This is a genomic window from Dactylosporangium cerinum, from assembly GCF_042653625.1.
In the GTDB taxonomy this organism is placed as follows: domain Bacteria; phylum Actinomycetota; class Actinomycetes; order Mycobacteriales; family Micromonosporaceae; genus Dactylosporangium; species Dactylosporangium cerinum.
On sequence record NZ_JBHSIU010000054.1, the window covers coordinates 497,200 to 554,870 of the forward strand.

Consider the following 57,671-nt stretch of genomic DNA (forward strand, 5'->3'; position numbering starts at 1 on the left):
GGAGCTGAAGCTGCGCGGCGAGCAGGTCGCGGTGCTGCTCGCGGACTACCGCATGCCCAACATGACGGGGCTGCAGTTCCTCGAGGAGGCGATGGACCTGTTCCCCCGGGCCCGCCGGGTGCTGCTGACCGCCTACGCCGACACCGACGCCGCGATCCAGGCGATCAACGTCGTCGACCTCGACCACTACCTGCTCAAGCCGTGGCACCCGCCGGAGGAGAAGCTGTATCCGGTGATGGACGCCATGCTGGAGGCGTGGAAGGCCGCACCCGACCGCCCGGTCGCCGACGTGAAGATCGTCGGGCACCGGTGGTCGGCGCCGTCGTTCAAGGTCCGCGACTTCCTGGCCCGCAACATGGTCTCGTACCGCTGGTACACCACGGACGACGCCGAAGGGCAGCGGCTGCTGACCGCCGCCGGGCTGACCGAGGCCGACGTGCCGCTGGTCGTGACCGCCGAGGGCAAGACCATGGTCGCGCCGACCGAGGCCGAGCTGGCAGTCCAGGTCGGGCTGACGACCACCCCGGCATCGGACTTCTACGACCTGGTCGTCGTCGGCGGCGGACCGGCGGGTCTCGGCGCGGCGGTGTACGGCGCCTCCGAGGGCCTGCGCACGGTGCTGCTCGAGGAGCGGGCGACCGGCGGGCAGGCCGGACAGAGCAGCCGGATCGAGAACTACCTCGGCTTCCCCGACGGCGTCTCCGGCGCGCAGCTCACCGACCGGGCCCGCCGCCAGGCCGTCAAGTTCGGCGCCGAGCTGCTCACCGCGTGCCGGGTCACCCGGCTCGCCGTGGAGGGCTCGGCCCGCGTCCTGCACTTCGAGGACGGCACGACGATCGCGGCGCACAGCGTGATCCTGGCGACCGGGGTCTCCTACCGGCGGCTCACCGCACCGGGCCTGGAGCAGTTCCACGGCCGGGGCGTCTACTACGGCTCCGCCTCCACCGAGGCGCCGAGCTGCTCCGACCAGGACGTCTACATCGTCGGCGGGGCGAACTCGGCCGGGCAGGCGGCGATGTTCTTCAGCCGGTACGCGCGACGGGTCCACCTCGTCATCCGGGCCCCCAACCTGAACGCGTCGATGTCGCGGTACCTCATCCAGCAGATCGCCTCGGTGCCGACCATCGAGGTCCACCCGTGCACCGAGATCATCGGCGCCGACGGTGACGAGCACCTGGAGCGGCTCACGCTGCGGTCCATGGACGGCAGCGGTGAACGCACCGTGGACAGCTCCTGGCTCTTCATCTTCATCGGCGCGGAGCCGCGCACCGACTGGCTCGACGGGGTGGTGCAGCGCGACGCGCGCGGGTTCGTGCTGACCGGCCCGGACGTCGAGAGCGGCGCCGACCACGCCGCGCTCGGTCGTGACCCCTATCACCTGGAGTGCAGCGTGCCCGGAGTGTTCGCGGCGGGCGATGTGCGCGCAGACTCGGTGAAGAGGGTGGCCTCGGCCGTCGGCGAGGGTGCGATGGCCGTGTCACTGGTGCACCGGTATCTGGTGGAGGGTCAATGAGCCGTCGCCTGTCATTGGACGAGCTTCGTGGCTTGTTCCTGTTCGAGGCCCTCGACGAGGACCAGCTGGGGTGGCTCGCCGAGCGTGGCGTTGCCGTCCGGTACGGCGTCGGCGACGCCGTCTACCGGGAGGGCGAGACCGCGACCTGCTTCGTCGTGCTGCTGGAAGGCATGGTCAGCCTCAGCCGCAACGTGCGTGGCGACGACGTCGAGCTCAACCGCACCGACCAGGTCGGCGTCTACGGCGGCGCCACCCAGGCATATCTCGGCGACCGGGTGCCGCAGGTCTACAACAACACCATGCACGCGATCACGGACGTCGAGGTGTACGAGCTGCCGGCCGTCGAGCTGGGTGCCGCGATGCGCCAGTGGTTCCCGATGGCGATGCACCTGCTCGAGGGCCTGTTCTTCGGCATGCGCAACAACAACCAGGCCGCCGCCGAGCGGGAGCGGCTGCTCGCCCTCGGCGCCCTGTCCGCCGGCCTGACGCACGAGCTCAACAACCCGGCCGCGGCGGCCGTGCGCGCCACCGCCGTGCTGCGCGACCGGGTCGCCGGCATGCGCCACAAGCTCGCGATGATCGCCGACGGGCGGCTCGACGGCCAGCAGTTGCACGGGCTGGTCGAGCTGCAGGAACGCGCGGTCAAGCTGGCGCAGAACGCCCCGAAGCGCTCCGCCCTGGCGGCCAGCGACGCCGAGGACGCCATCGGCGACTGGCTCGACGAGCGTGGTGTCAACGGCGCCTGGGATCTCGCCCCGACCCTGGTCGCCGGCGGCGTCGACGTGCTGTGGCTGGAGGACGTCAAGCTCTGCGTCGGCAAGCTCGACCTGGAGCCCGCGGTGCGCTGGCTGGTCTACACGATCGAGACCGAGCTGCTCATGGGCGAGATCGACGACGCCGTCACCCGGATCTCCGGTCTGGTCGGCGCGGCGAAGCAGTACTCGCAGCTGGACCGCGGCCCGTTCCAGGTCGTCGACGTGCACGAGCTGCTCGACGCCACCCTGATCATGCTCAACGCCAAGATCTCCAAGCAGGGCGTCCGGGTCGTCACCCACTACGACCGGAACCTGCCGCCGATCCCCGCGTACGCCGCCGAGCTCAACCAGGTCTGGACGAATCTGATCGACAACGCGGTCGCCGCGATGCACGGCGACGGCACCCTGACGATCAGCACGTCCCTCGACGGCGACTGCCTGGCGGTCGAGGTCGCCGACACCGGCACCGGCATCCCCGCCGAGGTGCGCCCACGAATCTTCGAACCGTTCTTCACCACCAAACCGGTCGGCGAGGGCACGGGCCTCGGGCTGGACATTTCGTACCGCATCGTCGTGAAGAAGCACCACGGCGACATCCGCGTCACATCCACGCCCGGCGACACCCGCTTCACGGTCCTGCTCCCATTGACGGAGGCCGCCCCGACCGCGTGACAGCCGCCCGCAGATGCGTCATGATCACGCGTCATGGGGGAAGCAGCGGCACCGCCGGCGAGCGCGCCGGTGCGGCAGCGGCGCGGGTGGCTCGCCGGGATCGCCGGGGCGCTCACCCTCGGCGCGCTCGGCGCCGGAATGGCCGGCTGGCTCGCCTGGCACACCGCGCCGGACCTGCCCGACAACCAGACGGTGCTGGAGATCGCGCAGCCCCTGGTGCCCGGGGCGACGCTGACGGTCGACCGGCGCCACGAGCCGCCGTTCGGCTACGACCCGCCGTACGACGGGCAGCGGGCCCGCTTCTACGGCAGCGACGACTACTACGGCGGCTACGTCTCCGTCCGCGTGGAGCCGTCGCCGCAGGACCTCACCGGCGCCGTCCGCACCGCCCGGCGGGCCCTCGCCGCCGACGGCTGGACCGTCCACACCCGCGAACCGCACCTGCCCGGCATGGACGAGGGCGTCGCCGCGGTCAAGGGCGACCTCGTCCTGCAGGTGTACCCGGGCGACGGCAACCTGCTCACCCTGGAGGTCGACCGGCGGCAGCCGTGGCCGGTGGGACCGCTGGTCGCCCTCGGCGGCCTGGCCGGCCTGGCGCTCGGCTGGGTCGGCATGCGCCGGCTGGTGGCCCGCGCGCCCCTGGCCGCCGGGTTCGCGGGGGCGGGCATCCTCGTCCTCGCCCCGTGCACCCTCATCACCGTCCCGATCGTCGCCGTGATGTACCTCGCCCCGGACACGGAGACGGTCGCGTCCTGGGACATCTACACCGCGATGATCTTCCGGCCGCTCGGCAACATCGGCTTCGCCCTGCTGATCGTCGCGGCCGTCGTGGCGTGCTTCGAACGGCGCCGCACCACCACGACCGTCAGTTGACGCCGTGCGGACCCCTTCGGCGAACGGAGCAACCCAGGTGCAGCACACCCGCAGGCAGTGGATCGCCGGGATCGTGGGCGCGCTGACCCTCGGCGCGCTCGGCGCCGCGCTCGGCGGCTGGCTCGCCTGGGGAACCGCACCCGACCTGCCCGACGACCGGGCCGCGATCACGCTCGTGCAGCCCCTCGTGCCGGCCAGCCGGCTGAGCGTCGACCGGCGGCACGATCCGGCCTTCGGCTACGACCCGCCGGAGGGCGCCGCGGCACTGCTGCTCGGCGGCGACGACTACAACGGCGGCTACGTGGCCTTCCGCGTCGATCCCCCGTCGCAGAACCTGACGGGCGCCCTGGGCATCGCCCGGCAGGCGCTCGTCGACGGCAACTGGACCGTCAGCACCCGCCCCGCAGATCTCGCCGGCCAGCTCGACGGCGTCGTCGCCGTCCGGGGCGACCTGGTCGTGCAGGCCTACCAGGAGGGTGCGAGCGGACTCGTGCTGGAGATCGGCCGGCGGGAGCCGGCGCCGGTCGGGCCGACGGTCGCGTTCGGCGCACTGGCCGGGCTGGTGCTCGGCTGGCTCGGGATGCGCCGGGCGGCCGAGGGCACCCGGCTCACCGCGGTGCTCGCCTGGACCGGCGCCGGGTTCCTGGCGCCGTGCACCCTGCTGACGTTTCCGATCGCCATCACGATGTACGTCGCCCCGGTGACCGGGACGGTCGCGTCCTGGGACATCTACACCGCGTTCGGCTTCCGGTTCCTGGCGAACCTCGGCATCCTGCTGCTGCTCGCCGCGACGGCCACCACGCTGATCGAAAGGCGGCGACACTTGCCCAGGTAAGGGCGCCTCATGCGAACATATGTTCGTGTCGGAGGGTGCCTCGATCCTGCACGCTGACCTCGACGCGTTCTACGCCTCGGTGGAGCAGCGCGACGACCCGCGCCTGCGCGGGCGCCCGGTGATCGTCGGTGGCGGGGTCGTGCTCGCGTGCAGCTACGAGGCGAAGCGGCGCGGCGTGCGCACCGCGATGGGTGGCCGGCAGGCCCGGCAGCTGTGCCCGGACGCGATCGTGGTGCCGCCCCGGATGCGGGCGTACTCCGAGGCCAGCAAGCGGGTGTTCGAGGTGTTCCGCAACACGACCCCGGTCGTCGAGGGGATCTCGATCGACGAGGCGTTCCTCGACGTGCGCGGGCTGTGGCGGATCGCCGGGACCCCGCGGCGCATCGCCGAGCGGCTGCGCGGCGACGTGCTGCGCGAGGTCGGGCTGCCGATCACGGTCGGGGTGGCGAGGACGAAGTTCCTGGCGAAGGTCGCCAGCGGTGTCGCCAAACCCGACGGTCTGCTGGTCGTGGAGCCCGCGGACGAGCTGACGTTCCTGCACGCCCTGCCGGTGGAGCGGCTCTGGGGCGTCGGCGCGGTCACCGCGGCGAAGCTGCACGCACACCGGATCAAGACCGTGGGGCAGGTCGCCCGGCTCGGCGAGGCGACCCTGGTGTCGATGCTCGGCGAGGGCACGGGCCGGCACCTGAACGCCCTGGCGCACAACCGGGACCCGAGGCCGGTCCAGGTCGGGCGGCGGCGCCGGTCGATGGGCGCGCAGCGGGCCCTCGGCCGCGGCCCGCACCCGCCGGCGTTCGTCGAGGCCGTGCTGGCCGAGCTGGTCGACCGGGTCTCCAGGCGGCTGCGGGCGGCGGAGCGCGGCGGCCGGACGGTGGTGCTGCGGCTGCGCTTCGCCGACTTCACCCGGGTCACCCGCTCGCACACCCTGGCGAAGGAGACCTGGCACACCGGGACGATCCTCGCCGCCGTGCACAAGCTCCATGGGGAAGCCGCCAGCCTGATCGCGAACCGGGGACTGACGCTCATCGGCATCGCCGTGGCGAATCTCGACGGCGACGGCGCCGTACAACTCGAACTGCCGCTGCAGGCGCACACCGGCGGTGAACTCGACGCGGCGATGGACCAGGTCCGGGACCGGTTCGGCTCGGCGGCGCTGATGCGGGCGTCACTGCTGGGCCGGCAGCAGGGGCCCACGACTCCCCTGCTGCCGGACTGAACTACCGGCCCACAACCAGGCCATATGGAACTTCAGCTGCACGGACGCCATTAGCACTATGTGCGCTTGCTACGCTAACCTACGCTACAGATACAGCGATCTACGTAACTGTTGCCACCATTTGGGAACACGAAGTAAGGAACGAGCAGCAGCCTCGTGACTGGATCCTTCCAGCCATCGGACACCTCCCCCTTGGCGAGGTCGGCGGGCCCGACCTCGCCGCCATCATTAAGAAGTTGCGCGCCGTCATGGCCGAAACCACCGTCACCCGGTACTTCTCATGCACACACGCCATGTTCGAAGCGGCCGTTCGCGAGAAGAAGATCGACGACAACCCGTGCAAACGCACAGATTTCAAGCGGCAGTCGTTCGCAGCCGACACCCCCGACGAGGGTGAGCATGTCTACCTGACGCCGGCCGAATATCGGCGGATCTGGGACAACCTGCACCACGCCGCCCGCCCCCTCGCCGACTTCATGATTCACACCGGAACGCGCTTCAGTGAGGCCACCGCCGCAAGCCCGGACCAGGTCAACACCACCAAACGTCAGGTCATGGTCGACAAGGCGTGGAAGAAGGAGAAGGACGGATCGTGGAGGATCGGGCCTCCGAAGAGCGGGAAGAAGCGACCCGTACCAGTCGGCACTGGGTAGGCCGACGTCCAGTCGAGCCGGGTTGTCAGTCACAGTCGGTGACGGCTGACCGTCGGTCGGCATGCGTACGGTGAGCTGGTGCAGTTCGGCGAATGGGAGCCGCGGGACGTGCTGACCGAGATGCTGGACGAGGCCCACCTGACGTTCGACCGAGTGTCCTGGCTGCTGCCGCGAGGTGAGCTGTGAGCGCGCCGTTCGCCCGGAGCATCGATCCCGCCCCAGCAGCCGGGCCTCGCGCGCAGCGCACAGGTACATCAGACGGCGTGGCAGGCGGCTGCGCTCTTCCACGAACAGTCGTTTCGGTGCGCCTACGGGCGCTGTGACCGTGGGGCATGCCCGTCGGCGTCGGATGTGATCGTTTCCAGCGCGTCGCGGAGGGCCGCGCGTGTGGTGACGCCCAGCTTCGGGAACAGCCTGTGCAGGTGGGCGCTCACGGTGCGGTGGGACAGGAACAGTCGCTGGCCGATCTGCTTGTTGGTCAGCCCGGTGGCGGCCAGCGTGGCGATCTGCCGTTCCTGCGTGGTCAGTGCGGCGCCGCGGGCGCCGGGTCGGGCTGTGGTCGGGATCCCGGTGGCGCGCAGCTCGTCGCGGGCGCGCTGGACCCATGGCCGGGCGCCCAGCCGGTCCAGGGTCTCCAGGGCCGCGCGCAGGTGCAGGCGGGCCTGCGTGGTGTCGCGGGTGCGGCGCAGCCATTCGCCGTAGGCGAGCTGGATCCGGGCCTGTTCGAACGGCTGCCGGTCGTTCTCGGGCAGCGACATGGCGGCCTCGAACAGTCCGCCGGCGTCGTTGTCGTGGGCGGCCAGGGCCGCCGCGCCTGCGGTGATGAGGGCCGTCCGGGCGGAGATGCGGTCTTCGCCCGCCTGCTGGGCGGCAGCGACCCAGGCGCGGGCCTCGTCGCTGTGCCCGGTCCGGACGGCTGCCGCGACGAGGTCCAGCACCATCCAGGAGCTGGCGAGGCCGGGGCCGGTCCTGCCGCGCGAGTTGAGCTGTGACGCCTGGACGTAGGCGGCCTCGTAGTCGCCCTCACCCATGGCCGCGAAGGCTCGAGCGTATCGGGCGAACGTCTGCGTCGTCCCGACACCGCGCGGGGCCGCCCACGTCGTGATCTCGTCGCTGAGGGCGCGGGCGAGATCCGCGTCTCCGCGCAGGGCCGCGATGATGGCAAGGTGGCCACGCAGCTGACCGGCGAGAAGGTGGTAGCCGTGGGTGGTGGCCAGGTCCAGTCCCTGCTGCGCCAGGTGCTCGGCCTCGTCCCAATGCCCGTGGTTGTAGGAGTCACCACTGAGCAGCAGCAGTCCGGAAATGACCAGGCCGGTCCCGCCGTTGTCGCGTTCCCAGTCGATCATGCGCCGCAGCACCTGCCGGATCGGTGCCAGCATGTCCAGCACCAGCGCCGCATAGGCCATGGGGACCAGCTGCCAGGGTGGCGGGTCGGCGGGCAGGGCGACCAGCGCGTCGGCGAGCCGCTTGCGCACCGAGTACGTGACGCGGCCGGGGTCCGTGAGCGCGTCGTAGCACAGTCGCAGGTGCGTGGTCCGCTCCGAACTGAACCGGGCCAACGCGCGCCCGAGGTGCTGCCACGGCTCCGGCTGATCGGCGTAGACGCAGACGAACAGCAGCGCCTCCAGCATGGCGTTGACCCAGTCGCTGCCGGTCTCGGCCGTGTCCGCGTCGTCGAGCGCCCGGGCCAAGAGCCGGTGTGCGGCATCGACGTCGCCCTCACCGTGCATGAGGTAGGTCGCCGTTGCGGCGGCGAACGCCGACCCGGTCCGCGTGTCCTGCGTCTGCCCGGCGTCGTCGCCTGCCTGTTTGGCGTCGGCCAGCAGGCGCGTCACCTGGTCGAACTGTTCGGTCGTGTTGGCGAGGTAGGCGGCCTCGATGAGTCTGCGGGACCGGTCGGCCGGTTGCGGGCTGAGCTCGGCGGCGCGCACCAGCCGGGTCACCGTCGCGGACCCGCTGCAGCCCAGCCGGGAGGAAAGGGCCGCGTCCTCCAGTGCCCGGGCCACCGACTCGTCCGGCCCTGTTGCGGCTCCGGCCAGATGCCACGCCCGGCGCCCCGGTTCGTCGGCCAGCGCCGCGGCCAATGCCAGGTGCGCCGATCGGCGTTCATCCGGCGGTGTCGCCTGCACGATCGCCGAGCGGATCAGCGGATGCCGAAACGACATGCGGCCGGGGCGTGCGTCGGCGTGGACGAGGCCGGCCCGTCGCGCCGGGGCGAGGTCACCGACGTCCGCGCGATCCGGTGCGGTGGACTGCAGGGCCGCCGAGATCGTGCCTGGGCCGGCATCGGCGTCCAGCGCGGCCAGCAGGAGCAGCTGCCGGGTCGGTGCGGGCAGGGCCGGTACCGCGGCGGCGAAGACCGCCTCCAGCCGGCGGGAGAGCGGCAGGAACGTCGGCAGCGGTTCCTGGCCGGATCGTTGACCGTCGGTCAGCGCCGCGGGTAGCTCCCGCAGTGCGAACGGGCTGCCGGCGGCCTCGGCCACCAGGCGGCGCCGGGACGCCGGCGCGAGGCCCGGGTGCCACGCGTCCAGCAGCGCGGCCGCGGGCTGGTCGGCCAGCGGCCCGATCTCCCGCTCGGGGAGCCCGACCTGGTGCAGGAGGCTGGAGGCGCCGCTGCGGGCGGCGGCCAGCAGCATGATCGGGTCGGTGCCGATCCGCCGGGCGGCGAACCCGAGCACGGTCGCGCTGCCCCGGTCGATCCACTGCACGTCGTCGACCACCAGCAGCAGCGGGCGCCCGGCGGCGACCTCGCCCAGCAGGGCAAGCACCGCTGTGGAGACGAGCACAGGATCAAGGGCAGTGCGCTGCGGCAGATCGAGGACCTGTCGCAGGACGTCGCCATGGCCGGCTGCGAGCCGATCGATCCGCGCCCGGATCGGGTAGATCAGTTGATGCACCACCGACAAGCCGATCCCGGCCTCGAACTCCACCCCGGACGCGCGCAGTACCCGCATTCCGGCCGTCTCTGCCCGCACCGCCGCGACGTCCAGCAACGCGGACTTTCCGATCCCCGGGTCGCCATGCAGCAACAGGCCGGCTCCGACCCGGCTGCGGCCGCTGAGCGACGCGTCGATCAGTTCCAGCTCCTCCGCGCGCCCCAGCAGTTCAACTACTGGCAGTGACAATCCTGGCTGTCTGCTTTGATGCCGTTCGCCGGAAACACCCAGACGGATTGACGAGGAGGGTTTCGCAACGGCCACCGGGAGGATCTCCATATTTCTGCCAGCCATGACATCCATGAGCAGCGGACTATGCGTTCCGCTGACGCCCAGTCCAGCGTAGCCCGCGCCCCCGGCCGGACCGCGGATGCATTCTGTGCCCAATCACGCTGAGTGGCTGGTGGGCTGTGACTTGCCGCACGCCGGTTCGATGCAGTCATCTGACACGTGCCGGCGACTGACCGCCGTCACACCATCGACTGAGGAACCGAGTCGATACGAGGAGACGAAGCATGCGTGTCGTCATGATCGCCCCGCCGGGCGCGGGCAAGGGAACGCAAGGTGGCCTGATCGCGGCCCATTTCGGGATCCCGCACGTTGCGACGGGTGAGCTGCTGCGCGACCACGTGGCCCGGCGCACCGACCTCGGCCGCTCCATTGAGGGACACCTCGACCGCGGCGAGCTGGTGCCGGACGACGTCATGATGGACGTCGTCCGCATGGCGTTCGTCGACGCCAAGGCGGGCAGCGGCGGCTACGTGCTCGACGGGGCGCCGCGCACCATGGACCAGGCACGGGCCGGCTACGTGATCGCTCGCGAGCTCGGGATGCTCGCGGACGTCGCGCTGCACCTGCGGGCCGACGATCACGAACTGATGCGGCGCCTGCTGGCCCGCGCGGACCTCGAGCACCGCTCCGACGACACCGAGAGGGTCATCCGGAAGCGGCTGAAGGTGTACCACCGGATGACCCACCCGCTCGTGGCCTGGTACGCGCAGCGCGGCATCCTCGTCCCGGTGGACGCGATGCGTCCGGCCGAGCAGGTGAGCCGGGACATTCTCGCCGCGCTCGACGCGAGGCGCCCACTCGTCGGCGATGTCCGCGAATAGCGCGCCACCTCGATGCACGTTGTCCGAAGCGGTCCGCTGACCGCGTACCCCGGGCCGCCCGCCGGCACAGGACCGCTTGCGGGCGGCCACGACAGATTGAACGCCATGACATCCTCGCCGGAGCGCAACGCCAACGACCTCACCCGATTCGTTGCGGCGCAGGCCGCGTTGTGGCGCGTTGCCATGCTCGTCGGACGGGGTGCTCCCCAGGCCGAGGTCTTTGACGCCGTCGCCACGGAACTGGGACAGCTCGCCGGCGCCGACGGGGCGAGCATCGTGCGCAACGAGTCCGACGGCACCGCGACCGTGGTAGCGGGCTGGGGCCGGTCCGGCGCGGTGATCCCGGTCGGCGCGAACGTGTCACTGGAGGGCCACAGCGTGACGGCTCTGGTGTCGCGCACCGGCCGCTCCGCTCGGATGGACAGCTACGCGGACGCTCCGGGCCAGCTCGCCGCGATCCTGCGCGAGCAGGGCATCCGTTCGACGGTCGGCGCCCCGATCGTTGTCGAGGGACGCGTCTGGGGCGTCGTGACCGCCTCCATGTCACGCGACGAGCCGCTGGCCCCGGACGCCGAGGTGCGTCTTGCGTACTCCACCGAGCTGCTCGCCGCCGTCATCGCCAACGCTCAGGCCCGCGCTGATCTGGCTGCCTCCCGGGCACGGGAGGCAGCCGTCGCCGACCAGGCCCGGCGGCGCATCGAACGCAACCTGCACGACGGCGTCCAGCAGCAACTCGTCGCGCTCATCCTCGAAGTGGGAAATGCCCAGATGAACATCCCGGCCGAGATGCCGCAGCTGCGGCAGTTGCTGGCCACGGTGAAGCAGGGGCTGACCGGCCTGCTGGACGACCTGCGGGACATCTCGCGCGGCCTGTACCCGGCGATCCTGGCCGACATCGGGCTGCAGCCCGCGCTCAACGGGCTCGTCCGGCGTTCCCCCGTCCCGGTCGAGCTCAACGCGCACCTCGCGGGCCGGCTTCCCGAACCGGCCGAGGTGGCGGCCTACTACATCGTGTCCGAGTCGTTGGCCAACGCAGCCAAGCATGCGCACGCCTCGCGCGTCCGCATCGACGCGGCGGTCCGGGACGGCTGGCTGCACCTGTCCGTCGCGGACGACGGCGCCGGCGGCGCCGACCCGGCCCGCGGCTCCGGCCTCGTCGGGCTGACCGACCGGGTCGACGCGATGGGCGGATCGATCACGATCAACAGTCCCGCCGGCCAGGGCACCCATCTGCAGGTACACCTGCCGCTTTGAGCATTTTGAACATGTGACATGCGCCAGCTGACGGGACGGGCGGTATGCCGTCCTCGCTCACCTGTGAATGAGGGAGGGAGCGGGTCAGCGCACTCGGCCCGGGAGTGGACCAAGGGCTTTCTCGCCGATGACGGCCACTATCTGTCGTCAATCTCGATTGCAGACGCTGCTCGGCCATGCTCTCAAAACCGTGATGGCGGCCGGTGCTCTGCATGAACTGCAAGCCCGGCCGATGACGCTGCTGGGCCGCCGTCCGAACCGGCGGACCGGTCGGCACAACGCGATCGGCACCGACGTCAGCTCCCGCACCGGGCAAACGACCTCGGTTGCAGCGACAGACCACGTCACCGTCCACCGGTTCGTCCACCCAGACCCCAACGCCAGCACCGAACCGTCATCTCCGTCTGCCTGCAGCGGGAGATAGAGATCGTCAAGTCGACACCGATCCGAGGCGACCACAGACGTCGGGGCGACACCAGCCCCTACACGAGCACGCCGCGTAGTGGAACCCGAACCGCTTGGCGACCTCGCCGCCGTCTGGCTTGCCCGAACCTGGCACCGCCAACACGAGGGAGTCGCTGTGACCAGCCCGCCCGACACGGACGCCACGAGCCGCATCAAGGCGCTCATCCGCCAACTCGACGACCACGACCCCGTCGCGCTCCATCAGGGCACCTGCGTCGACGAGGGCTGCTGCGGCTTCCGCTTCGAAGCGCGGCCCGACACCGAGGGGACGAACCGATGACCGCGACCCACCCCCGGCGAGCTGTGGCAGCAGGCAGACGGTGACGGCAACGAGTACCGCCGCCTCCTGCGCGAACACGGCATGCTCATCGACGGACCCGCCGAGCCACTGCCGTGCGGATGGCCTCACGACAGCCGCAGGGCCGAGCAGTGGCCCGTCCAGCCCAGCCCATCTACGCGGACACCGCCGTCGCAGCCCTGGAGGCCACACGTCCGTCAGGTCCGCGGTCCAGCTACCAGTGCACAACCGGCGGCGACGCCTGCCCCGGCCACCGTTCGAAGTGACTGCACTGCGGGCACGGCCGAGGAGCCGCACCACGCGGCGGCCCGGCAGTCGACCCGTGAGGAGCGCGAAGCAACCCACGTGGCGTGGCTGAAGCGGGAGCAGAGCCGGGTGGCAGCGGCCCGGCAGCGACGCACCAACGCGGAGCGGGCGGCGTTGACGCCGAAGATGGCGACGGGTGGCGCCATCGGTCCGGCCGGACCGTCGTTGGCGACGACACGGTGCCGGCGCTGCCTACCGGCTGCATCGGCGGCGCTGTCGCGGTGGAGCGCACTGATGCCGAGGTGCTGGCGATTGCTGCCGCTCAGGCTGACGCCCGGCGGGCCGTCGACAACGAGCGGGTCGCGGCGATGGAGCCGAACGCGACCTCGCGCTCGTGGCCTGAGGCGGTGCCAGGTAGCGCGGACGGTTCAGCGAGCCGGCGTCTGCACGTACTTGGCACTTTCGGTGGTCGTAGTACACGTTGCCGGACCGCGTGGCTGTGGAGAGCCGGTTCGTCCGAGGTCAGGGTGAATCGGTTGGAGTGCGGTGTGTGCTGGCGAGGTGGTCTTGGAGGTGGGCGTGGCGGAACTGGTAGACGGCGCCGGTTTGCCGGAGGACGCCGCGGTGGTAGGCGTCGGTAAGGAAGGTCCAGGTTCGCCATGGGAGTCGGCCGGCCAGCGGTAGCCAGCACGCACGAATAACAGCCACTGACCCCACGCACCCGCAAGCCCGCCCACGAGCCCGCCCATGAGCCCGACCACGAGCCCGCTCACAAGTCCGACCGCGAGACCGCCCACGAGCCCGAGCGCGAGCCCGAACACGATAACCCGGCGGATGGTGTTGTTCCGGTCAGCGTGCAATGAGTCTGAAGCGTTGCTGGCAGCCGCAATGTCGATGGGTACTTCGAGCCCGAACGTGAGCCCGCCCATGAGTCCGAACACGAGCCCGATGTCGCGGACGATGGATAACCCACGGCCGCGAAGCTGGAAGCGTGTTCGCGCCGGCGTCGGCCCCCGGCGTTCCAGCCCGAACGCGAGCCCGCTCACGAGCCCGAACATGAGCCCGACCTTGAGCCCGAGAACGAGCCCGAGCACGAGCACGCCCACGAGCACGCCCACGAGCTCGACCACGAGCCCGGCCACGAGCCCGGCCACGAGCCCGGCCACGAGCCCGCGGGTGGTTGCTGGTAAGGCGTCGCGGAGCTGCCACCGGGTCTGTCAACTTAACGGCTCTGGCGCAGAAACGGTGGTGACCCCGGTCGATTATGGTCGATGGCTGGGCGGAAGACTGATGGTGGTGCGATCTTGCCTGGGTCAGGACGTTGCTTCCGGACCTGTCTTCGCTAACGACCAGACCTGCCTGCTGCCAATGATGCACGCCACCAACGAAATGGCCGACCGCTTGCACCGGGTCACCGGCAGCGCCGACCACATCGTCGGGACGGTGCTCGCCGACGCCGGCTACGCCAGCGACGCCAACCTCGCAGCGTCAGGACCTGACCGCCTCATCGCCCTCGGCAAAGGACGAGACCAATCCAAAGCCGCACTCCGCGAACCCACCCACGGACCGCCGCCGCCCGACGCCACTCCCCGCCAAGCCATGGCGCACCGCCTGCTCACCGAGGAAGGCAAAGCTCTCTACAAGCGACGCGGCGCCACAGTCGAGCCAGCGATCGGGAACCTCGACATGAACGCGCCCGGCTCGGAGCTGCCGCGATGAATTTCCCGACGCCGGAGCGGTAACCGCGGCAAGCCGGTCAGCGGCTGCCACCTGTCGCCCGGTGTGCATGGCGGGCGAATCGGGCGGCGGCGACCAGCAGCGGGGTGAACCGCTGCACCCACCGGTAGATGGTGACGTGGTCCACCTCGACGCCGTTCCTGGCGGTGGCCCGGCCGGTCGCGCCCACTGCCGCGGTCGGTCTTTGCCCGGCACTGTGGCTAGCTCGGATGCGGCGACGTAGCCAGCTGCGACGATGGAGGCGACGCCAAGCCAAGTACCGTCCGCATCGACGCGCCTTTTTGCGGCCGCCCGGACGCTGCGGGAAGGAACGGGGAAGGACCATGATCGCTGCGTGTCGGCAACGCGACGATACCGACGTGCGGGTCGCCTACGGGGTGTGTGCATGACCACCAACACGGTCCGGCTCGGTGTGGACTTCGGGACGTCGAACACGGTCGCGGTGCTCCGCCGGGGCGCGGGGTTGGCGACGCCGCTGCTGTTCGACTCATCGCCGTTGCTGGTGTCGGGTGTGTTCGTCGGCGCTGCCGGCGACGTGCTGACCGGTGCCGATGCTCAGCGTGCGGCGACCGCGTACCCGGCCGGGTACGAGGCGAATCCGAAGCGGCGCATCGACGACGGCGCCGTCTGGCTGGGCGAGTTGGAAATGCCGGTGCGGGCGCTCGTTGAGGCGGTGCTCCGGCGGGTGATGGCGGAGGCTGAGCGGGTTGTCGGTGCGGCACCGGTCTCGGCCGTGCTCACGCACCCGGCGGCGTGGAGCCGGACGAGACTGGCGTTGCTGTCCGCGGCAGCGCGGGATGCCGGGATTGCCGAGGTCGGGTTCTTGGCCGAGCCGGTCGCGGCGGCGGCCTATTTCGCGACCGTCCTCGGCCACGAGGTGCCGGAGGGCCAGTGCCTGGTGGTGTACGACCTGGGTGCCGGCACATTCGACGTGAGTGTGGTGCGCCGGCTGGGAGACCGGCCGGAGGTGATCGCCAGCGACGGGCTCGCCGACGTCGGTGGGCTGGACCTCGACGCTGCCGTCGTGAACCACGCGCGGTCGGTCACGTCGCCGGAGCAGTCGGCGTGGGGCCGCCTCGACTGGCCGGCGGGCCCGGCCGACCAGCGGGCCCACCAGACGCTGTGGTCGGGCGCTCGGGCGGCAAAGGAGCAGCTCTCCCGACACACGAAGGCGGATATCCATGTTCCACTCGTCGATGCCGACGTCCACCTGACGCGCGACGAGTTCGAGAGCGCCGCCCGCCCGTACCTAGACCGCACGGTGATGCTGACGCTGAACACGCTGCGGTCGGCCGGCGTGCGTCACGAGCAGGTCGCCGGCGTCTTCCTCGTCGGCGGATCCAGCCGCATCCCCCTCGTGGCGAGCCTGCTGCACCGAGCGTTACGCATCGCGCCGACCGTCATCGACCAGCCTGAGTTGGTGGTCGCGATCGGCAGCTTGCACATCGACCCGACGCCGGCCCCGGCGGAACCGACGCCCAGTGCGAACCACCTGCCGCCCGCCCCGGTCAGTCCCGGGCCTATTCCCGCCCGAGCGGCGCCGCTGGCAGCACCGACAACCGCGCTCGCCGCCGAAGCCGCTCCCGCACCGGCCGCCGCGCCGTCCGCGTCGGATGCCGACCCGGCGGTGCCGGCGCCCGGCGAAGCATCTTCCACCACGGCCGTGGTTTCCGCTGCGCCGCAACCGGACACGCCCGCCGCACCGGCCGCCGTCGGTGTCACGGCCGCCACCGCTCTGACGGGCGGCTCCGCTGTACCCCCGCCGAGTACGTCGACCACACTGGACGCGGCACCCACCGGCGATGCGACACCCAGCAGGCGCAGGCGGCTGCGCGTGGTCATCGCCGCGGCCGTCGCGGTCGTCGTCCTCGCCGGCGTGTTCGCCGCCGTTGAGCTGCGCGACCGGCACCGGCAACAGCCGGGTGGAGCAGGAGCCCGGTCAACGAGTTCCGGCCCGGCCGGCCCGGTTCCGGCCCCGTCGCTGGTCCTCACCGGTCACACCGAGCGGATCAATGCGGTGACCTGGAGCCCCGACAGTGAGACCATTGCCACCGCCGGCACCGACCACACCATCCGATTGTGGAACGCCACGACGGGCCAGCCCGTCACCACGCTGACCGGGCACATGGCGTCGGTTTTCGGGCTCGTCTACAGCCCGGACGGGCGCAGCATCGTCTCTGTCGGTGGCGACGCAATGCGTGCGTGGAACGCCGCCACCGGCGAGCAGATCGGCCCATACGACGCCGATACGTCCGGCATTGCGCGGATCGCGTTCAGCCCCGACGGCAGTCTTCTCGCCACCGCCAACATCTTCGAGAACGGCATACGGTTGTGGAACCCGACGACTCGCAAGCAGGTCCGCGAGATCGTGACGGAGCCGGCACGTGAACGGGCATTGGTATACCACAACACGTTCGCCTTCAAGGGCGACAGCACGACCATCGCGACTGGCGGCGTGGAAGACGGCCCGATCCAGTTCTGGAGCGTATCGACCGGTACGAAATCCGCCGAGACGGCCAAGGTCGACGGTTCGGTTGACGCCGTGCGGTACACGCCGGACGGGGCGAATCTGGTTGCGGTCAGCAACGACTACCCGCACGTCACCGTGACGGTCCACAACGTGCCCGGTGGAGAGCTGAAGACGAGGCTGCAGGTCGGCGATGCATACAAGACCGGATCGTATGTGTTCAGCCCCGACGGCCGACTGATCGCGACCACCAGCAGGGACGGCTCCATCACCATCTGGAGCATCGCCAGCGGCGAGCGAACCGGCCCACAGATCCAGCCCTCTTGCAAGTCCACTGCCGTCGAGTTCAGCCCGGACGCAACCATGCTCGCCGTCGGATGCGAAGACGGCACCACCCGGCTCTGGTCGACCTCCGCGGCAAAGTAGCCGGAGCGTCGATTTCGTTTTCGCCAACGTGGACAACATGCCCCGAAAGGGTCAGTCGCCGCGCAGCAGGCCTGGGTTCGACCGCAGGTACTTCAGGACGACACGCACGCGGCGGTGCGAGGCGGGGTCGTCGACCAGGCCGAGCTTCTGGAAAATCTGGGTGCCGTGTGCCTCGACGGTGCGCTCGGTGATGCACAACCGCGCGGCGACCGCCTTGTTGGACAACCCCTCCGCGAAGAGCCCGAGCACCTCGCGCTCGCGGTCGCTCAACCGCTGCAGCGGGTCGGGCCGCCGTCGGCGACCCACCAGCCGCGCGACGATCATCGGGTCGACAACGGCCTCACCGTTGCGGATCCGCTGCAACGCGTCGGTCAGCACCGCGACGTCGAACACGCGCTCCTTGAGCAGGTAGCCGACGCCGCTCGGGCGATCCTCGATGAGGCGCAGCGCGTAGCTGGGCTCGAGGTACTGCGACAGCACGAGGACCGCCGTATCCGGCTGCTCGGTGCGGATGCGCTGCGCCGCCACGAGCCCTTCGTCCTTGTGCGTCGGCGGCATCCGGATATCGACGATCACCGCGTCCGGCTGCGTGCGACTGGTCTCACGCAGCAGCTCGTCCGCGTCGGCGGCCGCGCCGACTACCTCGTGGCCGGCGCCCATCAGCAGCCGCACGATGCCTTCGCGGGTCAGCAACAAGTCATCGGCAACAACGAGTCGCATGGAATCTCCGCACGCAGCCGATCCCCCTCGACGGCGAACTGTCCGCCGAGGGCACCGACCTGATCGGCCACATGATGGTACGCCTCGACGGGTACGCCGTCGACCGTCACGACCAGCTTGCCGGGCGCGCGCCGGATGTCCACCGACATGGCGTCTTGCCCGTGCCGGGCCGCCGCCTGCACGGCCTCGCGGACGGTGAAGTACGCGACGCGCTCCACCTGTTCCGGCAGGCGTTCGGCCGGCACGTCGCCGATGTCGACCGCGACCTGCGCGCTGTCCGCGACCGTCGCCAGCGCCGGGCCGAGGCCGGCCTCGTCGAGGATCGTCGGGTAGATGCCCTGGGCGATCTCGCGCAGCTCGGCGAGCGCCGCCTGCGCCTCGTGCACAGCGCCGTCGAGCTCCGCCGCCAACCGCCCGTCGCCGGCCGCTTCGGCGTCGGCGCGGGCCAGCCGCAGCTCGTACGTGACGGCGAGCAGGCGCTGCTGCGCGCCGTCGTGCAGGTCGCGCTCCGTCTGGCGGCGGGCACGGTCGCCGGTCTCGAGGATGCGCACGCGTGCGGCCCGTAGCCCCTCGAGCTCGGCGAGCATGGCGGCACGAAGACGTTCGTTGTCGATGGCCAGCCGGGCGGCCGCCCCGATCTCCCGCTCGAGCCGTCGGCCGTCGTCCAGCGCCCGGTCGTGCACGATCACGGCGACCGGCTCGCCGCCGCGGCGGACGGACGTTACGGCCCGGTCCCGGCCCGGTCCCGTCTCGAACGCCTGCCCGGCGGCGTCGACGTAGCGACCGGCGTCGGGCAGCCAGTAGGCCACCCGGAGCCGGTTGTCGCCGAGGGTCTCGGCGAGCACGCTGCGTAGCGACCCGAGCGACGGTGCCGCGCCGAGGTCGTCGGCCAGGCGCGTCACGGCCGACCGGCGCCGGTGCGCCCGCAGGAGCGACCCCGCGAGGCCGGCCGCCAGCAACGTCAGCGCGGCCCCACGAAGCAGATACAGCATCGCAAAGGGCTGACGGAACGGGCTCTCCGCGGGATTGTCCAGGATCGCGCCCGCAGACGCGACCTCGCCCAGCGCCACGGCCGCGGCCGGCACCAGCGCGGGCCAGAGCGTGGCGCGCCCGACCGGGCTGGCCCGCACGAGTCGCCACACCACCGCGCCGACGGCCGAGAGTCCAGTGGCGACAGCCGTCCACAGCCCGAACGCGCCGAAGACCCGAGCGAGCGCCGGGCTGTTGTGGACGAGCAACACGTTGGTGGTGCAGTTGCTCCAGCAGTGCTGGTCGAGAAACGGGTCGTAGCAGAGCGCGCGGCCCACGCCGGCGATGGCGGCCGCCGCATAGCCGGTGCCGACCAGCAGGCGTGCCGCGGCCGCCGGCAACCGGCCGCCGGGGTACGCCAGCGTCACATGCAGCACGACCGGCATCAGCAGGGGCACGACCACCATGCCGAGACTGCGGACGAGCGCGGCGCCGGGCACCGTCGCGGTCTCGGTCTGCCAGCCCACCCAGATCGGGGCCAGCCAGCCGATGCCCGACAGCACGGCGAGCGCGCCGATCCGGCCCAGCGTGCGCAGCACGACCGTGGCGCTGCCGATCAGGATCAGAAGCAGCCCGGGCGTCAATGCGGCCACCGCGAGCCACGGCGACGCGGCGGCGTAGGTCGTCACCACCGGCCCGGCGGTCGCGACCAGGAGGGTCGAGACGACCGCGCAGACAAGGCCGGAGGCGGGCAGGGCGAACCGGTACCGCTCGATCCACCGGCTCGTCAGCTCGCCTCGGGCCCCTCCCACGCTGGCATCGTTGTCCATGGCCGGCGCCGGACGCAACGGCTCAGGGACCGGTGATGTCGAGCAGCCAAGCATAGATGTCGTTGCCGGCGCTCAGATCGAAGGTGCGGGTCCACGCGTCGTGCCCGACACCGGGGTAGGTCGTGAGCTTGACCGGACGGCCGGGCGGCACCGGGCATTTCGCAAGGTTCGCCGCGGGCTCGGTGCTGCCGGCCGGGGCCACCGTGTCGTCGGCGTCGCCGTGGAAGGCCCAGATGGGTACCGTGCCGAGCCGGCACTGCGCAGCGGCCCAGGCCGGCCGCGCATCGCCGGCGATCGCGACGACAGCGGCGACCTTGGCCGGCCCGTACGCGGCCACGTACTCGTAGGCGGCGTACGCGCCGCAGCTGAGCCCGGTGAGGTACACCCGTTCGGGGTCCACCTTGTAGTGTCCGAGCGCGTACGTCAGGAACCGCTCGACCTCCGCGGGTGTCGCGCACAGTGTGCGGCCGGCCGGATGGCCCAGCTCGTGCTGGATCTTCATCACGCACGACGCCGCGTGGGTCCCCTGCTCGCACGACGCGTACGCCGGATCGTCGGGCGGTGCCGGGTGCTGCGGCGCCAGCACGACGAACGGCCGGTCCGCCGGCCAGCGACCGTCGTGCATGAGCTGCGGCGGCCCGCCGTCAAACAGGTTGTCCAACTGGCTCGCCGAACCGTCGCCGTTGCCGCCGAAACCGTGCAGGAAGATCATCAGCGGCCTCGGCGTTCCGTCGCCGTAACCGGGCGGGAGGTACTCGTAATAGCCGGCGGGCGCGTCCGCCTCGCCCACCGGGTGGGGGGTGAACCGGCCCGTTGCGCTCGCGGGCTGCGATGCGGGCGGTGTGGACGGCCCCGACGCCGCCGGCTTCGGCGCCGCGCCGCAAGCGGTCAGCAGGAGGGCGGTCAGGACTGGCACGAGTCGCATGGGTCAACCGATCCTTGTCCAGGAGTGCAGCGACCAGACGAACCGGTCGCCGGGATCCATCGGTGGAACTGGGGTCAGCGTCAGGTCGCCGTTCGCCCCGACGGCGAACGTGAAGCTCAGCACGTCGCCCGTGGCCGGCCAGTCGAAGCTGATGCGGGAGCCGCTCACGCCGAACGTGCCGGACGAGATTTCGGACGACGCGGTCTGCCGCCCCTCCCACCGCCCCGCCCGCAAGGTCATCGTGAAGGTGGACGGGTACCAGTCGTCGAGATGCTGTTGGTCGTTGACGGTGCCGTGTGTGCGCGCGTCGTCGACCGTCAGCTTCCAGCGGTACACGCCGTCGAGTGCACCGGTAGCGCCGGTCGTGCCGCCCGGTACCGCCGCGTCGGGACAGTCGGCCGGGATGGCGAGCGCGGGCTCGCGGGCGACGGAGGCCTTGAGCGCGCGGATCCGCTCGATGAACGTCTTCGTCTGGGCGTCGCGGTCAAGCTCGGCGTAGACGGGGGCGACCGCCTGCCGCAGCGCGTCGAGATCGGCCGCCGCGGCGTTCGTGAACCGGCCGCCCGCCGCGCAGGCCTCCTTCACCAGTTTGGCGTCGTCGTCGGCCAGTTGCGCCGAGCGTGTGGTCGCCTCCGCGGCGGCCGTGGTGAGCCAGCCCCGTTGGTCTTTGCTCAGCCCGCCCCACCGCTTCGAGTTGGCTACCAGCGCCGCGGTGGCCGGCCAGAGGTCGATGTTCGCGGTTACGTACGGCGCCCGCTGCACCGCCGTGTTCAACAGGTACGCCAGAAGGTTGAGCTCGAATGCGTCGATCTGACCAGCGGCCAATGCCTCGCTTCGCGAAGGGCCACCCTTGACGAGCTCGGTCGGCTGGGCGTTCAACGCCTTGATCGTGTTGACCTGCGTCGTGGACCGTTTGGCCTCGAACTTGAGGCCGCGCCAGTCCGCGGGTCCGAGCAGCGGACGCTTTGCGGCGATCGGCTTGCGCAGGCCGCCACCGAGCACGGCGAGACCGGTCACCCCGAGCGGCTCGACGCCGCGCAGCATCTGGCCGGGAAGGTCGCTGGCGAGCACGGCCCGCTGCAGCGCGTAGCTGTCGACGAGCAGCGGCGCCGTCAGGCCCTGGAAGCTGTTCACCCCCAGAGTCTCGAAGACCCGGGTCGGTGCCCACGCGAGGTCGGCCTTCCCGGCGGCGACGTCGTGGACCACGCGCTGGTCGGCGTCCTGCGCGAAGTCGCCCCACCCGCTGCTGACCTCGATCTTCAGCTGGCCGTGCGAAACCGCGGCGGCCCGCTCGACGAAGTAGGCGACGGCCGGCGAGTAGTCGAGGCCGGAGTTGATGTCGGCCAGTCGCAGGACCGCCGGCTCGCCGCGGCCACCGGCCTTGTCCTGGCCGGGCCGGCCGGACGCGACCGTGCATCCGCCGAGCACGGCAAGCACAGCGAGCACGGCCACCACATTCCTGATCCTGTACACGGATCGAACGGTAGGCGGCGGAGACCGCGCCGTCATCGTGGCGACCACGGACCGCCCGACTGTGGCTGGCCACGATGCTCAGGGGTAGCCATCCAGGGCGAATTCCGCAGTGACGGTCGTTCCGCGGCCGGGCGCCGAGTCCAGGACGAGCCGTCCGCCGAGCGCCTCGACGCGATCGGCCAGTCCGGCGAGCCCGCTGCCCCGCGCCGGATCGGCACCGCCGACGCCGTCGTCGCCGACGACGACCCTCAGCCGCCCGTCGTGTCGCTCGACCCCGATCGTGGCGGCGGTCGCGGCCGCGTGCTTCGCCACGTTGGCCAGCGCCTCGGCGCACAGGTAGTACACCGCGTGCTCGAGCTCGGCCGGAAACCGGTCGCCGGGCACCGACAACCGCACCGGGACCGGGCTACGCTCCGCAAGCGCTCCCACCGCGGCCGCCAGCCCCCCGGACAGGTCTCGTGGATGCAGGCCGCGGGCCAGGGCGTCCAGCTCCTCGAGCGTGTGCCCGAGCTGGACCACCGCCCGTCGCAGATGCGTGCCGGCACCGTCGGCCGCGACGGCACCCAGCCCGGTGTGGATCCGGACCAGGCGCTGCCGGGGGCCGTCGTGCAGTCGCTCCTCCAGGCGCCGCCGCTCCTCGTCGGCCGCCACGACGAGGCGCCGCCGGGACGCCGCGACCTGCGCCACGTGGCGCCGCAAGGTCGCATGGAGCGCCTCGTTGGAGGCGGTCAGCCGGGTCGCCGCCGCCACCGCCCGGGCGAGGACGGCATCGCCGAGGACTTCCGGGTCATGGGTCACGACGGCGTATGGGAGCCCGTCGCGCTCGATGTACCGCACCGAGCGGCCGGCGACGACGACGGGCGCGCCGGCGGCGTCGACGTAGCCACCGACCGCCGGTCGCCAGTAGCCGACCTGCAGCGACGGATCGCCGAGCGCTCGCGCCAGCGCGTCCCGGACGGTCGCCGACGGTGCCTCACCGAGCTCCACGACCAGGTCGGTCACGACAGGACCGGACGGCCGGCGGGCACCCAGGCACAGCGCAACGGCGACGGCGCACAACACGGCCTCGTACAGCCAGAGTGCGGGCAGCACCGCGGCGCCGCCGGCGACCGTGAGGCGGGCGACGCCACCGGCGAGGAGCACCGTGGCCAGCGCCAACCCCGCCCACGTCGCGACGGTTCGCTGGCGGCGCGCGGCCGCCGCGGCCGTGCCGTGCCGCCACACCAGCGCGGCGGCCAGTGCGAGGGCCACCGCGATGCCGGTGACCTCAGCGTGCAACGCCGGCCCGAGCACCACGAGATAGGCGACCGCGACGCCCGCCCGGGCCAGCCGGGCGCCGGGACGCCAGCCGGGATAGGTGAGCAGGAGGTGCATCAGCGGCGCCCGATGCCAGTACAGCGCTGCCTGGTCGAGGTTGCCGGCGTACCAGAGCAGCCCCGTCGCGAGGAGCAGCGCACCGGTGCCGCGCGCCGCCGGGAAGGCCCAGGCGCCCGCGACGAGCAACGTCATCCCGACGATCAGGTCGGGAAGCCACCGGACGGGGTCGTCCCAGCCGTAGGCGAACCACTCCGATGCGACACCGAGCGCACCGCTCAGCGCACTGCCCAGCGCGACGGCGGCGCCGAGCGACCGGCGCACGTCAGCCGACGAGGCGGCGAAGCGCGGCACCGGACAGCTCACTCTTCGCAACGAAGCCCCGCACCGGCGCGCTCGCCAGGCGCTGACCGTAGGTCACCGCGTCGCGACTGGAAATGATCACCACGTTGGGCGCCGGACTGAGGTCGGCCAACCGCCGTGCGACCTCGAAGCCGTCGAAGTCCGGCAGCCGGATGTCCAGCACGACCACGTATGGCCGCAACTGTTCGGCGGCGCGGCAGCCGTCGGCGCCGGTCGCCGCCTCGCCGACGACATCGAACCCGTCGGCCTGCAGCAACTGGCGGGCCGACGCGCGGAACTCCTCGTGATCGTCGATCACGAGCACCGTCTCGCGCACCGGTCCATGGTCGCACGCGGTGACGTCGGCGCATCCGAGCCAGCCACAGTCCGGCTCCGCTGGCCTGCCGGTCCTCAGCACGCAGCGCGGCTTCGACGGGATCGAACAGTCTCGTATCCAGCTCCATCCCGTGAAGTCGGCCCGGGGCGCGGTCCCCGCCTTTCGGCAGGGCCGTTTCCCCGAGCCGCTTCCCGCACCCGGCGTGCCCCTCTCAGAGCACCGGGCGCTCCACAAGTCCCGTCTGCAGCGGCTTCGTGGAGGTGGTCCTCATCCGGTGACCGGCCATGGTGTTGGGATGACCGCACCCCGGTAGCGGTAGCGCGTGGTGCGCACCTTCGCCGGGTTGAACAGTTCCCGGTCTTCGCTGGCCTGCCACCAACCGCCTCCGCAGAAGCGGCGGCGCAGTTCCTTCCACGTGATCCGGCGGTGCTTGCGACGTAGCCATCTGATGACCTGGCCCCAGGTGTAGGAGCTCAGATACTGGAAGGCCGTGCTGGACACCCCCGGCCGGAAGTACACGCACCAGCCCCGCAACATCCGGTTGAGCGAGATGAGCAGGACATCCAACGTACGCATGTGCCTGTCTTGCGGCACTGCGCCCGCACCTTGCCCATCACGGCCTTCACGGCCTTGCGGGACGGGTAGGTGTAGACGTAGCGCCGGTTGGTACCTCGCTTGCGGCGGCGTTGAACATGCCAGCCGAGAAACACGAGGCCCTCGACGCGGCCCCTCGAATGATGCCGCGGCCCGGTCGCGCACGGCCGCTCTCTGTTCTGCGACCCGCCACGAACCGGCTACCCGGGGTTGATCTCCGGCGAGGAACGTCGTGCCCCGCACAGACGTCGTCGAACGAGAGGGCATTACCGTGGTGGACATCGATCGCAGGCGATTCTTGAAGTTGACCGGTGCGGCCTCCGCCGCGGGCCTGGCCTCCAGCCTGCTCGGTAGCGTCCAGCGGGCCGCGGCCATCGCCCCGCAGGGCAGCACCGGAACGATCATGGACGTCGAGCACGTGGTGATCCTGATGCAGGAGAATCGTTCCTTCGACCACTATCTCGCCTCGCTGCGCGGAGTGCGCGGCTTCGGTGACCCGCACCCGGTGCAGCTTCCCTCTGGGAAGTCGGTCTGGCACCAGGCGGACAGCAAGGGCGAGGTGCTCCCCTTCCACCCGCAGGTCGACGACCTGGGCGCCGCATTCCTGCAGGGCCTCGACCACGCCTGGCCGGGCGGGCAGAACGCGGTCAACAACGGCCACTACGACCGGTGGATCCCCGCCAAGACACCCACCACCATGGCCTACCTGTTGCGCCAGGACGCCGCGTTCCACTATGCGCTCGCCGACGCGTTCACCATCTGCGATGCGTACTACTGCTCGTTCATCGGCAACACCGACCCCAACCGCTACTACCTGTGGACCGGCTGGACCGGCAACGACGGCAAGGGCGGCGGGCCGGTGCTCTACAACGACGAACTCGGCTACGACTGGCCCACCTACCCCGAACGCCTGGACGCGGCCGGGATCTCGTGGAAGGTCTATCAGGACATCGGCAGTGGCCTGAACGCCGCCGGCTCCTGGGGCTGGGACAACGACGCCTACATCGGCAACTACGGCGACACCTCGTTGTTGTACTTCAACTCCTACCGCAACGCCCAGCCCGGCGACCCGCTGTACGAGAAGGCCCGCACCGGCACCGAGAACAAGAAGGGCCAGGACTACTTCGAGATTCTCGCCGCGGATGTGAAAGCCGACCGGCTGCCCCAGATCTCCTGGATCTCCGCCCCCGAGGCGTTCAGCGAGCACTCCAACTGGCCCACCAACTACGGTGCCTGGTACATCTCCAAGGTCCTGGACGCCTTGACCAGCAACCCCGACGTGTGGGCCAAGACCGCGCTGTTCATCACCTACGACGAGAACGACGGCTTCTTCGACCACCTGGTGCCACCGCACCCGAACACCCCGATCGTCCCCGGCGCCTCCACGGTTTCCACCGAGCACGAGTTCTACCCCGGCAGCAGCCGCGCCAAGCCCGGCCCCTACGGCATGGGCCCCCGGGTACCGATGTTCGTGATCTCACCCTGGTCCACCGGCGGCTACGTCTGCTCCGAGACCTTCGACCACACCTCGGTGATCCGTTTCCTGGAACAGCGCTTCGGTATCGCCGAACCGCAGATCACCCCCTGGCGGCGCACGGTCGCCGGCGACCTGACCTCGGCATTCGACTTCTCCAGCAGCGTCACCGGGCTTGCGGCCCTGCCGGACACCTCAGCGATGAAGCCGCAGGACCGGTTGCGGCACAAGACCTATTTCCCGCCCCGTCCGGCCAGCTCGAAGATGCCGACCCAGGAGCCCGGTACCCGCCAAGCCCGGCCGCTCGGATACAACCTGAGCGTCGTCGAGAAGCCCGGCAACCCGCTGGATCTCACGATCGTGAACAACGGATCCCTAGGTGCGCATTTCCAAGCCCGGCTGATCACCCCGGCCGGACAACCGCACAGCTACACCGTGGGCGCGGGCCACCAGCTCGCCGCCCAGTTGCCGGTCTCCGGCGCGTACGAGGTGCACCTGCACGGCCCCAACGGTTTCTTCCGCAAGCTGGCCGGCGACACCCACACCGACAGGGTCGCCGTCACGCTGCGACCGCTGGGCGACTCGGGCAAGCTCCGAGTGGAGATCGACGCCCCACGCGGCGCCGCCGAAGTCACCGTCGCCGACGTCTACGCCGGGCCGGTCCGGGTCCACGGCAACGGCAAGTACGCCGACCTGGACACCCGCGACGCCGGTGGTTGGTACGACATCACCGTCACCGCCGGCAGTTTCGTCCGCGTCTTCGCCGGACACCTGGAGAACGGCTCCGCCAGCATCAGCGACCCCTCCCTCGGCTGACCCAGGCGTTCCCCACGGCCCGCGACCGCTCCACAAGAGCCGTCGCGGGCCGAATCATTGGCCGTGCCGGGAACGGTGCCGTTCGGGTCGCGGCCCCCGGCCGGGGGTGGTGGGGGAGCCGGGCCTGGCACCGACGGGGCGAACCCTGACGTGTTGCGCGGCGTGGGCGCCGCACCGGCGCGGCGCAGCCGGTGCTACGGCTCGGCGATGACGCGGCTGTTACCGTGCTGACAGCGCTGTCATACCACTGTGCACGAAGCACTCGAAAGGGCAACATATGCGCCGTTTGCTCTCCGCCCTTGCGACATCCGCCGCGTCTGTGACGCTCATCGTGACCGCCGCGGTCGGCGGAGAGCAGGAACGCCCGCTCGCCGTCGGTGAGTCCGAACGCCGCGGCGACGGCGTCGATCGCCTGTGGGGCCTGGCGTAGCAGGACCTGCGTGGCCGCGTTGGACACCACGGCCCGGCCGATGTCTGTGCCGAGAACGTCGGCGGCGTCCTGGGTGACGACCGTCAGCCCGGCGCCGTACTTCCTCGCGGCCTTCGCCAGACGGAACAGGAACTTGCCGCTGAGCCCGGCACGGAGCACTTCCGGGTCCGGCTGTGGGTGCCGGAGATCGGCGGACCGGTCGACCCGTTCAACGAGGCCCACGAACTGGTCATGTCCGTGTTCGGCGGCATGAGCAAAGGCGAACGGAACCGGATCAAACTCCGCGTCCGCACCGCCATGTCCGCACAGACGAAGCTGGAAGGCCGGTTCCTCGGCGGCCGGCCACCGTACGGATATCTCCTGGAAGACTTGGGGCCACACCCGAACCCGGCGAAGGCAGCGGACGGTAACGGCTCCACGGTCTGGCGCCTGACCCGTTCGCTGCCCTGGTCGTGCAACGCATCTTCGCGCTCTTCCGCGAGGGATTCGGCATGTTCGCCATCGCCGAACTGCTGACCAGGGACGGCGTGCCTTGCCCATCAGCGCACGACCGAGGCCGAAACTCCCACCGCAGCGGAGTCGCGTGGTCCAAGAGCGCTGTCCGCACTATTCTCAACAACCCGAGATACACCGGATATCAGATCTGGAACAAGCAGCGCACCGACGAAGTCCTGGTCGACATTGATGACGTCGCGATGGGGCACACGAGCGTCAGCCGGTGGAACGACCCGAAAGCATGGATCCGCTCGGACGAGCTCTCCCACGTGCCGCTGATCGACGAGGACACGTTCCAGCAGGTCCAGGACCTGCTCCGCCGCCGGGGAAGCCAACCGTCGGGTGCTCGCCGGCCAGCAGCACTGGCTGCGCGTCGAGCAGTTGCCCAGCTACGCCCACGACCTCAACCCCATGGAACTGGCCTGGGGCAACCTCAAAGCCACCGAACTGGCCAACCTCTGCCCCGAACATCTCGACGAAGCAGACACCGCCGCACACACCGGCCTGCACCGCATCGGTGGCAGCTACGACCTGTGCTTCAACTTCCTCGACCACACCGGGCTCCGCCTCTGATCGCCATCACCCAGATATCGAAAGATCTTTAATGACGTCTTCTCTTTCGCGCAGGTCTGGGCTTCCGTCATGACCGCAGCCTGGAACACGTGTTCGCATCCCGGTCAAGGTTTCCTGAACCACCCAGTCCGCCATTCAAGGTCCGGGCCGAAACCCTGAACGGAGCGTCACATGACCAGCGACGCCACCGGCTTCCACGCGCGAGACGGCTGGTTCTTCCGCCGCGAACTCGACGGCTCAGTCCGACTGACCGCCCCCGACAGCCTCGGCGCCGGCGCCCACCAGACCGTCGTCCTTGATCCGGACACCTGGGCATCGGCAGTCGCGTCCGTGTGCGCCGTCGGCGAAACCAGCGCCACATTCCGGACGGCCCGCAACTTCCACGGCGACGTCCTGCACGCCGATCCAAGTTCCCCGACGGATGGAGCCTCCGTGCCGTTCTCCCGCGTCCAACCCCCGACGCGCACCACGCCCGGCGCCGCAAGCGCCCTGTACCTGACGGGTGCCGCCTGGATCATCGGCGGCCTGCTCCTGTGCGCGGTCCTGTGGCCTGACGGCGACGACCTGGGAGGCGGGAAAGGGCCGGCGCTGCTCGTTCTCACCGTGTGCTTGTTCGCCGCGACCGTGTCGTTCGCGTCGGGCGCGATCCTGCACCGGATGGCGATGTGGCAGGCCGCCGAGGTGGAGGCCGAACGTGACTGAGCATCCCGCTGTCGTCGCCGCCCGTGCCGCTCACCGCCGCGGCGATCACGTCTTCCAGCACCCGCAACGGCCGTTTACGGCACGAGATGCCGGGCAGCGGCACTCCACGGGCGGGGATAGTCCGACACCAACCCCGGGCGCTCGCGGTGCGGCCAAGATTCCGCGTGTGCATCCCTCACAGTCGGCGGTCGAAGCCTAGGGGTCGCTTCGGCCGCCGGCGCCCCTTGTCGGGCCGTGAGCCGCTGACGTGAAGAACACCCGCAGCCTGATCGCTACGGGTGTCCGGTGGTGCCCCTGCCTAGCCCGGCCCCGCCTAACCAGGCCATGCCCGGCGTAGCCTCGCCCCGCTAAGGCCTCGATCCTAGCCCACTCACCCCGGTTGGAGTTACCCTCAGGTCATGGCTGAGCAGCAGAGCGACCAGCGCGGCGACTACGTCGACGAGCGCGGCGTCCTCATCACCGCCGCCGGCCGCAAGAAGATGCGCGCGAAGATGGACGAGGTCATGAACCGCTGGACCCCCGAAGAGCGGGAACAGCGACGCCTCGCCGCCCTCGCCCGCATCAACGCCGCGGCGTGACCGAAGCGCAGTTCGCGCTCGACACCACCGCGGTCCTCGCGTACGTCGCCGGCTCCCACAGTCTCGGTGAGCTGCTGGGTGAGATCGCCGACGAGAAGGCCCGCTTCGCCGTCCCCGCTGTCTGCCTCGTTGAGGCCGCGACGATGCTCGAGAACGTCGCCTGGCCGATGCTGGACCTGCTCGCCGCCCACCCGTGCGCTGTGGTCGTGTCGCTGGACGGTGCGCAGTGGCGTCCCCATGCCGCGGCGGCGCACGTGTACGGCGGGGTCGGGGCCGGCGCGGCGGCGCTTCTGTTCGTGCAGGAACGCGTCTTCTACGTGGCGACGTGCGACCCGGCGGCGTACGGCGACGGGATCGACACGGTCGCGATCACGGACTGATCAACGCCGTGACCAGTACACCGAGAACGTAATAGCCCTGGTTGCGATCCTGAGTGCGTTAGCTGGCCGCCTGGCCTTCACCGTCAGCTGTCCGGCGTTGGATCTCACGAAGCTTCGCCTTCATGTATGCCTGCCGCTGATCGTCGAACACCTCCCACGCCACCGACCGCACCTGACGGGCAAGGCCCGATTCGAGCTCCTGGTTGATGGCAACAAGGAACGCGACGACGGCGTCGTCGGCGTGGGTCTGCAGCACGGAGGGCTGGCTGCGCTGGCCGAAGTTGTAGCCGATCGCGCCTCCGACTGCGGCGCCGAGGAGTAGCAGCAGAAGCTCCATGCGGTGCACGGTAACGGCGGGCGGCGCGGAGTGAAAGGTACGGATCGCCAGATCGCCGGAGACTGTCTTCCCCCGCGATTGACGCCGCTGCAATTCAGTGATCTTCGCCGACTGGCTTGAACAGCGGAAACACCGCGGAATGCTGGCTGTGAGCTCTCAGTGGACTTGATCCGTTCCCGATCGACTTGGTCCGCTCGTGATTCCGTCTCATCGGTTCTGATCCGCGGCGCGGTGGCCAGGGTGTCCCAGTACAGCGATACCTGGGTTCATAACCGCTGCGCCGACGGGAACCGCGCCGCACCGAAGTGGACCCTCGAAGACACTCCGGAGGCTCGCGCCTATCGGGCCGCCGCTGCCCGCGGCGACCAATTCCTCTCACGCCGCCGGGCCTCCTGGCGCTGACCCGGAACCGGAACAGACGGCGGCGACTGACGGGCCATCACCGTTCCCGGCTCGACCCCGGCCCGCGCCCCAGACGCCACCCCGACGGCTTGTGACCGCGGAACGTCCGCCAGTCCAGGATCGCCCGCGTCTTCTCCGCCGCGCTCACACACTCCGGATGCCCCCACCGGTTGCCGTCACCGGCGACCCGGGAGATCTGCTGCCCGACCTGACAGGCGCGTTCGCACAGCGGGCACTTCCCGCCGAACTTGGCCTTCACCGCACCTGGCAGCGCATCGCCGAACGGCTGCGCCTGGACGCCGACCTCGACGAGGGTGCGGACTGGACCGTCGGAGTGGACAGCACCGTTGTGCGGGCACACAAACACGCGGCCGGAGCCCGCCACAAGCAGCCGGCGGACCATCCGGCGGATCAGTCAAAACTGTAGCGGCGACCATCCCCGAACAGGTCGTTGAACCCGAGGCCCTGGGCCGGTCCCGGGGCGGGTTCAGCGCCAAGCTGCACCTGGCCGCCGACCGCCGCAGCCGACCCATCAGCCGCACCCTCACCGCCGGGCAACGCCACGACCGCATCGGCTACCCGGCGGTCATGGCCGGTATCCGCGTGCCCCGCCGCCGCGGCCGGCCCAGAACCCGGCCCGGGCGAATCCTGGGTGACCGGGCCTACTCCATCCGCGCAATCCGCACAGACCTTCGCCGCCGCGGTATCGCCGCCACCATCCCCGAACGCGTCGACCAGCAGGCCAACCGCCGCAAACGTGGCACCGCCGGCGGGCGTCCGCCGACGTTCGACGCTGAGTGGTACAAGGACCGCAACACCGTCGAACGCGCGGTCGGCAAACTCAAACAGTTCCGCGCCGTGGCCACCCGCTACGACAAACGCGCCTTCATGTACCTGGCCACGGTCGACGTCGCCACCATCAAAATCTGGCTCCGGGACCTCACCCAAGGTCCATAATCCACCAAGCCCTGTTCCGGATCGGACGGGCGTGGATATCGGCCCGGGTGGATGATGTCATGGCGTTTACCGTTCGGCTGGACCTCGAAGACCTCCAGGTTCTCAGCGGCGCTGACGCTCCACTATGGGCAAGACTCTGGATCGATTTCGATGGTATCGAGTTCCCCGGAACCCGCTGGTCAGACTTCATCGGAGCGGTGGCCGGTTCCACCCTGACAGCCATCCGGGACCTGACCGGCGGGGCCGACCAAGCCTGCACATACTTCTTCGACGGCCCCTACTACATCGCCTACCGGGTGATCCCGAGCAGCGACTGGACACTCCACGTCGAAGCCAACTGCGACCGCACCGGTGAACCCGTCACCCTGTGGACCGGTCACATCCCCCTCCGGGACCTGATCGAGTCATGGCTGACCGCGATCGACGCGACACTCGCGCACTGCCGACAGCACAATCTCACCGGCAACGGCATTACCATCCTGCAGAAAACCCGATCAGGACTGGAAACCGTCACCGCTGGGACGTGACGGACACCCCCTGATCGCCTGCCCGCACCGTCACCGGAGCCCGACCCGCAAGGTGCCAACGCCTCCCACGAGCCATCTCCACCATTTCCATGATCCACGAGACACGACCTAGTCGGGCTAACCCATAGGGTGGCGTCCATGGATCCGGTCGGCGAAGATCGGCAGGATCAGGGATCCCCAACGACAGGAGCCCCAGTGACGTTCTCCGGTGCGAAGACGACCGGCAGCATACCCGCGGCGTTCGTTTTCAACGTGTTCGCCGGCCTGTGGGTGATCGCCGCGATCTTCCTCGGCACCGCTCTGTGGCAGGAGCCGCCGGCGTCGTTCGGCGACGAACCTGACACCCTCGCCCTGAACGGTGTGGCGCTCACCGCGGTCGCCGTGTGCGCGGTCGGGGCGTTCGTGTGCCTGGCCACCGCGGTCATCCTCGGTGAGCTGGCGAAGCGGCAGACGGTCGAGGCGGAGCGTGGCTGAGCATCCCACCGTCGCCGTGGACAGGTAACGCATCGTGAACGACTGCCGCGAAAGCCCCCGTCGTCGTCGCCGAACTTGTGGAGATGACGCCGTTCGCGCCGCCGTCCACGTCGAGGGGCCGCCGCTCCAGGCTGGCCCGGTACGAGGTGTTGTACCAGCGGGGCTTATGGCACTACCCATGTCGGTAGCTACTGCGGCAGCAGCGTGGTCCCCGCCTGGTTACTGGTGTCGACCGAGGGTGGGCAGTCCTCCAGAGACGGTCCGTACGGACGCGCTGCGGTCGCGGGCCCGGTCGAGCTGGTCAGCGCGGTCGGGGTCGGGGACCTGGCGTAGCTGCCGCAGCGGATCGTGGCGGCCGGCCTTGCGGGCCTTCTTCCGGGCCCGGCCGATCATCATATTGCACCGGCCGCACGCGTTGACCCCGTCTGGCCGGTGGCGCAGCGGCGGACGGTCCGCCGCCGAGTCCCCGCACATGAACGCGGCTGGGTCGTCGGGGTCGGGACGGTGCGCAAGCGGCGGGTCGCCGGGCATTACCAGCCAACCGGTCTTCCACCGATCCGGCTCAACAGTGCGGTCGCGGCCCGGCCGCGGCGCTGGGTTCACCGGGTGCCGTCCAGGTAGGGCCAACCGGTGAACAGCTGACGCAGCTCAGCGACGACCCACGGAGCGTAGCCGTAGGGTGTGAAGGCCCGGTCGGGGGTCCGGTCCAGGATCGTGCCGACCATGGCGACATCCTCCTCGTCCAGTCCGGGGTCGACCCGCCAGGCCATCGCGATGAGCCGCTGCGGGCTGTACCGGGACAGCAACGCGGCGGTGTCGACATAGTCGCACACTGGAGCTCCCGGCCGAGGTCCCGGTGATTCGGACGTTCCGGGTCGTCTACTCGAACGACCACAAGCCGATCGAGGCGACCGTGATGGTGAAGGCGGGCCACCTGCACGAGCTGCTGTACCGGGTACCGTTGCACTGATCACCACAGATCTTCGGGCACCTGAGACGCCGGCAAGGCAAGGAATCTGCTGACAACGGAGGCGCGCAAACTCACCCGCTGCTGGAGCGCATCAACGCCTACCTGATGCGGTTCCTCCGTCGCAAGCTCAAACGGTTGCGGAGCAAGAAGAAAGCCCTCCAGTACTGGAAGAGGGCCGTCGCACGGCGGCGGGGCCTGTTCGCGCACTGGGCATGGAACACCTCGCTCACGACCGCCTGGTGACCAGGGTGACAAGAGCCCGGTGAGCCGAGAGGTTCACGCCGGGATCTGTGGGAGCCGGAGGGTGAGACTCCCTCCGGCCACCCGACAGGGCATTTCTCATACTCTCGACAACATCACATCTCGATGTCCGTCGGTGGATCGAGGCTTAGAACGTTGCTGTCGGTTCACCCTCGAGTTGAGGCAGTTCGGACATGAACTCAGCAACGAACAGCGAAATGATCATCGGGTTGACGCTAGCCAATTCCTGCAGAGGAATGCTCCACGAGCCCACGGCCAAGGCCTCGGTGAATAGCTGGTGCGCTCTTGACGGCTCAGCCGCACCCGCCGCCCAGGCCAACGCCTGGGCCCGCTCCTTTGTAGACCCGACCGTCGGGGCCGGTGATCATGCGGGCGATACGTTCGGCGTGCTCAGGGCAGCCAGCGGCAGCAACCGCCCCGGCCACGTTGACCAGCATTCGGATCTGGATGCGCGGACCTTCGATGGAGCGGGCGACGCGTTCGGCATGGGCGGCCAGCGTCCTGGCGCGTCCGTGGTCACCAGCCGTGGCCGCCGCCTGGGCCAGCTCGGCCAGGGCGCGCGCGCGAGCGGCGGAGATGGTGATGGAGGTGTAGGCGGTGCGTTCGGCGACCGTGGCCAGCGTTCTTGCTTGTTCGTGGTCGCCGGCGGCGGCTACAGCCTGGACCACTTTTGGCAGAGCACGTGCCTGCGTCTGCGGTTCGGTGATCGTGTTGACGGCGTGTTCGGCTTGGACGGCCAGCGTCCGTGCACGTTGGTGGTCACCGGCCCCGGCCGCCTCCAAAGCCAGGTCCGCCAGGGCGCACGTACGAACGCCGGGATCGGTGATGTTACGGGCGATGCGTTCGGCGCGTTCGTGGTCGCCGGCCGTCGCCGCCGCCTGGGCCAGATTGGCCAGTGCGTACGCGCAAGAGTCGGGCTTGACAATGCTGTCGGCCGAGCGCTCCGCGTGGGTGACAACCGTTTGGGCGCCTTCGTGGTCGCCGGTGGCGGCTATCGCTCGGGCCACGTCGGCCAGGATGCGTACCTGGTCGATGCTGCGGGTGCCGCGGGCGGCGTGTTCGGCTTGGGTGGCCAGCACCCGGGCGCGTTCGTAATCACCGACGGTGGCCGCTGCTCGGGCCAGGCGGGTCAGGGCGGTCGCCTGGTCCTTCGGCTCCATGGTGGTATGAGCGGCGTGTTCGGCTTGGGTGGCTAGCATCTGGGCGCGTTCGTAATCGCCAGCGGCAGCTGCCGCCCAGGCCTCGTCGGTCTGGGTGCGAGCGGTGTAGTTGGTGCTGTAACTGTCCAGCAGCTGGGCGCGTTCGTGGCCTCCGGTGGGGGTGGCCGACGCGTTCAAGGCGCGCCTGCGAATGTCGGGATCGGTGATGGCCTTCGCGATGTGCACTGCGTGTTCGTGGTCACCGGCTGCAGCTACCGCCCCGGCCACACCGGCCAGGACGTCTTCCCGGCGAAACGGGTGGGGGATGGTGCGGGCGGTGCGCTCGGCGCGGGCGGCCAGCGTGCGAGCGCGGTTGTAGTCGCCGGCGCCAGCGGCCTCCAAGGCCAGGTCGGTTAGGCCCATCCCCCGGCGGTCGGGGTCGGAGATGGCGTTGACGATATGTTCGGCGTGTTCGCGGTCACCAGTGGCGGCGGCCACCCTCGAGGCCACGTGGGCCAAGATGAACGCGCGAGCGTCGGCGTGCGTGATGGCGTCGGCGATGTCTACTGCGGCCATGGCCAGCGTCCGCGCATGTTCGTCGTCACCTACGGCGGCCGCCTCCTCGGCGATGTGTACCAGAGCGGACGCGCGAAGAGAGGGATCGGTGATGGTGTAGGCGGCCTGCTCGGCGATCGTAATCAGCGTCCGGGCGTATTCGTAGTCACCAGCGGCAGTCGCAACCCGTACCAGATTTGTGAACGCCGCGGCCTGGCTTATTGCCGCTGGGATGGAGCGGGCGAGGCCCTCAGCGCGGACGTGTTGGCCGAGAGCGGCCCAGACGGCGGGAAGTTGAGCGGGAATTTGGGTGTTGCGGCCGACGAGTTGGTCCCGGTGCCAGGACAACCGGAGCGCGGCGAGCAGGCCGGAGTCATGCTGCTGGCCGATCAGGGTGGAGGCGGTGGCGATGTCGGCGAGGGCGGCGGTATCGCCGCCGGTGACGTCGAAGAGGCGGCGTTGGCGGGCACGGTCGGTGGCCAGGGCCGTGAGCCGGTGGGGCTCGCCGGTGTCGGCGAGCATGTGGGGGTAGCCGGCGAGCAGGTATTCGGGGGTTTGCGGGGGCCAGGCGGGCTGGCGGTCGTTGGTGGTGCGGTAAGTGTCGGCCCAGGCGTGGATGCGCTCGCGGTATGCGTTCAACCGAGGGCCGAGGTAGTGAATCGCGGCCTGTTGCAATTCCTCGTGGCCGAGCAGGTAGACGTAGTGGCCGTCGTTCCGCAAGCGCAGGTAGCAGCGTGGGGGCACGACGGTCCCATTGTGCCCCCACTGACGTAAACTGTCGATCACTACCAGCGCATTTGTACTGGCAGGAGCGTCACTGCTGGGCCGGCAGCAGGGGCCCACAACTCCCCTGCTGCCGGACTGAATCCCTACCCTCGCAGCCCGCGGATGGTGTCGCGGTACCAGAGGGCGGACTGCTTCGGGGTGCGCTCCTGGGTGTCGTAGTCGACGTAGACGATGCCGAAGCGCTTGTCGTAGCCGTAGGCCCACTCGAAGTTGTCCATCAGCGACCAGGCGAAGTAGCCGCGGATGTCGGCGCCCTGCTGGCGGGCCAGGGCGACCGCGCCGATGTGGGAGTCGAAGTAGGCGACCCGGTCGTCGTCGCGGACGAAGCCGGTCTCGTCGGGCTCGTCGTAGAAGGCGGAGCCGTTCTCGGTGACGAAGATCGGCAGCCGGTAGTCCTCCCAGAGGCGCACGAGGAGCTGGGTGAAGCCCTCGGGGACGATCTCCCAGCCCATCGCGGTGATCGGGCGGCCGGTCGGGATGGGGCGGCTGACGGGCAGGCCGAGGGCGTCGTGGGTGTTGCCGTCCTCGTCGACGCCGGAGACGGTCTCGCTGAAGTAGTAGTTGACGCCGAGGATGTCCAGCGGGGTCTTGATGATCTCCAGGTCGCCGTCCTGGACGGGCAGCTCGATGCCCTGCTGGGCGAGGTCGGCGACGAGGTCCGCGGGGTACCGGCCGTGCACGAGCGGGTCGAGGTAGATGCGGGTGCTCAGCGCGTCGCTGCGGCGGGCCGCGTCGCGGTCGGCGGCGCTGTCGGTCTCCGGGGTGCTGACGCCCATGTTCAGCGTGATGCCGAACTCGTGGTGGTCGCCGGCGGCCTCCTTCATGCGCTGGGTCGCCAGACCGTGCCCGAGCAGCAGGTGGTGGACCGCGTGCATGCTGGCGGCGAAGTCGCGCCGGCCCGGGGCGTGCACGCCGTACGCGTACCCCAGCATCGCCGAGCACCACGGCTCGTTGAGCGTCGTCCAGGTCTTGATGCGGTCCTTCAGGGCGTCGAAGACGATCATGCTGTAGTCGGCGAACCGGTAGGCGGTGTCGCGGGCCGGCCAGCCACCGGCGTCCTCGAGCTCCTGCGGGAGGTCCCAGTGATACAGGGTGAGCCACGGCTCGACGCCGTTGGCGAGCAGTTCGTCGGTGAGCCGGTCGTAGAAGCCGAGCCCGGCCGGGTTCACCGGGCCGCGGCCGCGGGGTTGGACCCGCGGCCACGCCACGGAGAAGCGGTACAGGTCGACACCGAGCTCACGGATCAGCGCGACGTCCTGCGGCATGCGGTGGTAGTGGTCGCACGCGACCTCGCCGGTGTCGCCCTTGTCGATGGCGTCCGGCACCTCGCAGAACGTGTCCCAGATGGACCGGGTCCGCCCGTCCTCGTCGACCGCGCCCTCGATCTGGTAGGCCGAGGTCGCCACTCCCCAGCGGAAGGAAGGCGGGAGCGTGGCGATCGGATTCTGCACATCGAGGGGTGTCGCGGTCGTGTCCATGGTTCTCCTGTTTCAGTTACTGGGACGTTGTGCCAGCGGCTGCGTCACCCGGCGGTGACCGGATGCAGCCAGCAGGCAACGGTGCGGGGCTCACCGACGTGATCGTCGGGCTTGCCCAGGATCGGCAGGTTGGTCGAGCACGGCTCGAACGCCTTCGGGCAGCGCGGGTGGAACGAGCAGCCGGTCGGCATGCCGCGCAGGTCGGGCGGTGATCCAGGGATGCCGGTCAGCTCCCGCCGGGCGCCGCGCAGCGCCGGGAACGACCGCAGCAGCCCCTCGCTGTAGGGGTGCTTCGGGTCGCGGTAGATGGCCGCCGAGGGCGCCTCCTCCACGATCCGCCCGCCGTACATGATCGCGATCCGGTCGGAGAACTCGACCAGCAGCGACAGGTCGTGCGTGATGAACAGGACCGAGAAGCCCAGCCGCTCACGCAGCTCGACCAGCTGGCCGAGGATCTGGCGCTGCATGACCACGTCGAGGGCGGTCGTCGGCTCGTCCATGATGACCAGCTGCGGCTCCAGGGCGAGCGCCATGCCGATCATGACGCGCTGGCGCATGCCGCCGGAGAGTTGGTGTGGGTACGCGTCGAGCCGGTCCTCGGCGATACCGACCAGCCGCAGCAGCTCCTTGGCCCGCGCCAGCCGGGACGCCTTCGACGAGGTCGGCTCGTGCGCCTTGATGGCGTCCATGAGCTGGACGGAGACCTTGTGCACCGGGTTGAGCGAGTTCATCGCGCCCTGGAACACGATCGACGTCTCCGCCCACCGGTACTTGCGCAGTTCGTGGTGGGAGAGGTTGAGCACGTCGTACGGGTCACCGGTCGGCGGGTGGTAGACGACCGACCCGTTGGACACCACGCCGGGCGGCGGGAGCAGCCGGGTGACGCCGTAGGCGAGGGTCGACTTGCCGCTGCCGCTCTCCCCGGCGAGGCCGACGACCTCGCCGCGGTGGATGGTCAGGCTGACGTCGCGGACCGCCTTGACCGCCTCGTCGCCGAGACCGTAGTCGACGTCGAGGTTCTTGATCTCCAGCAGCGGCCGGGTCAGGACTTGGGTCATCGCTTCGCTCCATCAGTGCCGGTGCTGTGACCCTCGGTCGCGACGTAGCCGGCCCCGCCTGCGGTGGCGGCACGGCCGTTGCTCGCGGGCGGGTGCTTGATCTCGATCTCGGGGGTGGTCTCGACGCGGCCGCGGATGACGGGGGTGAACCCGACCCGCATGGGGACCTTGTCGCCGTTGGGAGCCCGCCGCGAGCCGGCGCCGGCGGTGCGCAGCCGGGGGCTGACGAACTCGTCGATGCCGAAGTTGATCAGGCTCAGCGCGGTGCCGAGGAACGCGATGGCCAGACCGGCCGGCACGAACCACCACCAGGCGCCCTGCGCGAGGGCCTGCTGGCCCTGCGCCCAGAACAGGATCGTGCCCCAGTTCCAGGTGGAGACCGACGAGATGCCGATGAAGGCAAGCGTGATCTCGGACAGCACGGCGAAGATGACGGTGCCGACGAAGCTGGACGCGATGATCGCGGTCAGGTTCGGCAGGATCTCGAACAGCACGATCCGCCAGGTCTGTTCGCCGGTCGCCCGGGCCGCCTCGACGTAGTCCCGCCGTCGTAGCGAGAGTGTCTGGGCTCTCAGTACCCGGGCGCCGTACGCCCAGGATGTACACCCGATGACCAGCGCGACGACAAGGTCGCCGGCGTTGGTGATCGTCGAGGTGACGATGATGATCAGCGGCAGCGCCGGGATGACCAGGAAGACGTTGGACACCGCCGAGAGGCTCTCGTCGGCAGCGCCGCCCAGGTAGCCGGAGGTGACGCCGATCAGGACGGACAGGATCGTCGCGACGATGCCGGCGAGGAAGCCGACCAGGACGACGCCGCGGGCACCGACGAGGATCTGGCTGAAGATGTCCTTGCCGAGGTGGTCCGTGCCGAACCAGTGGGAGCCGGACGGCGACTGCAGTTTGTCCGCGGTGATCAGGTCCGGGTCGTACGGGGAGATCCACGGGCCGATGATCGCGATCAGCACGTAGATGCCCAGGACGATGAGGCCCGTCGCGGCCTTGCCGTTGGCGATGAACCGGAACCGTTTGCGCTTCGCCTTCGAAGCCGGCTTCATGCTCGGCTGAGCCATCGAGCCCTGGCCGGGGATCACCTGCTCGATGCTGGAGGGGGTGATGGTCATCTCAACCACTCTTTCGGGTGCGCGGGTCGAGCAGCAGGTAGGCCACGTCGGCCAGCAGGTTGGCCACCAGCACCGAGATCGTGATGACCAGGAAGATGCCCTGCATCAGCGGGTAGTCGTACGCCTGGACACCCTGGAAGAGCTGGTAGCCCACGCCCGGGTAGGAGAACACGATCTCCACCAGCAGGGTGCCGCCGACGATGAAGCCCAGCGACAGCGCGAACCCGGAGACGTTGGGCAGCAGCGCGTTGCGGGCCGCGTACATCAGGGCGACCCGCTTGTCGGACAGGCCCTTGGCGTGCGCGACGGTGACGTAGTCCTCCGAGGCGACGGTGACCATCATGTTGCGCATGCCGAGCACCCAGCCGCTCATCGAGGAGATGAGGATCGTCGCCGCCGGCAGGATGCTGTGGTTGATCGCGCTGCCGATGAAGTACTGGTCCCACGCCGGCACCAGGCCGGGGGTGAAGCCGCCGGAGGACGGGAAGTAGCTGCCGGGACCGGCGAGCAGGGCGATCGCAACGAGGCCGAGCCAGAAGAACGGCACCGAGGACAGGAACGTGGTGACCGGCAGCAGGCTGTCGATCCACGATCCGCGCTTCCAGCCGGCGCCGACGCCGAGGGCGGTGCCGAGGATGAAGCTCAGGATGGTGGTGATGCCGACCAGGCCGACCGTCCACGGCAGGCTCTGGCTGATCACCTCGGACACCGGCGTCGGGAAGAACGTGAAGGACATGCCGAGGTCGCCGTGCAGCAGCTGCTTCCAGTAACCGATGTACTGGTCCCACAGGCTCTGGTTCTTGTCGAGGCCGAACAGCACCGTGAGGGAGTGGATCGCGTCGCTGGACAGCCGGCCCTGGTTCTTGGAGATCAGCGAGCTGACCGGGTCGCCTGGCATGACCCGCGGGATGAAGAAGTTGAGGGTGATCGCCGCCCACAGCGTGAACGTGTAGAAGGCGAAGCGTTGCAGCAGGAACTTCATCGTGCCTCCTCCGTCAGCGTCAGGGCCGGCGGGGTGGGAATGGACGAGACGCCCTCGGCCGCCGAGCCGATGCCTTCTTTGGCGACGGTCTCCGCGTCGTACAGCCAGCAGGCCGCCCAGTGCCCGTCGCGGTCGCCGATCTCCAGCTGAGGCGGAAGGTCGACCTTGCAGCGGGGCATGACGTGCGGGCAGCGCGGGTTGAACCGGCAGCCGGCCGGGGGGTTGATCAGGCTCGGCGGCTCGCCGTTGCCGCGGTCCAGGCGGGTCGGGTCGGCGATGCCCTCGATGCGGTCCGGGTCGGGCGCGGACTCGATCAGCAGCCGCGTGTAAGGGTGCGCGGGGTTCTGCGTGACGGTCTCGCTGTCGCCGCCCTCGACCATGCGGCCTGCGTACATGACCATGGTCTCGTCGGCGAAGTAGCGCGCCGAGGCGATGTCGTGCGTGATGTACAGGATGGCTAGGTTCAGCCGCTCCTTGAGGTCCCGCAGCAGGTTCAGGATGCCCAGACGGATCGACACGTCGAGCATGGAGACCGGCTCGTCGGCGAGCAGGGCCTCCGGGTCGGCGCCGAGGGCGCGGGCGATCGCGACGCGCTGGCGCTGGCCGCCGGACAGCTCGTGCGGGAACTTGTCCACGTAGCGCTCGGGCGGGGTGAGGCTGACCCGGTTGAGCAGGTTGGCCAGGGCCGCCTCGAGGTCCGCCGGGGTCTTGCCCGCGTTGCCGTGGATCCGCAGCGAGCGGGTCAGGTGGTAGCGCACCGTGTGAACTGGGTTGAGCGAACCGAACGGGTCCTGGAAGATGAGCTGCACGCGCTTGACGTACGTGCGGAAACGGCGTCCGCCGCGCACCGTGGTCGACGAGCCGTGCAGGAGGATCTCGCCACCGGTGCGCGGGTAGAGCTGCGCGAGCAGGCGGGCGACCGTGGACTTGCCGGAGCCGGACTCGCCGACCAGTGCCGTGACCCTGCCCCGTCGCAGAGTGAGGTTGACGTCGTCCACCGCGTGGACGGCCGCCGTCTTGCCAGAGAAAAGATCACTCAGCCGCCTGCGGATGGGGAAATGCTTGGTCAGGCCGACGGCCTCCAGCACCACCTCATCGACCGGCGCCGTCGTGCTTTCGCTCAACGTCATGCCGATGTTCCTGTCTTGGGGTGTGGGTCACGGGGTACCGCTCCCCGGGTGACCTACGGCCACCCGGGGAGCGGTGTCATTTGCGACCGGTCAGGAGGCCGGCTTGAGGTGCAGGATCACGTCGAGCGCGTTGGGCTGGGTGGGCTGGGCGGCGCCGTAGGGGTTGGCGTCGTCCGGCCAGCCGGTCCACTGCTTCGTGGAGTAGGCCCCACCGACATTGTCGGCGCCGACCGGGATCATCGGCATCTGCTCCACGAAGATCTTCTGGAGCGTGTTCATCGCCTCGACCCGGACCGAGTCCTCGGTGGCCGACTGGTAGGCACGCAGCGCCTTGGTGGCGTCGGGGTTGTTGAAGCGCCCGAAGTTACCGGCGGGGCTGGCGGTGCCGATCGGCTTGAGCAGGTCGCCGTCCATGATCGTCTGGTAGATGTCGTACGGCGTGTTGCCGCCGTTGGTCCACCGGAAGCCCGCGTCGAACTGACCGGCCTCGACGTTCTTGAACCACGCGTCCTGGTTGGCCTTCTCGACCGTGGCCTCGATGCCGATCTTCTGCAGGTTGGACTTCACGATCTCGAGCGAGGTCTGGTAGTCAGACCAGCCGGCGGGGTCGGTCAGCGTGAGCGTGACGGCCTTGCCGGACTTGTCCTTGAGGGTGGTGCCCTCGTACTTGTAGCCGTTCGCGGTGAGGAGCGCCTTGGCACCCTCGATGTCGATCTTGTAGTCCTTGCCCTTGAACTCCGGCGCGAGGAACGCGTCGCCGGCGGGGCTGGGCAGACCGGTCACGCTCTTCACCAGCGGGTGGAAGTAGCCGGCCTCGGCCGTGTTGAAGATGTCGTCCCGGTCGATGACCATGCTCATGGCCACGCGCAGGTTCTTGTCGTCGAACGGCGCCTTGGTGGTGTTGATGTAGAGGCCGTGGATGCCCAGGACCGGCGGGGCCCAGATCTTGTGGTGCGCGGCGTCCTTGTCGATGAAGACCGTCTTCACGTTGGGGATGAAGACGAAGCTCCACTCCGACTCACCGTTGGCAAGCGCGGTGGTCTGCGCGTTGTTGTCGGTGTAGGAGGTGTACCGCAGCTCCTTGACCGCCGGCAGTGCCTGCCAGTAGCCCTTGTCCTTGACCGTCAGCGTGGCGGTCTGCGGGGTGAACGACTTGAGCTTGTAGGGGCCCGAGCCGATCGGGTCCTTGGCGAGCTCCGTCTTCGGGTCCGACACCTTCTCCCAGATGTGCTTGGGAACGATCGGCACCTGGGCGATGGCCTTGTGCTGGCTGACGAACTGCGGGTTCTTGAACGTGATCGTCACGTCCGAGCCGCTGACCGTCGCGTCGCTGATCGTCAGACCGCCGGTGTTGAGCGCGTCGTTGTCGCGGACCAGCTTGTAGGTGAACGCGACGTCGTCGGCGGTGACCTTCTGGCCGTCCGTCCAGGTCGCGTTGTCACGGATGCTGACCTTGACGGACGTGTAGTCCTTGGACCACTCCGCCTTGGTGGCGAGCCACGGCTTCATCGGGTCGGCCGGCTTGACCGGGTTCCACATCATCAGCGGCTCGTACAGCGCCCACTTGTAGCCGGACTTCGACGAGGCCGAGGTGCTGAGGAACGGGTTCTGGTTCTCGGTCTGCGGGCCGTTCGGCATGCCGACGTTGAGGATCGTCGGGCCCTCGGACTTGGCCTTCTCGTTCGGCGAGTCACCGCACGCGGCGAGGGCGCCGGTGGCGAGCAACCCGGCGAGGCCGAGCACAACGGAGCGTCTGGTATGCACGGGGGTGTCTCCTTACGTACCTGGATCGACAGGTGGGGCGGTCATTCGGGGTATGACGACGGGGCCTTCTTGCGGCAGGTCCCGCCCTTTGGTGCGGTGTCGGTGGTGCTGGCTGAACGGTGGTGCGCTCGGGCTGCGCCTACGCGGTCGAGGACCGCACGACGAGCGTGGTGGACAGGATGTTGGGCTCACTCGTCAACGGCGTGCCGTCGAAGTGTGCGATGAGCCGCCGGGCCGCCATCTCGCCCATCTGCCGCATCGGCTGGCGGATGGTCGTGAGTGGGGGCTCGGTGTGCGCGGCGTGGAGGATGTCGTCGAAGCCCACGAGGGCGACATCTCCCGGCACCGTGCGGCCCGCGTGACGCAGCGCCTGGAGGGCGCCGGCGGCGGACAGGTCGTTGTGGGCGAAGACGGCGTCGAACTCGAGGCCCAGACCCAGCGCCCGCTGGATCGCCTGGGCGCCGCAGTCGTACGTGAAATCGCCCTCCATCACAAACCGCGGGTCGACCGGGTGGCCGGAGGCGTCGAACACGTCCGCGAAGCCCCGGAGCCGGTCCTGCGTGCAACCGAACTTTTCCGGACCGGTGATCACCAGGGGGTGCCGCCGGCCGATCTCGACGAGATGCCGGGCGGCGAGGGCCCCGCCGGCCCGGTTGGTGGTCCCGACCGACGGCATGAGGGGCTTGTCGCCCCGGTCGTCGATGAGCACCACCGGCAGGCCGCCGGCATACAGGTCGGCGAGGTAGTCCAGGGTGCCCTCCGGCTCGATCGCCAGCAGGCCGTCGAAGGCCTTGCCGGAGACCTGCGCGGAGAACTGCCGCATCGACTCGGCGCCACGGTTACACGTGAACAGCAGCAACCCGTAACCCTCCGCCTCGACGACATCAACCGCTCCCTGCACGATCTCGCCCATCCACGGCCAGATCAGCGACGGCACCAGCATCCCGATGACCCTGGTGTGGCCGCGGGCGAGGTTGACCGCCCGCGCGCTGGGCGTGTAGCCCAGCTCGTCGATGACCCTCCGCACCCGTGCCGCGGTCGACTCGTCGACCTCTCCTTTGCCGTTGAGCACCCGCGAGACGGTGGTCTTGCTGACCCCGGCGCGGGACGCGACATCGGCGATGGTGATCGGCACGCCGCGATCCTCTCTGTGAGAGCGCTTTCTGGCAAGAGAGCGTTTTCTGGAACCGGTTCCGCAACCGGTTCCGGCACACTAAATCCGATTGCGGACTGTGGTGTCAATAACACGGTGGTAACGAAACTTAACCTCCGAGAAAACCTTGCCAAGGCCTCGGGCGGTGGTGTTTGCTCGGCAGCACGTCGATGCGCGGGCGGCAGCGTCGACGCGCAAGCCTGCCCTGAAAGCGCTCTACCGGCCGGGCAGGCGGATGACCGTGCCGTCGCTCAGTGCGTGCTGCTTGACGACCAGCACGTCGAACTTGAGCCCCTTCGGCACGTCGAAGACGAGGGTTCCGGTGACCGGTTTGCCCGCCTTGATCTCCCCGTACAGCGGACGGGTGGCCTCGTTGTAGAGCCACGACCACTCGTCCGGTTTGTGGTCGTTGCCGTCGGTGTCGCGCAGCCGCTGCGAGCCCTGCCAGATGTACGTGCCGCCGCTGCCCAGGTTCTCCACCTGGATCTGCACCAGGCAGAACTCGCCCTTGGCGTCCTTGACCAAGGGACGCTTGCCGATCTGTGACGCACCGCAGTCGAAGTCCATGACGGTGAAGCGCAGCCCGCCGTCGGTCGCCACCGGGCTCGGCTTCTTCGAGGGCGCCTTGCTCGCCGGCGCCGCGGTGCTGGGGCCGGCCTGCGGGTCGTCCGAACCGGCCGAATTGGCGAGCCGGAACACGCCCCAGAGGCAGCCGAGCACGATGAGCACCGCCACGACGGCGCTCACCCCGCGGCCGATCCTGGGCGGCCGCGGGCGCGGCGGCGGGGGCAGCGGGGGCAGCGGCATCCGTGGACCCCAGCCGCCCGCATACTGGGATGTCCCAGGAACACCCGCGGCGCCGCCGGTCGGATCGAGCATCGTCGGGCTCACCGGAACCGGCGAAACGGGCATCCCGGCCACGTGCGTGCCGTGCACGGCGGTCGGCGAGACCGGCACGACGGGCGCGGCGCCTGGTGCGAACCGGCGACCGGAGGGCGGTCTCGGCGCCGCCGCCCCGCGGATCGTCGCGGTGCCATGCGGTCCGTGGGTTCCTGCGGTGCCGGGCGGCCCGTGGGTCTTTGTGGTGCCCTGCGGGCCGTTGGCACCACGGGGGGACGTCACGTGCACCGCGGCCGGGTCGTCGTCGCCGACGAGCGCGAGCAGGATCTGGCGGGCCGTGGGGCGGGCGGCCGGGTCGTCCTGCAATGCCCGCGCGACCACGTCGGCGAGCCCCGGAGCCAGCCCCGGCGGCACCGAACCGGCCGGCTTGAGGCCGGTGCCCGCCCACGCGACGAGGAGGCCCCACGCGTAGACGTCGGAGGCCTGGCTCGGCGGCGCGCCGCGCTCCTGCTCGGGGGCGAGCCACCCCGGGGTGCCGAACAGCTGCCCCACCGGGCCGGCGTGCCCCAGCAGGCGGGCCACGCCGAAGTCGACGACCTTCGGGCCGAACGGCGACAGCAGCACGTTGCGCGGGCTGAGGTCGGCGTGCACGAGCCCGACGGCGTGGATCGCGGTGAGGGCCGCCGCGACCCCGACGGCGACGGCCTCGACCTGACCCGCGAGCGGCCCGTTGAGGGTCGTGTAGTCGTGCAGGGACGGCCCGGAGACGTACTCGGTCACCAGGTGCGGCACGGGACCGTCCAGCGCCACGTCGAGCACGCGGGCGGTGCAGAAGCCGGCGACCCGGGACGCGGCGGCGGCCTCGGCCGCGAACCGCTGCCGGAACTGCGGGTCGCCGTGCCACGCCGGATTGATGACCTTGAGCGCGACCCGGCGGTCGTCGGGGCCGGCGGCGAGATAGACGGTGCCCATGCCGCCGACGCCGAGCACGCCGAGCAGCCGATATGACCCGACCGTGGCCGGGTCCTCGGCTCGCAACGGCGCGGGCACGTCCCCCATGGAACCTATCGTGCCCTATGCCCGCACGCGTTCGCGCTCAGTGCGCCCGTCGTGACGCCAGCAGCGCGGCGCCGACGATGCCGGCGTTGTTCTGCAGGGTCGCCGGGACGATCTTCGTGGGCACCGACACGTACTGGAGCCACTTGTCGGTCTTCTTGCTCACGCCGCCACCGATGATGATCAGGTCGGGCCACAGCAGGGCGTGCAGGTGCCGCAGGTAGACCTGGACCCGCTCGGCCCAGTCGGGCCAGCCGAGCTCCTCGGTCTCCCGGATGCGGTCCGAGGCGAAGTCCTCGGCGTCGCCGCCGTGCAGGTGGTGCCCGGTCAGCTGCAGGTGGCCGAACTCGGTGTTGGGCACCAGCCGGCCGTCGATGAACAGCGCGCTGCCGATGCCGGTGCCCAGGGTGACCATCACGACCAGGCCGTCGACGCCCTTGCCGGCGCCGTATTCGATCTCGGCCACCCCGGCCGCGTCCGCGTCGTTGAGGACCGTCACCGGCCGGCCCAGCGCGTCGCTGAAGAGCTGCTCCGCGGGCGCGTCGACCCAGGACGCGTCCACGTTGGCGGCGGTCTTCGTCACGCCGTGCTGGACCACGGCCGGGAACGTGATGCCCACGCTGCTCGCCGGCGGGAACTGCGCGACGACCGCCGCGACGGTGTCGACGACGGCGGCGATGTCCGCGGGCTGCGGAGTCTCGATGCGGTGCCGCTCGGCGGTAAACTCACCGGTCGCCAGGTCGACCGGCGCTCCCTTGATCCCCGAACCGCCGATGTCGATCCCCAGCACCACCACAGCTGCTCCTCCGCAACGCGTACCTCATCCAATGCCCTGCTGTCATCAGACCCAATCATGCGGGGCATGGGCAAGGATCACCCGGGGTTGGCCCCGACCGCATCGCGGATCTCGAGGCCGAGCGCATGATCGGCGGTGCGGGCGCAGTGCGCGCTGCAGTAGAAGCTGCCGGACACCTCGGCGCCGTGGCCGATGATCTTCGTGCCGCAGTGCTCGCAGACCGGCGCGAGCCGGTTGATCGCGCACTCGAACGAGTCGAAGACGTGCACGCCGCCGCCGACCGTCCGAATCTCGAATGCCATGTAGTAGTCGTTGCCGCAGGTCTCACAGACCGCCATGGTGTTTCCCCCGTTTCGTCTCACGCAGCGTGTGCGGTCCCGGGGCACGGTGCAACCGGTTCAGGGAAAATCCACCCGGCGGATCACCAGCAGCGCCACGTCGTCGTCGCGGGAACCCGCGCCGAGGTCGCTGAGCAGCCGGTCGCAGAACTGCTCCAGGTCCGCCTCGACGTCGGCGACCGCGACACACAGCGCCTCGAGGCCCTCGTTGAAGGTGTGCCCGCGCGACTCGATCAGCCCGTCGGTGACCAGGACCAGGGTGTCACCCGGCACCAGCGTCAGCGCGATCTCCTCGTCGTGCGGGGTCGGCACGCCCAGCAGCGCCACCCGGCCCTCGACCTGGGTGACCCGCCGGTCTCGGACCAGCAGCGGCGGCGGGTGCCCGGCGTTGGTGAGCCGCACCGCACCGGTCGCCGGGTCCATGCGCAGCAGGCACATCGTGGCGATCTCCTCCGGCAGCAACCGCAGCAGCATCCGGTTGAGCCGCTCCATGGTGGGCCCGGGCGCGGCGTCCTCGACCAGGTACGCCCGCAGCGCGTGCCGGACCTCGGCCATGATCGTGGCGGCCCGCAGCGAGTGCCCGGCGACGTCGCCGATCGCCGCGACGAGGTGCCCGTCCAGCAGCAGGAGCTCGTAGAAGTCGCCGCCGACCGACGCGTGCTCGCTGGCCGGCTGGTACCGCACCGCGAGCTGCACCCCCGGCACCGACGGCTTGCGCTGCGGCAGCATGCTCTGCTGCAGGGTCAGCGCGGTGCGGCGCTCCTCGTCGTAGCTGCGCAGCGCCTCCACCGCCAGGGCCACGGCCTGGCCGAACTGGCGCAGCAGGTCGGCGTCGTCGTCGCTGAACCCGTCGGCAGGCACCGCGACGTGCAGCGGCTCCCGGCCCGGCTTGGCCCGGGCGACCACCCGCCACACCGCGCCCGGCCACCACGGGCCGGTCTCCTGCCGGAACAGCACGGTGCCGGCCTGCCCGTCGAGCGGATCGTGATCGTAGGGCCCCCGCATGGCCGCACGCAGCTGCGGATCGCCGTCCACGGCATCGACCTGCACCGCGATCGGACCGGTCTCCTCGGATCCGGCGGCGACGGCGGCCGGTCCCTCGAACACCCGGGCGGCGCCGGAGGTCGCGGCCACCAGCAGATCCGGCAGGGTGGTCGCGGCGTTGAACAACGTGGTGGTGTCCACGAGGCGGGTGAGCCGCCCGGCGAGGCGCTCGGCCCGGCGGCGGGCCCGGTACTCCCGCAACTTCGCCCGGACCGTGGCGAGCAGCTCGTCCGGATCGATCGGCTCGGCGAGGTACGCGTCGGCGCCGCGGTTGAGCCCCTGCGTCCGGTCGACCACGTGCACGGCGGTCGCCGAGATGTGGATCACCGGGACGGCGGTGGTCCGCGGGTCCTCCTTGATGCGTTCGGCGACCTCGAAGCCGTCGATGTCGGGCAGCCGCACGTCGAGCACGACCAGCTCGGCGTGCAGCGCGGCGCCGTCCGGACCGCCGTGCAGCAGCCGCAGCGCCTCCAGGCCGGTCGCGGCCTCGATGACCCGGTGCCCGTCACGACGCAGCCAGCTGGTGATGACGTAGCGCTTCGAGGGGCTGTCGTCGACGACGAGAATGTCGGCGGCAGCCTCCCCGATCACGCCGTCACCCGGGCGACCAGGTCGGCGACGACCCTCCTGCTCAGGGTGGGCTTGCCCAGGACCGCGGTGGCGCCGGGCACGTGGCCCACGTCGGCGCCGGTCACCACGACCACGGGGATGCCTGCCAGCTCGGGCACCGCGGCGAGCGCGGCGATCAGCTCACCGCCGTCACCGCCGGGCATCCGCAGGTCCAGGAAGATCACCGACGGGTGCTCGCGGGTCGCGATCGCAAGGGCGGACCGGACGTCGGCCGCCTCGTGCACCGTCCCGGCGATGCCGGCAAGGTGCTCGCGCAGCACCTGCCGGGCGGCGGCCTCGTCGTCCACGACCAGGACCGCCGGCACGTGCGGCAGGTCGAGGTCCTCCTCGGGCGCCGGGCGCAGCGGCAGGTCCAGGGTGAAGGTGCTGCCCTCCCCCGGCTCGCTGACCATGCTCAGCCCGCCGCCGAGCAGGGTCGCGAGCCGCCGCGCGTAGGGCAGCCCGAGCCCGGTCCCACCCGCCTGATGCGCGCCGCGCACCTGGTGGAACTCGTCGAAGACGCGGCGCTGCTCGGCGAACGGGATGCCGATGCCGGTGTCGAGGACGGCGATGTGCAGCCGGCCGTCCAGCACCAGCGCGCTCATCTCGACGCTGCCGGCGTCGGTGAACTTCAGCGCGTTGGTGAGCAGGTTGCGCAGGATCTGGGTGAGCAACAGCTCGTCGGTGATCAGGTCGACCTGGTCCGGCTCGACGATCTCCAGCCGGACCCCGGGCTTGGCCAGGGGGCGCAGCGTGCCGCGCAGCTGGCCGAAGACCGCGGCGAGGTCGACCGGCGCCCAGTCCGCATCGATCCGGTTGGACTCGGCCTTCGCCAGGTCCAGCAGGTCGTTGACGCGGGCGAGCAGGTCCGCCGCGGAGCTCTGGACCAGCCCCAGCTGGTGGGTCTGGTCGGTGGTGAGCGGCTCGGACCGCGGGTCGAGCAGCAGCCGGGTCAGCCCGATGATGGCGGTGACCGGGGCGCGCAGCTCGTGCGACACGTTGGCGAGGAAGCGGCTCTTCGCCTCGTTGGCCTCGCGCAGCTGGGCGGAGCGCTCGTCCAGCTCCGCGTACAGGGCGACGACCCCCTGGTTGGTCTGCTCCAGCTCCTCGGACAGCTGCGTGTACAGCGCCATCACACCGCGGTTGGTCTCCTCCAGCTCCGCGTTGAGGGTGAGCAGCTCGTCGCGGTGTGCCTGGACCTCCTCCAGGGCGGTGACCAGCTGCCGGTTCTGCACGCTGAGCTCGTCCAGTGCGGTCGTCGGCCGGCTGGCGGCCAGCTCCTGCCGCGCCTCGGCCAGCCGCTCCGGGCCCACCTGGGCAGGCAGCCTGCGCGTCAGGCTGATCCGGTCCCGTTCCACCTGCACCTCGTCCATCAGCCGACCCGCCGCGGCAGTGCCCTCGGGCGGACTGACCCCGATGCCGTCCGCTTCTACCACGATGACCAGCCGCGGCCTCGCGGAAACCTCGGCGGTGAACGTCACGGTGGCGCCGATGGCGTGCCGGCCGATCTCGCTGAGGGCGGTGGCGACCCTGACCTGGTCCTGATGCTCCATCCTGACGGCCGCGGCGACCTCCCGGCCGCGCTGGCGCAGCACGAACACGTCCTGGTCGCCGTGCAGCGTCATCCGCAGCAGCGGCTCCGGCGGCGGCGTCCAGTCATCGATCACGGTCGCACCACCGCCACGCAGGCGTCGTCGCGGCGCACCCCCGCGTCGCGCAGCAGCGTGCCCGCGATCAGCAGCGGGTCCTGCCGGCTGAGCCCCGGATAGTCCTTCAGGCTCCACCGGTCCGACACCCCGTCGGAGTGCAGCACCACCACCGCCTCCGGCGGCAGTTCGTAGCCGAACTCACGCACGCCGCGGGACTGGTGCCCGACGATGCCGGGCATGCTGACCATGCTGCGGCGGGCCCCGTCGGGGAACGCGATCGTGCCGGCCACGTTGCCGAGACCGGCGAACCGGACCGCGGCGCCGTCGACGCGGACCACCGAGACCGCCGCGCCGCGGGTGTGCGACACGACCCGGTGCAGGTGCTGCACGATCGCAGCGGGTGCGTCGAGCTCACTGGCGAGGAACGCGTCGACGACGGCGTTCGCGGCGGCCGCCGCGAGGGATCCGTGCCCGAGGCCGTCGGCGACCAGCAGCAGCAGCGCGCCGTCGCGTTCCTGCGCCGCCCACCGGTCCCCGCACACGGCCTCGCCCGCGATCGGCCGGGTCAGGCCCGCGACAACCGGCGTGCCGACGGCGTCGCGGCCGGGCCACAACTGCGCGGCCAGCACCGTGCCGCGGCCGGGCAGCGAGTATCCGCCGGAGTGGCTCGACAGCCGGCGCACCGCGCCGAGCCCGATGCCGAGGGTGCCGGCGGTGGACGTGCCGTCGGCTCCGCTGAAAATCATGTCGGCCATGCCGGGACCACTGTCGACGGCGACGAGCTCGACCCCGCCGACCGGGCCGGCCCGCAGGCAGCGCACCGACAGCGAACCGACGTCCGCGTGACGGTGCAGGTTGCTCGCCAGCTCGGCGGCGACGATCGCGACCTCACCGGTGCGCTCCTCGCTGAAGCCGAGCCGGCGGGCACAGTCGACCGCGACGCGGCGCGCGACACCCGCCGCACCGGCCTCGTCGACAGGAATCCAGCCGAGCTCCTCGACCAGGGGCACCAGGTCCGGCGGCGTCACCGTGCCCACTTGGTCACCGTGATCCGGGTGCCCTCCCCGGCGGCGGTGACGATCTCGAACTCGTCGACGAGGCGGCGCGAGCCGCTCAGCCCGAGTCCCAGGCCGCTGCCGGTGGTGTAGCCGTCGGTGAAGGCCAGGTCCAGGTCGGCGATGCCGGCTCCGGTGTCGACGAACTCGGCACGGACCCCGGCCCGGCGCCCGTTGTGCACCTGCCCGACGAGGGCATGCCCGCCACCGCCGTGGATCAGGGTGTTGCGGGCCAGCTCGCTCGCAGCGGTCACCAGCTTCGTCTGGTCGACCAGCGGCAGCTTCGCCGCGAGCGCGATCACCCGGACCGCCTGGCGCACCCTCACCACGTCCTTGTCGTCTGTGATCGGCAGCCGCTGGGGCTCCTGCGGCTCCGTCATAGGGGCACGTCGTCGGAGCCGCGCACGCTCAGCACTCCCACACCGCGCACCTGCTTCGCCTCGGCCAGGATCTCCAGCGCCTTGTCGACGTTGAGCGCGGTGCGCACGCCGTTGAGCGACAGGCCCAGCTCGACCAGCGTGATCGCGACCGCGGGGCGCATGCCGACGACGACGGTCTCCGCGTCCAGGACCCGGGACACGGCCGCGATCGTGGACAGCATCCGGCCGATGAACGAGTCGACGATCTCCAGCGCGGAGATGTCGATCACGACACCGTGCGCGCCGGTCTCCACGATCCGGTCGGACAGGTCCTCCTGAAGTTGCAGCGCGGTCTGGTCGTCGAGATCGATCTGGATCGAGACCAGCAGGATCTCGCCGATCTTCAGGACGGGAACGCGATCCATCACAGAACCCCGCGGTTCGATCGGCGGACCACCTCGACGCCGCTCGCGCGCAACGCGTGCAGCAACGCGTCGGCGAGGTTGGACTTCGTCACGATGTCACCGAACTCGATGCCGAGCGCGACGACCGTCTGCGCGATCTGCGGGCGGATGCCGGAGATGATGCACTCCGCGCCCATCAGCCGGGCCGCCACGACCGTCTTCAGGATGTGCTGCGCCACCTGCGTGTCGACCGCCGGCACGCCGGTGATGTCGACGATCGCGAAGCCGGAACCGGTGTCGACCAGGGTCTGCAGCAGCTTCTCCATGACCACCTGGGCGCGGGCGGAGTCCAGCGTGCCGACCAGCGGCACCGCCACGACCCCGTCCCACAGCTTCACCACGGGCGTGGAGAGCTCCAGGAGCTGCTCGGTCTGATCGGCGATCACCGACTCGCGGGTCTTGGTGTAGCTCTCGAACGTGAACAGCCCCATGTCGTCGACGACCAGCGACAGCAGCAGGAAGTCGGTGGTCGACAGGTCCGCCTGGCCGGACTCGGTGAGACCGAGCACGACCTCCTTGACGGTGAACACGAGCGTCGCGGTCTCGCTGGGCGTGAAGCCCTGCCGCGCCCACGCCCGGGACAGCTCCGCGAGGGCCGCCCGCGACTCGCCGCTCGCAGCGCCCGCGACCTCACCGTCGCCCTCCGCGGTCAGCACGCCCTGCAGCGAGCCGTACACGTCGCGGACCTGCCGGGTCAGCTCGGTGTTCGTGAGCCGGCCGCGCAGGGTGCGGGCGGCCACTTCCGTCCACTGCCGCACGATCGGCTCCTCGTGCGTCCCCAGGAACGCACTGAGCCGCTGCCGCGCCTCGGCATCCAGCTTCACTCGTGATCTCCTTCAACGTCGTCCGTCGGACCAGACGGTACCGCTCCGCGCCACCCGCCGCGAACGATGGCGCCGATCGGGTGTCACGAGGTCGTCACCAGGGAAGGAAAAGTATGAAGCTCGGCCGCACCCCGCACTGACGCTGTTCACGCAGCGGCGCTGAGACACGTCGGCCCGCCCACCGTGCGGGGTGGGCGGGCCGGCGGCTTTCTGCTCTTGCTCGTCGCTTTCGCTCAGATCAGACCGAGGCGCTCCACGGCGGTGCGCTCCTCGGCGAGCTCGGCGACGGACGCGTCGATGCGGGCCCGGGAGAACGCGTCGATGTCCAGCCCCTGCACGATCTCCCACTTGCCGCCGCGGGACACCACGGGGAACGAGGAGATCAGGCCCTCCGGCACGCCGTAGGAGCCGTCGGACGGCAGCGCCACCGACGTCCAGTCACCCTCGGGGGTGCCGTTGACCCAGTCGAAGACGTGGTCGATGGCGGCTGACGCGGCGGACGCGGCCGACGACGCGCCACGCACGTCGATGATCTCCGCGCCGCGCTTGGCGACCCGCGGGATGAACTCGTCGGCATACCACTGCTGGTCACCGACGGCCTCGGCGGCGTTGCGGCCGGCGACCTCGGCGTGCAGGATGTCCGGGAACTGCGTGGCCGAGTGGTTGCCCCAGATGGTGACCTTGCGGATCTCCGAGACCGGCACGCTCAGCCGCTGCGACAGCTGCGCCACGGCCCGGTTGTGGTCCAGGCGGGTCATCGCGGTGAACCGGTCCGCGGGCACGTCGGGGGCGTTGCGCTGGGCGATGAGGGCGTTGGTGTTGGCGGGGTTGCCCACGACCAGGATCTTGATGTCCTCGGCGGCGCCGGCGTTGATCGCCTCACCCTGCGGCTTGAAGATGCCGCCGTTGGCCTCGAGCAGGTCGCCGCGCTCCATGCCCTTGGTGCGGGGGCGGGCACCGACGAGCAGCGCGACGTTGGCGCCCGAGAACGCCTGCTTCGGGTCGTCGAACACGTCCACGCCGGCGAGCAGCGGGAACGCGCCGTCCTGGAGCTCCAGCGCGGTGCCCTCGGCGGCGCGGGCGGCCTGCGGGATCTCCAGCAGGCGCAGCTTGACGCGGGTGTCGGCGCCGAGCAGCTGACCGGACGCGATGCGGAACAGCAGCGCGTAGCCGATCTGGCCGGCGGCACCGGTCACGGTTACGTTCACGGACTCGCTCATCAGACTTCTCCTGCGGCAGCGGCGGGTGTGCTTCTCCACACAAACTATCCCCGGCCCCCCAACGACCGTTCACCCAATGGCGTTCTGGTGTGGCTTGGAGCACTCAGTCAGCCATGAGGTGATTACACCTTCCGTCGCCGGGGCATCACCGTGTGCATGACGATCATCCCGCAGACCCAGGTGTTGTGGCTGGCCACGGCCGCCGACGACGAGATCCAGGCCGGCCGCGTCATCGGCTGGCAGACCGAGCACGTGCAACCGGTCCCGCTGGTGGCGTGGACCGACGAGACGGGACTGCTGAGCCGGGTCGGCACGCCCCTCAACCCAGTCGTGTGGCTCGGCGACACCCGCGGCGAGGTGGTGGAGTCCGCGCAGCGCGAGACCCGCCAACCGGCGCTCAGATAGCTTCCGGAGCCCGCTCCGGTCAGGCGGCGCTGCGCATGCGGTCCGCGGCTTCGCGCACGACCTCGGCGAGCGGCTCGACCAGGTCGGGGCGCTCCCGCATCAGGTCGCCGAGCTGCACCCGCCACCTGCCGGCCTCCAGCGCCGCGGCCTCGTAGCCGTAGCCGGCGACGAGCCGCCCCCGGCACTCCATCACCAGCTGCCCGAACGGCGGCCCGGCCTGTGCGTTGATCCAGTTGGCGAACCAGGTGGCCCACTCGCGGTCCGCGCAGGCCCGCACGATCGTCCGGGCACCGTCCCAGGCGACCCGCTCAAGGTGGGGTGTCGGCATGTGTCAATGCTGTGCCGATGTGACCCGCGACGCAACCCTCCATGGGCCTCGGCGGTCTTCGTAGGTCTACGGGCCCACCGCGGAGGTCTGATCGGGCGGACCGGCGGGTGGGTGATCGTGAGGGCCGGGGGGCTTGACGATCGCCTCCCGCCGGTGCCAGCCGTCGAAGATCTCGCGTTTGCCGGACGCCCGCCGCGCCACCTCGGCCTCGATGCCGTTGGCGGCGGTCAGGTACCCGATCGCGGCGAGCAGGTCGCCGCACTCCTCCACCAGCCGCGCACGCAGGTCGGAGCCGTCGTAGTGCTCGGGGTGGCCGCCGGTGGCCACCAGCTTGCCGACGACCTGGAGCAGCTCGCCGGCCTCCTCCGCGACCTTCGCCAGGCCCGGCCACACGCCGGAGCCGATGCCGAACGGTTCACCTGCCAACGCGCAGCCCTTCCGTGGCGACGAACTCCAGGAAGTCGTCCGCGGCGGGTTCGACGGCGCCGTCCTCGTGATACCGGAAGCTCACCGCGTCCTCACAGATCCCGTCGTGGACGACGAAGCCCCAGTAGTCGCCGGTGCCGACCGGCGCGACGGCGACGAACCCGCTGCCGGCCTCGTTGGCCCCGAGGAGCGTCTCGACCCAGCGGCGGCCCTCGTCGGCCGGGAGGAGCTCGACGAACAGGAAGCGGCCGGCACCGTACCGCAGCAGGAACCCCCGATACTGCTCCGGCAGCCGCACGCCCAGCCACCGCTGGACCCGCATCAGGTCCGCCTCGGTGGCCCGCCAGTGGTCGAAGACGGCGACGTCACCGTCGCGCTCGAGGGCCGCGTACCGCCGCAACGCCTGCTGCAGCAGGACGTCGAACTCGGCGAATCGCACCGGAGCAGTCTGCCATCGGCGGTCACTTCAGCAGGGCGCGGGCCTTCTCCGGGTCGAGCTCGCCCTTGCCGTCCAGGCCGATCGACGGGCAGTCCTCGGCGAGGGGGCAGGCGCCGCAGGCCGGCTTGCGGGAGTGGCAGGTGCGCCGGCCGTGCAGGATCAGCAGCAGGTTGACCGACACCCAGTCCTTCTGGTCGAACAGCGCCGCGATGGCGGCCTCGGTGCCTTCGACGTCGTTCTCCGGCCCCCAGGCGAGCCGGTGCGCGACCCGGCCGACGTGCGTGTCGACGGAGATCGCCGGCACCGAGAACG

At 70.5% G+C, this 57,671-nt stretch carries 53 protein-coding genes and 4 pseudogenes (2 of these 57 only partly in view); 22 read left to right on the forward strand and 35 right to left on the reverse strand.

Annotated elements, in window-relative coordinates:
* The 6 genes from ACFPIJ_RS40415 to ACFPIJ_RS40440 form a co-directional block, all read left to right on the forward strand.
* A protein-coding gene (locus ACFPIJ_RS40415; RefSeq protein ID WP_380123592.1) for an NAD(P)/FAD-dependent oxidoreductase crosses the window boundary here: on the forward strand, positions 1-1,513 show its 3' portion. 140 nt of this gene lie to the left of the window's left edge; only the last 1,513 of its 1,653 coding nucleotides appear in the window; its start codon lies beyond the left edge, outside the window; it ends in the stop codon at positions 1,511-1,513.
* On the forward strand, positions 1,510-2,940 hold the full coding sequence (locus ACFPIJ_RS40420) for an ATP-binding protein (protein ID WP_380123594.1): 1,431 nt from the start codon (positions 1,510-1,512) through the stop codon (positions 2,938-2,940). The genes ACFPIJ_RS40415 and ACFPIJ_RS40420 overlap by 4 nt, the downstream gene beginning before the upstream one ends.
* Before the next feature lie 33 nt (positions 2,941-2,973).
* On the forward strand, positions 2,974-3,813 hold the full coding sequence (locus ACFPIJ_RS40425; protein WP_380123596.1) for a hypothetical protein: 840 nt from the start codon (positions 2,974-2,976) through the stop codon (positions 3,811-3,813).
* Between the two features lie 37 nt (positions 3,814-3,850).
* Positions 3,851-4,648 (forward strand): hypothetical protein, encoded by a 798-nt coding sequence (locus ACFPIJ_RS40430; RefSeq protein ID WP_380123597.1) that lies wholly within the window; start codon positions 3,851-3,853, stop codon positions 4,646-4,648.
* Between the two features lie 25 nt (positions 4,649-4,673).
* Positions 4,674-5,864: a DNA polymerase IV gene (gene dinB, locus ACFPIJ_RS40435; RefSeq protein WP_380123599.1), complete on the forward strand. Its 1,191-nt coding sequence runs from the start codon at positions 4,674-4,676 to the stop codon at positions 5,862-5,864.
* Between the two features lie 119 nt (positions 5,865-5,983).
* Entirely contained in the window at positions 5,984-6,517 is a 534-nt protein-coding gene (locus ACFPIJ_RS40440) for a phage integrase central domain-containing protein (protein WP_380123736.1), read from the forward strand.
* A 308-nt stretch (positions 6,518-6,825) separates the two neighbouring features.
* On the opposite strand, the gene ACFPIJ_RS40445 is transcribed toward ACFPIJ_RS40440, so the two are convergent.
* Positions 6,826-9,642, reverse strand: a complete 2,817-nt coding sequence (locus ACFPIJ_RS40445; protein WP_380123601.1) for an AAA family ATPase — start codon at positions 9,640-9,642, stop codon at positions 6,826-6,828.
* Positions 9,643-9,968: 326 nt separating this feature from the next.
* Between ACFPIJ_RS40445 and ACFPIJ_RS40450 the strand changes: the two genes are divergently transcribed.
* The 3 genes from ACFPIJ_RS40450 (at position 9,969) to ACFPIJ_RS40460 (ending at position 12,564) form a co-directional block, all read left to right on the forward strand.
* Positions 9,969-10,565: an adenylate kinase gene (locus ACFPIJ_RS40450; RefSeq protein ID WP_380123603.1), complete on the forward strand. Its 597-nt coding sequence runs from the start codon at positions 9,969-9,971 to the stop codon at positions 10,563-10,565.
* Between the two features lie 105 nt (positions 10,566-10,670).
* The gene (locus ACFPIJ_RS40455; protein WP_380123605.1) at positions 10,671-11,819 is read left to right on the forward strand and encodes a GAF domain-containing sensor histidine kinase; all 1,149 of its coding nucleotides are present in this window, start codon (positions 10,671-10,673) and stop codon (positions 11,817-11,819) included.
* A 580-nt stretch (positions 11,820-12,399) separates the two neighbouring features.
* Entirely contained in the window at positions 12,400-12,564 is a 165-nt protein-coding gene (locus ACFPIJ_RS40460; RefSeq protein ID WP_380123607.1) for a hypothetical protein, read from the forward strand.
* A gap of 692 nt (positions 12,565-13,256) precedes the next feature.
* Here ACFPIJ_RS40460 and ACFPIJ_RS40465 read toward each other — a convergent pair.
* Complete coding sequence (locus ACFPIJ_RS40465) at positions 13,257-13,994, reverse strand: hypothetical protein (protein ID WP_380123609.1); 738 nt, start codon at positions 13,992-13,994, stop codon at positions 13,257-13,259.
* 82 nt (positions 13,995-14,076) lie between these two features.
* Here ACFPIJ_RS40465 and ACFPIJ_RS40470 point away from each other — a divergent pair, with 82 nt between their 5' ends.
* Entirely contained in the window at positions 14,077-14,547 is a 471-nt protein-coding gene (locus tag ACFPIJ_RS40470; protein WP_380123610.1) for a hypothetical protein, read from the forward strand.
* Positions 14,548-14,594: 47 nt separating this feature from the next.
* Here ACFPIJ_RS40470 and ACFPIJ_RS40475 read toward each other — a convergent pair.
* A pseudogene (locus tag ACFPIJ_RS40475) lies at positions 14,595-14,710 on the reverse strand (IS6 family transposase); the annotation flags it as partial.
* Positions 14,711-14,800: 90 nt separating this feature from the next.
* On the opposite strand from ACFPIJ_RS40475, the gene ACFPIJ_RS40480 reads away from it, so the two are divergent.
* On the forward strand, positions 14,801-17,458 hold the full coding sequence (locus tag ACFPIJ_RS40480; protein WP_380123612.1) for an Hsp70 family protein: 2,658 nt from the start codon (positions 14,801-14,803) through the stop codon (positions 17,456-17,458).
* 51 nt (positions 17,459-17,509) lie between these two features.
* On the opposite strand, the gene ACFPIJ_RS40485 is transcribed toward ACFPIJ_RS40480, so the two are convergent.
* The 7 genes from ACFPIJ_RS40485 to ACFPIJ_RS40515 all read right to left on the reverse strand — a co-directional run bounded on the left by ACFPIJ_RS40485 (position 17,510) and on the right by ACFPIJ_RS40515 (position 24,944).
* The gene (locus ACFPIJ_RS40485) at positions 17,510-18,178 is read right to left on the reverse strand and encodes a response regulator transcription factor (RefSeq protein WP_380123614.1); all 669 of its coding nucleotides are present in this window, start codon (positions 18,176-18,178) and stop codon (positions 17,510-17,512) included.
* Positions 18,145-19,959, reverse strand: coding sequence for a sensor histidine kinase (locus ACFPIJ_RS40490; protein WP_380123616.1), 1,815 nt, complete (start codon positions 19,957-19,959; stop codon positions 18,145-18,147). Before ACFPIJ_RS40490 ends, ACFPIJ_RS40485 begins: the two co-directional genes overlap by 34 nt.
* 40 nt (positions 19,960-19,999) lie before the next feature.
* A complete protein-coding gene (locus tag ACFPIJ_RS40495) occupies positions 20,000-20,902 on the reverse strand; it encodes a carboxylesterase family protein (RefSeq protein ID WP_380123618.1) in 903 nt (300 codons plus the stop codon).
* A gap of 3 nt (positions 20,903-20,905) precedes the next feature.
* Positions 20,906-22,375 (reverse strand): TRAP transporter substrate-binding protein, encoded by a 1,470-nt coding sequence (locus tag ACFPIJ_RS40500; protein WP_380123621.1) that lies wholly within the window; start codon positions 22,373-22,375, stop codon positions 20,906-20,908.
* Positions 22,376-22,453: 78 nt separating this feature from the next.
* Entirely contained in the window at positions 22,454-24,043 is a 1,590-nt protein-coding gene (locus ACFPIJ_RS40505) for a sensor histidine kinase (RefSeq protein ID WP_380123623.1), read from the reverse strand.
* Entirely contained in the window at positions 24,015-24,368 is a 354-nt protein-coding gene (locus tag ACFPIJ_RS40510) for a response regulator (protein WP_380123625.1), read from the reverse strand. The genes ACFPIJ_RS40505 and ACFPIJ_RS40510 overlap by 29 nt, the downstream gene beginning before the upstream one ends.
* 267 nt (positions 24,369-24,635) lie before the next feature.
* Entirely contained in the window at positions 24,636-24,944 is a 309-nt protein-coding gene (locus tag ACFPIJ_RS40515; protein WP_380123627.1) for a group II intron maturase-specific domain-containing protein, read from the reverse strand.
* 292 nt (positions 24,945-25,236) lie between these two features.
* On the opposite strand from ACFPIJ_RS40515, the gene ACFPIJ_RS40520 reads away from it, so the two are divergent.
* Positions 25,237-27,252, forward strand: coding sequence for a phosphocholine-specific phospholipase C (locus ACFPIJ_RS40520; RefSeq protein WP_380123739.1), 2,016 nt, complete (start codon positions 25,237-25,239; stop codon positions 27,250-27,252).
* Positions 27,253-27,589: 337 nt separating this feature from the next.
* Here ACFPIJ_RS40520 and ACFPIJ_RS40525 read toward each other — a convergent pair.
* Positions 27,590-27,841: pseudogene (locus ACFPIJ_RS40525) on the reverse strand (TraG/VirB4 family ATPase); the annotation flags it as partial.
* An 18-nt stretch (positions 27,842-27,859) separates the two neighbouring features.
* Here ACFPIJ_RS40525 and ACFPIJ_RS40530 point away from each other — a divergent pair.
* The 6 genes and pseudogenes from ACFPIJ_RS40530 to ACFPIJ_RS40555 all read left to right on the forward strand — a co-directional run bounded on the left by ACFPIJ_RS40530 (position 27,860) and on the right by ACFPIJ_RS40555 (position 30,410).
* A complete protein-coding gene (locus tag ACFPIJ_RS40530) occupies positions 27,860-28,198 on the forward strand; it encodes a hypothetical protein (protein WP_380123745.1) in 339 nt (112 codons plus the stop codon).
* A pseudogene (locus tag ACFPIJ_RS40535) lies at positions 28,174-28,443 on the forward strand (recombinase family protein); the annotation flags it as partial. The gene ACFPIJ_RS40530 and the pseudogene ACFPIJ_RS40535, both read left to right, overlap by 25 nt.
* A gap of 76 nt (positions 28,444-28,519) precedes the next feature.
* Entirely contained in the window at positions 28,520-28,750 is a 231-nt protein-coding gene (locus ACFPIJ_RS40540) for a transposase (RefSeq protein WP_380123629.1), read from the forward strand.
* 171 nt (positions 28,751-28,921) lie between these two features.
* Positions 28,922-29,452, forward strand: a complete 531-nt coding sequence (locus ACFPIJ_RS40545) for a hypothetical protein (protein WP_380123631.1) — start codon at positions 28,922-28,924, stop codon at positions 29,450-29,452.
* A 398-nt stretch (positions 29,453-29,850) separates the two neighbouring features.
* Positions 29,851-30,030, forward strand: a complete 180-nt coding sequence (locus ACFPIJ_RS40550) for a hypothetical protein (protein WP_380123633.1) — start codon at positions 29,851-29,853, stop codon at positions 30,028-30,030.
* Positions 30,027-30,410, forward strand: a complete 384-nt coding sequence (locus tag ACFPIJ_RS40555) for a hypothetical protein (protein WP_380123634.1) — start codon at positions 30,027-30,029, stop codon at positions 30,408-30,410. The genes ACFPIJ_RS40550 and ACFPIJ_RS40555 overlap by 4 nt, the downstream gene beginning before the upstream one ends.
* Before the next feature lie 58 nt (positions 30,411-30,468).
* Here the strand turns inward: ACFPIJ_RS40555 and ACFPIJ_RS40560 are convergent, their stop codons facing one another.
* Positions 30,469-30,747: a hypothetical protein gene (locus ACFPIJ_RS40560; protein ID WP_380123636.1), complete on the reverse strand. Its 279-nt coding sequence runs from the start codon at positions 30,745-30,747 to the stop codon at positions 30,469-30,471.
* 736 nt (positions 30,748-31,483) lie between these two features.
* Between ACFPIJ_RS40560 and ACFPIJ_RS40570 the strand changes: the two are divergent.
* The 3 genes and pseudogenes from ACFPIJ_RS40570 to ACFPIJ_RS40580 all read left to right on the forward strand — a co-directional run.
* A pseudogene (locus ACFPIJ_RS40570) lies at positions 31,484-32,106 on the forward strand (IS5 family transposase); the annotation flags it as partial.
* A 47-nt stretch (positions 32,107-32,153) separates the two neighbouring features.
* Positions 32,154-32,633 (forward strand): hypothetical protein, encoded by a 480-nt coding sequence (locus ACFPIJ_RS40575; RefSeq protein ID WP_380123639.1) that lies wholly within the window; start codon positions 32,154-32,156, stop codon positions 32,631-32,633.
* Between the two features lie 195 nt (positions 32,634-32,828).
* A complete protein-coding gene (locus tag ACFPIJ_RS40580; RefSeq protein ID WP_380123641.1) occupies positions 32,829-33,107 on the forward strand; it encodes a hypothetical protein in 279 nt (92 codons plus the stop codon).
* 599 nt (positions 33,108-33,706) lie between these two features.
* Here the strand turns inward: ACFPIJ_RS40580 and ACFPIJ_RS40585 are convergent.
* From ACFPIJ_RS40585 to ACFPIJ_RS40675, 19 genes are all read right to left on the reverse strand, one after another.
* On the reverse strand, positions 33,707-33,940 hold the full coding sequence (locus ACFPIJ_RS40585) for a hypothetical protein (protein WP_380123643.1): 234 nt from the start codon (positions 33,938-33,940) through the stop codon (positions 33,707-33,709).
* Between the two features lie 691 nt (positions 33,941-34,631).
* Positions 34,632-36,752 carry a hypothetical protein gene (locus ACFPIJ_RS40590; protein WP_380123645.1) on the reverse strand — a complete coding sequence of 707 codons (2,121 nt, stop codon included), beginning with the start codon at positions 36,750-36,752 and terminating at the stop codon, positions 34,632-34,634.
* A 149-nt stretch (positions 36,753-36,901) separates the two neighbouring features.
* Positions 36,902-38,296, reverse strand: a complete 1,395-nt coding sequence (locus ACFPIJ_RS40595) for a GH1 family beta-glucosidase (RefSeq protein WP_380123647.1) — start codon at positions 38,294-38,296, stop codon at positions 36,902-36,904.
* Between the two features lie 44 nt (positions 38,297-38,340).
* Positions 38,341-39,354, reverse strand: coding sequence for an ABC transporter ATP-binding protein (locus ACFPIJ_RS40600; protein ID WP_380123648.1), 1,014 nt, complete (start codon positions 39,352-39,354; stop codon positions 38,341-38,343).
* Positions 39,351-40,478 carry an ABC transporter permease gene (locus ACFPIJ_RS40605; protein ID WP_380123650.1) on the reverse strand — a complete coding sequence of 376 codons (1,128 nt, stop codon included), beginning with the start codon at positions 40,476-40,478 and terminating at the stop codon, positions 39,351-39,353. The genes ACFPIJ_RS40600 and ACFPIJ_RS40605 overlap by 4 nt, the downstream gene beginning before the upstream one ends.
* Position 40,479: 1 nt before the next feature.
* Positions 40,480-41,460, reverse strand: a complete 981-nt coding sequence (locus ACFPIJ_RS40610; protein WP_380123652.1) for an ABC transporter permease — start codon at positions 41,458-41,460, stop codon at positions 40,480-40,482.
* Positions 41,457-42,590, reverse strand: coding sequence for an ABC transporter ATP-binding protein (locus ACFPIJ_RS40615; protein ID WP_380123654.1), 1,134 nt, complete (start codon positions 42,588-42,590; stop codon positions 41,457-41,459). The genes ACFPIJ_RS40610 and ACFPIJ_RS40615 overlap by 4 nt, the downstream gene beginning before the upstream one ends.
* Before the next feature lie 90 nt (positions 42,591-42,680).
* Entirely contained in the window at positions 42,681-44,354 is a 1,674-nt protein-coding gene (locus tag ACFPIJ_RS40620) for an ABC transporter substrate-binding protein (protein WP_380123656.1), read from the reverse strand.
* A 139-nt stretch (positions 44,355-44,493) separates the two neighbouring features.
* Positions 44,494-45,489 carry a LacI family DNA-binding transcriptional regulator gene (locus tag ACFPIJ_RS40625; protein WP_203852234.1) on the reverse strand — a complete coding sequence of 332 codons (996 nt, stop codon included), beginning with the start codon at positions 45,487-45,489 and terminating at the stop codon, positions 44,494-44,496.
* Between the two features lie 234 nt (positions 45,490-45,723).
* Entirely contained in the window at positions 45,724-47,406 is a 1,683-nt protein-coding gene (locus ACFPIJ_RS40630) for a protein kinase domain-containing protein (protein WP_380123658.1), read from the reverse strand.
* Between the two features lie 37 nt (positions 47,407-47,443).
* The gene (gene ppgK, locus ACFPIJ_RS40635; protein WP_380123660.1) at positions 47,444-48,199 is read right to left on the reverse strand and encodes a polyphosphate--glucose phosphotransferase; all 756 of its coding nucleotides are present in this window, start codon (positions 48,197-48,199) and stop codon (positions 47,444-47,446) included.
* 77 nt (positions 48,200-48,276) lie between these two features.
* A complete protein-coding gene (locus ACFPIJ_RS40640) occupies positions 48,277-48,537 on the reverse strand; it encodes a Prokaryotic metallothionein (RefSeq protein WP_380123662.1) in 261 nt (86 codons plus the stop codon).
* A gap of 60 nt (positions 48,538-48,597) precedes the next feature.
* Positions 48,598-50,172 (reverse strand): SpoIIE family protein phosphatase, encoded by a 1,575-nt coding sequence (locus ACFPIJ_RS40645; protein WP_380123664.1) that lies wholly within the window; start codon positions 50,170-50,172, stop codon positions 48,598-48,600.
* Entirely contained in the window at positions 50,169-51,857 is a 1,689-nt protein-coding gene (locus ACFPIJ_RS40650; protein WP_380123666.1) for an ATP-binding protein, read from the reverse strand. The genes ACFPIJ_RS40645 and ACFPIJ_RS40650 overlap by 4 nt, the downstream gene beginning before the upstream one ends.
* Positions 51,854-52,876 carry an ATP-binding protein gene (locus tag ACFPIJ_RS40655; RefSeq protein ID WP_380123668.1) on the reverse strand — a complete coding sequence of 341 codons (1,023 nt, stop codon included), beginning with the start codon at positions 52,874-52,876 and terminating at the stop codon, positions 51,854-51,856. The genes ACFPIJ_RS40650 and ACFPIJ_RS40655 overlap by 4 nt, the downstream gene beginning before the upstream one ends.
* Positions 52,864-53,274: an ATP-binding protein gene (locus tag ACFPIJ_RS40660; protein WP_380123670.1), complete on the reverse strand. Its 411-nt coding sequence runs from the start codon at positions 53,272-53,274 to the stop codon at positions 52,864-52,866. The genes ACFPIJ_RS40655 and ACFPIJ_RS40660 overlap by 13 nt, the downstream gene beginning before the upstream one ends.
* Positions 53,271-53,678 carry an STAS domain-containing protein gene (locus tag ACFPIJ_RS40665; RefSeq protein ID WP_380123672.1) on the reverse strand — a complete coding sequence of 136 codons (408 nt, stop codon included), beginning with the start codon at positions 53,676-53,678 and terminating at the stop codon, positions 53,271-53,273. The genes ACFPIJ_RS40660 and ACFPIJ_RS40665 overlap by 4 nt, the downstream gene beginning before the upstream one ends.
* Positions 53,678-54,541, reverse strand: a complete 864-nt coding sequence (locus ACFPIJ_RS40670; protein WP_380123673.1) for an STAS domain-containing protein — start codon at positions 54,539-54,541, stop codon at positions 53,678-53,680. Before ACFPIJ_RS40670 ends, ACFPIJ_RS40665 begins: the two co-directional genes overlap by 1 nt.
* A 233-nt stretch (positions 54,542-54,774) precedes the next feature.
* A complete protein-coding gene (locus ACFPIJ_RS40675; protein WP_380123675.1) occupies positions 54,775-55,761 on the reverse strand; it encodes a malate dehydrogenase in 987 nt (328 codons plus the stop codon).
* A gap of 156 nt (positions 55,762-55,917) precedes the next feature.
* Here ACFPIJ_RS40675 and ACFPIJ_RS40680 point away from each other — a divergent pair, with 156 nt between their 5' ends.
* The gene (locus ACFPIJ_RS40680) at positions 55,918-56,166 is read left to right on the forward strand and encodes a hypothetical protein (protein ID WP_380123677.1); all 249 of its coding nucleotides are present in this window, start codon (positions 55,918-55,920) and stop codon (positions 56,164-56,166) included.
* Positions 56,167-56,185: 19 nt separating this feature from the next.
* Here the strand turns inward: ACFPIJ_RS40680 and ACFPIJ_RS40685 are convergent, their stop codons facing one another.
* The 4 genes from ACFPIJ_RS40685 to nth form a co-directional block, all read right to left on the reverse strand.
* Complete coding sequence (locus ACFPIJ_RS40685; RefSeq protein WP_380123679.1) at positions 56,186-56,494, reverse strand: hypothetical protein; 309 nt, start codon at positions 56,492-56,494, stop codon at positions 56,186-56,188.
* Between the two features lie 66 nt (positions 56,495-56,560).
* Positions 56,561-56,920, reverse strand: a complete 360-nt coding sequence (locus ACFPIJ_RS40690) for a nucleoside triphosphate pyrophosphohydrolase family protein (protein ID WP_380123681.1) — start codon at positions 56,918-56,920, stop codon at positions 56,561-56,563.
* On the reverse strand, positions 56,910-57,359 hold the full coding sequence (locus ACFPIJ_RS40695; protein ID WP_203852247.1) for an SMI1/KNR4 family protein: 450 nt from the start codon (positions 57,357-57,359) through the stop codon (positions 56,910-56,912). The genes ACFPIJ_RS40690 and ACFPIJ_RS40695 overlap by 11 nt, the downstream gene beginning before the upstream one ends.
* Positions 57,360-57,381: 22 nt before the next feature.
* Positions 57,382-57,671, reverse strand: the final stretch of a protein-coding gene (gene nth / locus ACFPIJ_RS40700; RefSeq protein WP_380123683.1) for an endonuclease III. Its footprint extends 592 nt past the window's final position; only the last 290 of its 882 coding nucleotides appear in the window; its start codon lies beyond the right edge, outside the window; it ends in the stop codon at positions 57,382-57,384.

Bases quoted from the DNA above. Each gene is read 5' to 3' on its own strand.
- ACFPIJ_RS40420 (WP_380123594.1), top strand. From the start codon at position 1,510: ATGAGCCGTCGCCTGTCATTGGACGAGCTTCGTGGCTTGTTCCTGTTC.
- ACFPIJ_RS40425 (WP_380123596.1), top strand. From the start codon at position 2,974: ATGGGGGAAGCAGCGGCACCGCCGGCGAGCGCGCCGGTGCGGCAGCGG.
- ACFPIJ_RS40450 (WP_380123603.1), top strand. From the start codon at position 9,969: ATGCGTGTCGTCATGATCGCCCCGCCGGGCGCGGGCAAGGGAACGCAA.
- ACFPIJ_RS40455 (WP_380123605.1), top strand. From the start codon at position 10,671: ATGACATCCTCGCCGGAGCGCAACGCCAACGACCTCACCCGATTCGTT.
- ACFPIJ_RS40480 (WP_380123612.1), top strand. From the start codon at position 14,801: ATGGAGGCGACGCCAAGCCAAGTACCGTCCGCATCGACGCGCCTTTTT.
- ACFPIJ_RS40485 (WP_380123614.1), bottom strand. From the start codon at position 18,178: ATGCGACTCGTTGTTGCCGATGACTTGTTGCTGACCCGCGAAGGCATC.
- ACFPIJ_RS40495 (WP_380123618.1), bottom strand. From the start codon at position 20,902: ATGCGACTCGTGCCAGTCCTGACCGCCCTCCTGCTGACCGCTTGCGGC.
- ACFPIJ_RS40515 (WP_380123627.1), bottom strand. From the start codon at position 24,944: ATGCGTACGTTGGATGTCCTGCTCATCTCGCTCAACCGGATGTTGCGG.
- ACFPIJ_RS40545 (WP_380123631.1), top strand. From the start codon at position 28,922: ATGACCAGCGACGCCACCGGCTTCCACGCGCGAGACGGCTGGTTCTTC.
- ACFPIJ_RS40550 (WP_380123633.1), top strand. From the start codon at position 29,851: ATGGCTGAGCAGCAGAGCGACCAGCGCGGCGACTACGTCGACGAGCGC.
- ACFPIJ_RS40560 (WP_380123636.1), bottom strand. From the start codon at position 30,747: ATGGAGCTTCTGCTGCTACTCCTCGGCGCCGCAGTCGGAGGCGCGATC.
- ACFPIJ_RS40595 (WP_380123647.1), bottom strand. From the start codon at position 38,296: ATGGACACGACCGCGACACCCCTCGATGTGCAGAATCCGATCGCCACG.
- ACFPIJ_RS40600 (WP_380123648.1), bottom strand. From the start codon at position 39,354: ATGACCCAAGTCCTGACCCGGCCGCTGCTGGAGATCAAGAACCTCGAC.
- ACFPIJ_RS40605 (WP_380123650.1), bottom strand. From the start codon at position 40,478: ATGACCATCACCCCCTCCAGCATCGAGCAGGTGATCCCCGGCCAGGGC.
- ACFPIJ_RS40610 (WP_380123652.1), bottom strand. From the start codon at position 41,460: ATGAAGTTCCTGCTGCAACGCTTCGCCTTCTACACGTTCACGCTGTGG.
- ACFPIJ_RS40615 (WP_380123654.1), bottom strand. From the start codon at position 42,590: ATGACGTTGAGCGAAAGCACGACGGCGCCGGTCGATGAGGTGGTGCTG.
- ACFPIJ_RS40630 (WP_380123658.1), bottom strand. From the start codon at position 47,406: ATGGGGGACGTGCCCGCGCCGTTGCGAGCCGAGGACCCGGCCACGGTC.
- ACFPIJ_RS40640 (WP_380123662.1), bottom strand. From the start codon at position 48,537: ATGGCGGTCTGTGAGACCTGCGGCAACGACTACTACATGGCATTCGAG.
- ACFPIJ_RS40660 (WP_380123670.1), bottom strand. From the start codon at position 53,274: ATGACGGAGCCGCAGGAGCCCCAGCGGCTGCCGATCACAGACGACAAG.
- ACFPIJ_RS40665 (WP_380123672.1), bottom strand. From the start codon at position 53,678: ATGGATCGCGTTCCCGTCCTGAAGATCGGCGAGATCCTGCTGGTCTCG.
- ACFPIJ_RS40675 (WP_380123675.1), bottom strand. From the start codon at position 55,761: ATGAGCGAGTCCGTGAACGTAACCGTGACCGGTGCCGCCGGCCAGATC.
- ACFPIJ_RS40680 (WP_380123677.1), top strand. From the start codon at position 55,918: ATGACGATCATCCCGCAGACCCAGGTGTTGTGGCTGGCCACGGCCGCC.
- ACFPIJ_RS40685 (WP_380123679.1), bottom strand. From the start codon at position 56,494: ATGCCGACACCCCACCTTGAGCGGGTCGCCTGGGACGGTGCCCGGACG.